At 68.6% G+C, this 56,490-nt stretch carries 56 protein-coding genes (2 of these 56 cut by a window edge); 14 read left to right on the plus strand and 42 right to left on the minus strand.

Features of this window, described 5'->3' with window-relative positions; translation table 11 throughout:
- On the minus strand, positions 1 to 451 hold the 5' end (the start) of the coding sequence (locus ACX1D1_RS11730) for a threonine/serine exporter family protein (protein WP_459054668.1). Its footprint begins 998 nt before the window's first position; 451 of the gene's 1,449 nt are visible here — the first part of the coding sequence; its start codon is at positions 449 to 451; the stop codon falls past the left edge of the window.
- Positions 452 to 726: 275 nt separating this feature from the next.
- Between ACX1D1_RS11730 and ACX1D1_RS11735 the strand changes: the two genes are divergently transcribed.
- Positions 727 to 858, plus strand: coding sequence for a hypothetical protein (locus tag ACX1D1_RS11735; protein WP_459054669.1), 132 nt, complete (start codon positions 727 to 729; stop codon positions 856 to 858).
- A complete protein-coding gene (locus ACX1D1_RS11740) occupies positions 855 to 1,346 on the plus strand; it encodes a tRNA (cytidine(34)-2'-O)-methyltransferase (RefSeq protein WP_459054670.1) in 492 nt (163 codons plus the stop codon). The genes ACX1D1_RS11735 and ACX1D1_RS11740 overlap by 4 nt, the downstream gene beginning before the upstream one ends.
- 7 nt (positions 1,347 to 1,353) lie before the next feature.
- On the opposite strand, the gene ACX1D1_RS11745 is transcribed toward ACX1D1_RS11740, so the two are convergent.
- Positions 1,354 to 2,232 carry a fructose bisphosphate aldolase gene (locus tag ACX1D1_RS11745; RefSeq protein WP_459054671.1) on the minus strand — a complete coding sequence of 293 codons (879 nt, stop codon included), beginning with the start codon at positions 2,230 to 2,232 and terminating at the stop codon, positions 1,354 to 1,356.
- A gap of 170 nt (positions 2,233 to 2,402) precedes the next feature.
- On the opposite strand from ACX1D1_RS11745, the gene ACX1D1_RS11750 reads away from it, so the two are divergent.
- From ACX1D1_RS11750 to ACX1D1_RS11760, 3 genes are all read left to right on the plus strand, one after another.
- Positions 2,403 to 2,606 carry a hypothetical protein gene (locus tag ACX1D1_RS11750; protein WP_182783783.1) on the plus strand — a complete coding sequence of 68 codons (204 nt, stop codon included), beginning with the start codon at positions 2,403 to 2,405 and terminating at the stop codon, positions 2,604 to 2,606.
- Between the two features lie 78 nt (positions 2,607 to 2,684).
- Entirely contained in the window at positions 2,685 to 3,074 is a 390-nt protein-coding gene (locus ACX1D1_RS11755; protein ID WP_459054672.1) for a hypothetical protein, read from the plus strand.
- 68 nt (positions 3,075 to 3,142) lie between these two features.
- Positions 3,143 to 6,523 (plus strand): PPi-type phosphoenolpyruvate carboxykinase family protein, encoded by a 3,381-nt coding sequence (locus ACX1D1_RS11760; RefSeq protein ID WP_182783779.1) that lies wholly within the window; start codon positions 3,143 to 3,145, stop codon positions 6,521 to 6,523.
- Here ACX1D1_RS11760 and ACX1D1_RS11765 read toward each other — a convergent pair.
- A complete protein-coding gene (locus ACX1D1_RS11765) occupies positions 6,504 to 7,169 on the minus strand; it encodes an HAD family hydrolase (protein ID WP_459054673.1) in 666 nt (221 codons plus the stop codon). The two genes, ACX1D1_RS11760 and ACX1D1_RS11765, sit on opposite strands and share 20 nt — an antisense overlap.
- Positions 7,170 to 7,380: 211 nt before the next feature.
- On the opposite strand from ACX1D1_RS11765, the gene ACX1D1_RS11770 reads away from it, so the two are divergent.
- From ACX1D1_RS11770 to ACX1D1_RS11785, 4 genes are read left to right on the plus strand one after another with little or no spacing between them, the layout of a single operon-like run.
- Positions 7,381 to 8,082, plus strand: coding sequence for a hypothetical protein (locus ACX1D1_RS11770; RefSeq protein ID WP_182799441.1), 702 nt, complete (start codon positions 7,381 to 7,383; stop codon positions 8,080 to 8,082).
- A complete protein-coding gene (locus ACX1D1_RS11775) occupies positions 8,061 to 9,209 on the plus strand; it encodes a CbiQ family ECF transporter T component (protein ID WP_370586074.1) in 1,149 nt (382 codons plus the stop codon). The genes ACX1D1_RS11770 and ACX1D1_RS11775 overlap by 22 nt, the downstream gene beginning before the upstream one ends.
- A complete protein-coding gene (locus ACX1D1_RS11780) occupies positions 9,206 to 10,765 on the plus strand; it encodes an ABC transporter ATP-binding protein (RefSeq protein WP_459054674.1) in 1,560 nt (519 codons plus the stop codon). Before ACX1D1_RS11775 ends, ACX1D1_RS11780 begins: the two co-directional genes overlap by 4 nt.
- A complete protein-coding gene (locus ACX1D1_RS11785) occupies positions 10,755 to 11,660 on the plus strand; it encodes an ECF transporter S component (RefSeq protein WP_459054675.1) in 906 nt (301 codons plus the stop codon). Before ACX1D1_RS11780 ends, ACX1D1_RS11785 begins: the two co-directional genes overlap by 11 nt.
- On the opposite strand, the gene dprA is transcribed toward ACX1D1_RS11785, so the two are convergent.
- The 14 genes from dprA to rpsP all read right to left on the minus strand — a co-directional run bounded on the left by dprA (position 11,657) and on the right by rpsP (position 22,852).
- Positions 11,657 to 12,769 carry a DNA-processing protein DprA gene (dprA, locus tag ACX1D1_RS11790; protein WP_459054676.1) on the minus strand — a complete coding sequence of 371 codons (1,113 nt, stop codon included), beginning with the start codon at positions 12,767 to 12,769 and terminating at the stop codon, positions 11,657 to 11,659. The genes ACX1D1_RS11785 and dprA overlap by 4 nt on opposite strands.
- Positions 12,766 to 14,304 carry a YifB family Mg chelatase-like AAA ATPase gene (locus tag ACX1D1_RS11795; RefSeq protein ID WP_182799437.1) on the minus strand — a complete coding sequence of 513 codons (1,539 nt, stop codon included), beginning with the start codon at positions 14,302 to 14,304 and terminating at the stop codon, positions 12,766 to 12,768. Before ACX1D1_RS11795 ends, dprA begins: the two co-directional genes overlap by 4 nt.
- Positions 14,298 to 14,669 (minus strand): YraN family protein, encoded by a 372-nt coding sequence (locus ACX1D1_RS11800; protein ID WP_182799561.1) that lies wholly within the window; start codon positions 14,667 to 14,669, stop codon positions 14,298 to 14,300. The genes ACX1D1_RS11795 and ACX1D1_RS11800 overlap by 7 nt, the downstream gene beginning before the upstream one ends.
- Positions 14,670 to 14,738: 69 nt before the next feature.
- On the minus strand, positions 14,739 to 15,050 hold the full coding sequence (locus ACX1D1_RS11805) for a DUF2469 domain-containing protein (protein ID WP_182783763.1): 312 nt from the start codon (positions 15,048 to 15,050) through the stop codon (positions 14,739 to 14,741).
- Entirely contained in the window at positions 15,047 to 15,679 is a 633-nt protein-coding gene (locus ACX1D1_RS11810) for a ribonuclease HII (protein ID WP_459054677.1), read from the minus strand. The genes ACX1D1_RS11805 and ACX1D1_RS11810 overlap by 4 nt, the downstream gene beginning before the upstream one ends.
- Complete coding sequence (lepB, locus tag ACX1D1_RS11815; RefSeq protein ID WP_459054678.1) at positions 15,679 to 16,449, minus strand: signal peptidase I; 771 nt, start codon at positions 16,447 to 16,449, stop codon at positions 15,679 to 15,681. The genes ACX1D1_RS11810 and lepB overlap by 1 nt, the downstream gene beginning before the upstream one ends.
- Positions 16,450 to 16,582: 133 nt before the next feature.
- Positions 16,583 to 16,933: a 50S ribosomal protein L19 gene (gene rplS, locus ACX1D1_RS11820; protein WP_182799434.1), complete on the minus strand. Its 351-nt coding sequence runs from the start codon at positions 16,931 to 16,933 to the stop codon at positions 16,583 to 16,585.
- 317 nt (positions 16,934 to 17,250) lie between these two features.
- Positions 17,251 to 18,009 carry a succinate dehydrogenase/fumarate reductase iron-sulfur subunit gene (locus ACX1D1_RS11825; protein ID WP_182783755.1) on the minus strand — a complete coding sequence of 253 codons (759 nt, stop codon included), beginning with the start codon at positions 18,007 to 18,009 and terminating at the stop codon, positions 17,251 to 17,253.
- On the minus strand, positions 18,006 to 20,021 hold the full coding sequence (locus ACX1D1_RS11830) for a fumarate reductase/succinate dehydrogenase flavoprotein subunit (protein WP_459054679.1): 2,016 nt from the start codon (positions 20,019 to 20,021) through the stop codon (positions 18,006 to 18,008). The genes ACX1D1_RS11825 and ACX1D1_RS11830 overlap by 4 nt, the downstream gene beginning before the upstream one ends.
- A complete protein-coding gene (locus ACX1D1_RS11835) occupies positions 20,021 to 20,668 on the minus strand; it encodes a succinate dehydrogenase cytochrome b subunit (RefSeq protein ID WP_370586086.1) in 648 nt (215 codons plus the stop codon). The genes ACX1D1_RS11830 and ACX1D1_RS11835 overlap by 1 nt, the downstream gene beginning before the upstream one ends.
- Positions 20,669 to 20,823: 155 nt before the next feature.
- Positions 20,824 to 21,531, minus strand: a complete 708-nt coding sequence (gene trmD, locus ACX1D1_RS11840) for a tRNA (guanosine(37)-N1)-methyltransferase TrmD (protein WP_459054680.1) — start codon at positions 21,529 to 21,531, stop codon at positions 20,824 to 20,826.
- Entirely contained in the window at positions 21,528 to 22,064 is a 537-nt protein-coding gene (rimM, locus tag ACX1D1_RS11845; RefSeq protein WP_459054681.1) for a ribosome maturation factor RimM, read from the minus strand. The genes trmD and rimM overlap by 4 nt, the downstream gene beginning before the upstream one ends.
- Before the next feature lie 72 nt (positions 22,065 to 22,136).
- Positions 22,137 to 22,385: an RNA-binding protein gene (locus tag ACX1D1_RS11850; RefSeq protein WP_182783749.1), complete on the minus strand. Its 249-nt coding sequence runs from the start codon at positions 22,383 to 22,385 to the stop codon at positions 22,137 to 22,139.
- Positions 22,386 to 22,387: 2 nt separating this feature from the next.
- Complete coding sequence (gene rpsP, locus ACX1D1_RS11855; protein ID WP_182783747.1) at positions 22,388 to 22,852, minus strand: 30S ribosomal protein S16; 465 nt, start codon at positions 22,850 to 22,852, stop codon at positions 22,388 to 22,390.
- A gap of 203 nt (positions 22,853 to 23,055) precedes the next feature.
- On the opposite strand from rpsP, the gene ACX1D1_RS11860 reads away from it, so the two are divergent.
- Entirely contained in the window at positions 23,056 to 23,400 is a 345-nt protein-coding gene (locus tag ACX1D1_RS11860) for a metallopeptidase family protein (protein WP_182799431.1), read from the plus strand.
- A 1-nt stretch (position 23,401) separates the two neighbouring features.
- On the opposite strand, the gene ACX1D1_RS11865 is transcribed toward ACX1D1_RS11860, so the two are convergent.
- The 3 genes from ACX1D1_RS11865 to ffh are packed head-to-tail and all read right to left on the minus strand — an operon-like array spanning position 23,402 to position 27,266.
- Complete coding sequence (locus ACX1D1_RS11865) at positions 23,402 to 24,628, minus strand: S49 family peptidase (RefSeq protein WP_459054682.1); 1,227 nt, start codon at positions 24,626 to 24,628, stop codon at positions 23,402 to 23,404.
- Between the two features lie 35 nt (positions 24,629 to 24,663).
- Positions 24,664 to 25,737 carry an amidohydrolase family protein gene (locus ACX1D1_RS11870; RefSeq protein ID WP_182799429.1) on the minus strand — a complete coding sequence of 358 codons (1,074 nt, stop codon included), beginning with the start codon at positions 25,735 to 25,737 and terminating at the stop codon, positions 24,664 to 24,666.
- 8 nt (positions 25,738 to 25,745) lie between these two features.
- On the minus strand, positions 25,746 to 27,266 hold the full coding sequence (gene ffh / locus ACX1D1_RS11875; protein WP_459054683.1) for a signal recognition particle protein: 1,521 nt from the start codon (positions 27,264 to 27,266) through the stop codon (positions 25,746 to 25,748).
- 160 nt (positions 27,267 to 27,426) lie between these two features.
- Between ffh and ACX1D1_RS11880 the strand changes: the two genes are divergently transcribed.
- Both ACX1D1_RS11880 and ACX1D1_RS11885 read left to right on the plus strand, forming a co-directional pair.
- Positions 27,427 to 28,959 carry a Re/Si-specific NAD(P)(+) transhydrogenase subunit alpha gene (locus ACX1D1_RS11880; RefSeq protein WP_459054684.1) on the plus strand — a complete coding sequence of 511 codons (1,533 nt, stop codon included), beginning with the start codon at positions 27,427 to 27,429 and terminating at the stop codon, positions 28,957 to 28,959.
- A gap of 4 nt (positions 28,960 to 28,963) precedes the next feature.
- Positions 28,964 to 30,382, plus strand: coding sequence for an NAD(P)(+) transhydrogenase (Re/Si-specific) subunit beta (locus ACX1D1_RS11885; RefSeq protein ID WP_182799426.1), 1,419 nt, complete (start codon positions 28,964 to 28,966; stop codon positions 30,380 to 30,382).
- Positions 30,383 to 30,398: 16 nt separating this feature from the next.
- Here the strand turns inward: ACX1D1_RS11885 and ACX1D1_RS11890 are convergent, their stop codons facing one another.
- A complete protein-coding gene (locus ACX1D1_RS11890) occupies positions 30,399 to 32,687 on the minus strand; it encodes a sensor histidine kinase (RefSeq protein WP_459054685.1) in 2,289 nt (762 codons plus the stop codon).
- A gap of 90 nt (positions 32,688 to 32,777) precedes the next feature.
- Positions 32,778 to 32,939 (minus strand): hypothetical protein, encoded by a 162-nt coding sequence (locus ACX1D1_RS11895; RefSeq protein ID WP_459054686.1) that lies wholly within the window; start codon positions 32,937 to 32,939, stop codon positions 32,778 to 32,780.
- Between the two features lie 144 nt (positions 32,940 to 33,083).
- Between ACX1D1_RS11895 and ACX1D1_RS11900 the strand changes: the two genes are divergently transcribed.
- A complete protein-coding gene (locus tag ACX1D1_RS11900; protein ID WP_182799423.1) occupies positions 33,084 to 33,764 on the plus strand; it encodes a response regulator in 681 nt (226 codons plus the stop codon).
- Here ACX1D1_RS11900 and ACX1D1_RS11905 read toward each other — a convergent pair.
- From ACX1D1_RS11905 to ACX1D1_RS12000, 20 genes are all read right to left on the minus strand, one after another.
- Positions 33,757 to 34,602, minus strand: a complete 846-nt coding sequence (locus ACX1D1_RS11905; protein WP_459054687.1) for an ATP-binding cassette domain-containing protein — start codon at positions 34,600 to 34,602, stop codon at positions 33,757 to 33,759. The two genes, ACX1D1_RS11900 and ACX1D1_RS11905, sit on opposite strands and share 8 nt — an antisense overlap.
- Positions 34,603 to 34,686: 84 nt before the next feature.
- On the minus strand, positions 34,687 to 35,889 hold the full coding sequence (gene ftsY / locus ACX1D1_RS11910) for a signal recognition particle-docking protein FtsY (protein WP_370586073.1): 1,203 nt from the start codon (positions 35,887 to 35,889) through the stop codon (positions 34,687 to 34,689).
- A 21-nt stretch (positions 35,890 to 35,910) separates the two neighbouring features.
- The gene (locus tag ACX1D1_RS11915; RefSeq protein WP_182799421.1) at positions 35,911 to 36,108 is read right to left on the minus strand and encodes a hypothetical protein; all 198 of its coding nucleotides are present in this window, start codon (positions 36,106 to 36,108) and stop codon (positions 35,911 to 35,913) included.
- Between the two features lie 115 nt (positions 36,109 to 36,223).
- Positions 36,224 to 39,763: a chromosome segregation protein SMC gene (gene smc / locus ACX1D1_RS11920; RefSeq protein ID WP_459054688.1), complete on the minus strand. Its 3,540-nt coding sequence runs from the start codon at positions 39,761 to 39,763 to the stop codon at positions 36,224 to 36,226.
- A gap of 7 nt (positions 39,764 to 39,770) precedes the next feature.
- Positions 39,771 to 40,331, minus strand: a complete 561-nt coding sequence (locus tag ACX1D1_RS11925; protein WP_459054689.1) for a GtrA family protein — start codon at positions 40,329 to 40,331, stop codon at positions 39,771 to 39,773.
- Positions 40,328 to 41,167 (minus strand): bifunctional DNA-formamidopyrimidine glycosylase/DNA-(apurinic or apyrimidinic site) lyase, encoded by an 840-nt coding sequence (mutM, locus tag ACX1D1_RS11930; protein ID WP_459054690.1) that lies wholly within the window; start codon positions 41,165 to 41,167, stop codon positions 40,328 to 40,330. The genes ACX1D1_RS11925 and mutM overlap by 4 nt, the downstream gene beginning before the upstream one ends.
- Positions 41,160 to 41,840, minus strand: a complete 681-nt coding sequence (rnc, locus tag ACX1D1_RS11935; RefSeq protein ID WP_182799417.1) for a ribonuclease III — start codon at positions 41,838 to 41,840, stop codon at positions 41,160 to 41,162. Before rnc ends, mutM begins: the two co-directional genes overlap by 8 nt.
- Positions 41,841 to 41,925: 85 nt before the next feature.
- Positions 41,926 to 42,117 (minus strand): 50S ribosomal protein L32, encoded by a 192-nt coding sequence (gene rpmF / locus ACX1D1_RS11940; RefSeq protein ID WP_182783717.1) that lies wholly within the window; start codon positions 42,115 to 42,117, stop codon positions 41,926 to 41,928.
- A gap of 34 nt (positions 42,118 to 42,151) precedes the next feature.
- Positions 42,152 to 42,700, minus strand: a complete 549-nt coding sequence (locus ACX1D1_RS11945; RefSeq protein WP_370586071.1) for a YceD family protein — start codon at positions 42,698 to 42,700, stop codon at positions 42,152 to 42,154.
- 91 nt (positions 42,701 to 42,791) lie between these two features.
- Positions 42,792 to 43,274 (minus strand): pantetheine-phosphate adenylyltransferase, encoded by a 483-nt coding sequence (gene coaD, locus ACX1D1_RS11950; RefSeq protein ID WP_182799415.1) that lies wholly within the window; start codon positions 43,272 to 43,274, stop codon positions 42,792 to 42,794.
- A 10-nt stretch (positions 43,275 to 43,284) separates the two neighbouring features.
- Entirely contained in the window at positions 43,285 to 43,860 is a 576-nt protein-coding gene (gene rsmD / locus ACX1D1_RS11955; protein ID WP_182799414.1) for a 16S rRNA (guanine(966)-N(2))-methyltransferase RsmD, read from the minus strand.
- The gene (locus tag ACX1D1_RS11960; protein WP_459054691.1) at positions 43,857 to 46,049 is read right to left on the minus strand and encodes an ATP-dependent DNA helicase RecG; all 2,193 of its coding nucleotides are present in this window, start codon (positions 46,047 to 46,049) and stop codon (positions 43,857 to 43,859) included. The genes rsmD and ACX1D1_RS11960 overlap by 4 nt, the downstream gene beginning before the upstream one ends.
- A 111-nt stretch (positions 46,050 to 46,160) precedes the next feature.
- Positions 46,161 to 46,346 (minus strand): 50S ribosomal protein L28, encoded by a 186-nt coding sequence (gene rpmB, locus ACX1D1_RS11965; RefSeq protein ID WP_182783707.1) that lies wholly within the window; start codon positions 46,344 to 46,346, stop codon positions 46,161 to 46,163.
- Between the two features lie 117 nt (positions 46,347 to 46,463).
- A complete protein-coding gene (locus tag ACX1D1_RS11970; RefSeq protein ID WP_459054692.1) occupies positions 46,464 to 49,292 on the minus strand; it encodes an Rne/Rng family ribonuclease in 2,829 nt (942 codons plus the stop codon).
- A gap of 195 nt (positions 49,293 to 49,487) precedes the next feature.
- Positions 49,488 to 50,186, minus strand: coding sequence for a TIGR03936 family radical SAM-associated protein (locus ACX1D1_RS11975; RefSeq protein ID WP_182799411.1), 699 nt, complete (start codon positions 50,184 to 50,186; stop codon positions 49,488 to 49,490).
- A 39-nt stretch (positions 50,187 to 50,225) separates the two neighbouring features.
- Positions 50,226 to 51,725: a DUF1846 domain-containing protein gene (locus tag ACX1D1_RS11980; protein WP_459054693.1), complete on the minus strand. Its 1,500-nt coding sequence runs from the start codon at positions 51,723 to 51,725 to the stop codon at positions 50,226 to 50,228.
- A 55-nt stretch (positions 51,726 to 51,780) separates the two neighbouring features.
- Positions 51,781 to 53,736, minus strand: a complete 1,956-nt coding sequence (locus tag ACX1D1_RS11985; protein ID WP_459054694.1) for a TIGR03960 family B12-binding radical SAM protein — start codon at positions 53,734 to 53,736, stop codon at positions 51,781 to 51,783.
- A gap of 36 nt (positions 53,737 to 53,772) precedes the next feature.
- Entirely contained in the window at positions 53,773 to 54,180 is a 408-nt protein-coding gene (gene ndk / locus ACX1D1_RS11990) for a nucleoside-diphosphate kinase (RefSeq protein WP_459054695.1), read from the minus strand.
- Entirely contained in the window at positions 54,177 to 54,530 is a 354-nt protein-coding gene (locus ACX1D1_RS11995) for a DUF4233 domain-containing protein (protein ID WP_370586069.1), read from the minus strand. The genes ndk and ACX1D1_RS11995 overlap by 4 nt, the downstream gene beginning before the upstream one ends.
- Entirely contained in the window at positions 54,527 to 55,861 is a 1,335-nt protein-coding gene (locus tag ACX1D1_RS12000; RefSeq protein ID WP_459054696.1) for a bifunctional folylpolyglutamate synthase/dihydrofolate synthase, read from the minus strand. The genes ACX1D1_RS11995 and ACX1D1_RS12000 overlap by 4 nt, the downstream gene beginning before the upstream one ends.
- 238 nt (positions 55,862 to 56,099) lie before the next feature.
- On the opposite strand from ACX1D1_RS12000, the gene ACX1D1_RS12005 reads away from it, so the two are divergent.
- A protein-coding gene (locus ACX1D1_RS12005; RefSeq protein WP_182783691.1) for a DsbA family protein crosses the window boundary here: on the plus strand, positions 56,100 to 56,490 show its start. Its footprint extends 425 nt past the window's final position; 391 of the gene's 816 nt are visible here — the first part of the coding sequence; its start codon is at positions 56,100 to 56,102; the stop codon falls past the right edge of the window.

Below are 56,490 nucleotides of genomic sequence, written 5' to 3' on the forward strand. Positions count from 1 at the left end.
ACTGCCACAGGACCAACTCCTGAGTGGCCCGGTCGACCGACCGCTCTCCCCGCGCGACTGCGCCCACGACCGATTCCAGGTGCGCGAGGCGTGCGTAGTCGCGGTCGAGCGCCGGCACCGTGCGGAACAGGTTCAGCGGGATGCCCTCCCTGTCGGCCTCCGTGCACGCCACTGTGACCGCTGTGTAGGTGACGTCAACCTGGAAGCGGACGCCGTGTGCCAGACCGAGCCGCAGGATCATCTCGGTGGCTTGGGACGCCGACGCACCGGAAACCAGCGCGGTCGCCCCGACCCTGGTCGCCAGGGACACGAGGGGAAGCCGGTCGGGGGCGACCTCGGGTTCGGCCTCGGGCTCGCTTGCCTGTGCCCGTTCGCGCAGCAGGCGTTCCACCCACCATCGGCGATGCGGGTGGCCGGTCTCCGGCCGCGGGACAGGAGCGGGCGCACTCATGGTGCCCCCCCCTTTCCGTCGGGGACAGTGGAGGCGAAACGATCAACCACATTACCGGCCGGGTGCCGCCTGCGTCGAACAAGTGAGTTCACGGCTGCCCGAGCCCTGCCGCAGGACGCCGGCCCAGAGGCGATGCGCCGTCGACTATTGCGGGCGTCTCAGGGAATGATCACGGTCAGCGCTGGAGTCGTCTCGCCGCCCGCACGAACGGCTGCCGGAAAACCCACCTCGCCCCTCCCCGCGGGCCGGCTGCCGGCCGTGGGTTAGCATCCTTCATGACCCCATACCTGGAGACCCGACGACTCGTCCGGACGTTCGTGGCTGAGTGGCCGGTCCGAATCGATGGCGACGAGGACGGCGACGTCGAGTATGCGCTCACCCTCCACCAGTGGCAGGTAACGCCTTGACCGCGACAGACCCCAGGACCCGGCCGCTGCGCATCCTCTTCCACGCGCCCCAGATCCCCAACAACACGGGCGCGACGATGCGGCTGGCGGCTGTGACCGGCGCCGAACTGCACCTGGCCCGACCACTCGGGTTCGACATGGACGACGCCAAGCTGCGCCGCGCCGGCCTGGACTATCGAGACGAGGCCGCCACCTTCGTCCACGAATCGCTGGCCGCCGCCTACGGCGCTCTGCTGCCGGCGCGCGTGTTCGCCTTCACCGCCCACGCCGAGGATGCCTACACCGACGTGTCCTACGCGCCCGGGGACGTTCTCCTCTTCGGTCCCGAACCCACGGGACTGGCCGCTGACGTGTTGGCCGATCCTCGCATCACCGAGCGCGTGCGTATCCCGATGCGGCCCGGAATGCGTTCACTGAACCTGGCCAACGCCGCCGCCATCGCCGTCTACGAGGCGTGGCGCCAACTTGGACACCACGGAGCCGCCTGAGCGTGCCTCAGGCCATGGACGCCGCGTAGATCTCCGCGATGGAGCTGCCCAGGACCCGGTCGAACTCCTCGTCGGACTGATTGATGTTCAGACCCTCCATCAGAGCGCGCGCAAAGCTGGCCACCACGCCGTGTTGCCTGGCCAGGCGCTCCGTGGCCTCCGCGCGGGAGTACCCGCCCGAGAGCGCGAACACGCGCAGCACCCGCGGGTGCGCCACCAGGTCCGCGTACAGGTCGTCGTGCTCCGGCAGGGTGAGCTTCAGCATGACCCGCTCCCCCTCAGGCAGGTCGTCCAGACCCACCGCGAGCAGATCGTGGACATGCCGTTCTGCCTCCGCCTTGTGGGGTGAGGTGATGTCCACCTCCGGCTCCAGGATCGGCACCAGACCCGCGGCGAGGATGCGGCGTCCGAGGTAGAGCTGCTGCGCGACGGCGGCCTCAGCCCCCGCCCCCGGTGCCCGCACCACCGACCGCATCTTCGTGCCGAAGACGCCCTTGGCGAGTGCGTCGGCAAGCACCTCGTCGAGTCCGTCGATGTCCTTCATCAGCTGGGCTCCGTCGCGCTCCTCCACCAACCCCTTGTCCACCTTGAGGATGGGCACGATGTGCTTGGCCTCCCACAGGTATTCCGGCGTGGGACGGCCGTCCACCTGACGGTCCACGGTGTGGGCGAAGAGGATGGTGGCGAGGATCCGGTCGCCGTCGAAACTGGGACTCGCCATGATCCGGGAGCGCATCGCGTGCACCTTCTCGAACATCTCGGCCTCATCGACCCACGCCTCCACGCCGTAGCGCTGCAGCGTCCGTGGCGTGCTGCCGCCGCTCTGATCCAACGCGGCCACGAAGCCTGGGGCCTCGGCCATCTTCTGATACTGCTGCTCGAACATGTTCAGCCTCCTCGTCACACTGCGAACGTGAGGGGGGCGGCAGGCGGTCGGGCGTCGTCGCCCGCTCTCTCTTCTTCAGTCTCCCACCGCCGGGCCGCGGGTGGGCTGAAACCGCCGCACGCGGTCTGCATTGGGGGTAGCGTCGATCCCCCAGCAAGAGGAGCGAGGCCATGATGAGCACCCACCCGGACGATGAGGTCTACGACCCTGAGATCCACCCGAGCCAGGACATCCTGGACCCAGATGCCGGCCCAGGACACAGCGTGCTGGATCCCGACGCGGGCGGGCATCAGCACCATCCCACCTCGAGCGAACTGCCGGGAGACTCCCTGGGTGGGCTGACCAACGCGGAGAGCGAGTCCCGCTTCGATTGATCTTTCGCGGGCCCGGCCACGTCGCCGGCCACCGGCCAGGCGCTACCGTTGGAGAATCGACGACGAAGGGTGACCATCATGGGTTTTCTCGACAAGCTGCTGCGGCGCGACACCGGCGACGACGACGGCGAGGTCATCCTGTCGCCCTTCAGCCCGGAGAGCGTCCGGCCCTACCTGAGCGATCTCATCGAGGCGCTCAGCGCCCTGACCGAGGCCATGGACTCAGAGGGTGCGCCCCTGTCCAACCCGGGGTGGCGTGGGCGGCTGCACGACCTTCGTGAGGCACACGGCGGGTTGCGCATGCTGGCCAGGCGCACGAACTTCACCAAGGAGGACCTGTACGAGGAGTTGACGTGCGTCAGGCCCCTCTACCGTGGTGATCCGCCGAAGGACTTCGCCCACCTCGCCCCACTCAACGACCGGGTGGTCGAGGCCATCGAGTCGGTGCACCGGGCCGCCGCATCCTAAAGGAGGTCAATCGCGCTTGAGGGGGGACCCCCGCTTTGTCCGGACCAGTGCGAAGTCCATAGTGAACCATGGCGACTTTCGCGGACACCGCAGCTATCAACCTCCGCCTCGGCCTGCTCGGGCTCCCGCTGCCCTCTGAGGGTGCGGCCGGGCGCGCAGTGGATCTGGTCCGGCCCATCCTGGCGCGGCAACGCGAACTCAACAGGCGCCTCGCCCACCGGCTACCCGCCGTCGACACCCGAATCCAGAACTTTCTCGATTCCTACCTCGACGGAACCGGGGCCCAGCCCTGCCTGCCGCGACAGACCCTGGTACTCGATCAGGCCGGGCTGGCACGCGAGATGTCGCTGCCCGTCGACGGTGACACGTTCACCTCGGAGCTCCTCACCAGCTACCGCCTCGTCAACGGCATCCTGCACAACCCGGCCAACGACCGTCGCACCACCAAGGGCGTGTTCCACATCGCCGAGGGTGGCCTCCCCATTCAGGACGACAAGATCGCGGTTCCCCGCGGTGTCTTCGGGCGGTTGATGGAGCAGGCGTTCCTTCCGCCCGACGAGGCCATGGTGCTGCCCTACACCGCCGCGCAGCCGGATCAGCCGAAATGCTGGGTCTCGCTGCTGCTGCGCCCGATCGTCGTCCCAGCCGTGCCCGGCTACACCGTCGAACGCCGGATGGAGACCCGCTTCATCGCACCAGCCACGTTGATGGCAAACCTCGACTTCGTGGAGGGCATCTTCGGCAACGGCGGCGACCCCTACCTGCCGGAGAACGACGGCTCGCTCAACCCCGCCGAGTGGACCGGGCACACCGGCCTCGTGGTCCTGGCCCCGCACCTCACCCGGCTCACCAAGAAGGAACTGGGGCTCCCCCACTACGACGACGCCAGCCAACGCCAGCGCCGCGACGGGATGTGCTGGCGCGACGAGAACGAGCTGTACAACAACGGCTCCGCGTTCAAAGCCTGCGCCAGGGACGAGCGGGGCGTCATCGTCACCGTCATCGCGGACAACTACTTCGGCTACTGCAAGAAGGAGGTCAAGGCGCAGATCAGCTATTCGGCCAACCTCCTCGGCATGGTCGAGGAGGAGCATTCGGGCGGCGCCATCACCTTCCCCCGCTACAACCTTGGCCAGACCTACACCCACACCTACGGGGACCCGTCCTACCGCCTGGACGACGTCATCGCCCGGAACCCGGAGCGCTTCGCGCGGCAACCGGAGGGGCACGCCCTGGACCTTGAGCAGCCACACATCGTGCTCGTGCCGGAGTTGGCCACCTTCTCCCTGCGCGACAGCACCATCACCTGGGGCAGAGACGGAGCTGCGAGCACGATCGCACTGCGGGCCGACACCTATTACGTCAGCCCCGACGGCTACGTCGTCGAACTGGCCCACATCGAGGCCGACGGCGCCCAGTGGACGCTGCTCGGCACCTCCCCCATCGCCACGTCGTGCCACAAGCCGGCCACGGTCTCCGGGGGCGGCAAGTCCGAGATCTCAAAGTCCATCACGGACGCGTTCGTGTTCGGTAACGCCTACGTGGCGGACTTCGTCGAGGACATGGCCCAGGTGGACGCCATCGTGGTCCGCGACTTCTCGCAACGCTTCCTCGATCCCGCCGCCGCCGATTTCCGCCCGCTCCTGTCCGATGAGCGCTCCGTGGGCAGCGTGATCAAGCTGCTCACCCCGAGCCCCGACTACACCGACGAGTACAACGCCTGGGTGGAGTCCATCCCACACCACATCAAGGAACTGGTGTTCGTCGTCAAGCGCTTCTACCGCCCCGAGTGGGGCGGCGAGTGGGCCCCCCACTTCTCGGTGGGGCGCATCAACGGACGGGCGGGGCACGCGCTGCGCCTCGACGGCGACAAGATCACCGTCAACATGCTGCGCGTGGGATTCGCCCCTGACGGGTCTTGGCGCCTGTTCGGCCTCAGGCACGACTTCCACCCCGCCGCGAAGGTGCAGACAGAAGACGACATCACCGCCAGCATCGTGGTCCCAGGCACGGTCGCCGGGCGCGAGGACGGCCTGTCGAGGAAGTACGTCACCAACTGCGAACAGCTCCTGTTCCAGCGGCCCGACGATGCGATCCACCGCGGCTACGACAGGCAGGCAGAGTTCGACATCGCCGGCGGCGCCTTCCTCAGCAACTTCGAGCCGTTGACCACTGCGGACGCCCGCGAGCTCGTCGACGACGCCATCGCGTTCTCCACCTTCTCCAAGCCCATCCAGGAGCTGATCCGGAGAGTGGCCAAGGGCGGCGAGGGGGTCCCCGGCTACTTCGTCTCCTCGGCGCACCCGCGGCTGATCAACGGCGCGCGGTCCAAGAATCCCCGCTACCTTCAGGTCCGACAGGACATCGCCCGTCCCAAGGAGACGGTGCTGGCCGAGATGGTGGCACGGCTCCATCGGAGGCTGGCCATGGCCGAGCCGCTGCGTCTCCCCGTGGACGTGGTGGCGGCGGGTCGGCGCAACAACGCGGCGGAGGACGGCGTGCCGCCGCTGTGCGCCTACGCCCCGCTCCACTACATGGAGTTGCCCGAGCTGTTCATGGAATTCATCTCGTCGATGACCGGCAAGTCGCCTTCGACGACGGGGGCCGGTTCAGAGGGCGCGATGACCAAAGGTCCGTTCAACGCCCTGCCCTCGGTGATCGACCTCAACGCCGCGTTCCTGTCGTTCGCGCTGACCGGCTACGACGGCTGGCTCTCCAGCGCCGGTGTGATCGGCCCCAACGTGCGGGTCGATCACGACATCTCGCTCCTGGTGCCGGAGGTGTTCTCCCGGATGACGCCCGAGGAGCGAGACGCCCGATGCCTCATCGCCGAGGGTGCGCTCGAGCAGGTCCCTGACTTCGAGCATGAGGGCGAGCTCATCGAGGCCAGCCGGCTCGGCTACCGCATGACGTCGAAGTTCCAGGCCAAGTACTTCGGCCGGATCTTCATGCACCCACACGTGGTGTTCTCGGAGAACATGCTGCAACCCGAGTTGCAGGACGTGGCGGCCTACGTCGCCTCCGTGCGCACCATCGTGACCACGCACAAGCGGGTCGCCCAGTCCTACCTCGACGACGGCACGGTCGCCCTGGCCGTTCCGCCGATCAGGGCGCTACTGGAGATCATGGCCACCGGCGAGTCCGACGGGATGACCCTGCACGACGAGCGGTTCCGCCGCCTCTTCGACCGCGAGGACGTGCTGTCCTCGGCGTGGTACCGCGCCCGGTTGGAGTCGCAGAGCGAGTCGGACTCGACGCACCAACGCAACGCGGTGGCGGCCATGACGAAGTTCATCGAGGAACCCACCAATGCTGCGGCGGCGGAGCGGCTCGGCATCGGCCAGCGGATCGACGCGATGAAGGCACGGCTGGAGACGTCCACCCGCCCCGGCGCAGCTGAGGAACTCGCCGGCACGCTCGGCCGTCAGGTCACGTGGCAGCTGGGATGAGCGTCTCGACGAGCTCGGGGGTGAGCTCGTTGAGACTCCCGAGAACGGTCGTCCGGGCGAGGAGCTCGGCCGCCGGCGGGTGGAAGTGCGGGGGGACTGCCACCACGGCCATCCCCGCGGCCAGCGCCGAGAGGAGTCCGTTGGGCGCGTCCTCGACGGCGACGCTGAGCCGGGGATCTGCCCCCAGGAGTTCGCAGGCGCGCAGGTAGCCGTCCGGGGAGGGCTTCCCGCGTGCCACCTCCTCGGTGGACACGGTGGCCGTCAACACGTCAGTCAGGCCCATCACCTCCACCGCCGCGTCGATCAGCAGCCGTGGCGACGAGCTCGCGATCGCCACAGGGCAGAGCTCGGCCATGCGCCGGACCGATTCCACAGCGCCTGGCAGCAACGTGATCCCGCCACGATAGTGCTCGGCCATCGCCTCCACCGTGAGCCGGGCCGCCTCCTCGGGCGCGACGGGCAGCCCCACAGTGTGCACGAGGAAGGAGCTCCACTCCTGGGTGCTCATCCCCATCATCGCCTGGGTGGCGCCGTCGGGCCACGGGAGGCCGGCGTCAGTCGCGAGGCCGCGCCTCACCACGTCCCACACGGCCTCAGTGTCGGTCAACGTGCCGTCCATGTCGAAGACGAGGGCCTGGGGCAGCATGCGCGCTCCTCGAGGGTAGGGGTGAGGCCCAGCCTAGCGGTGGGGTAATGTGTCGCCGTTGGCAGGTGAATCCGGTGCGATCCCGGAACTGTCGCGCAACCGTGAACCCACCTGTGGGGAGTCGGACCGCCGGTCAACACAGAGGTCGTTTCACTTCCGTCGCGAACCAGCGGAGAACCCTTGGCCGACGGACCAACGGATAGAGGTCCACATGTCCCCCATCACCACGCGCCGCTGGGCGCTTCCTCTCGCTGCCCTGCTGGCGGTCGGGCTCTCAGGCCTCGCGCCCCACGCATCGGCCGACGAAACGGCAGTGGCCTGCGTCGATGCCGGCAACGTCTGGGTGCACGTGGAGCACGAAGAGGTCACCGGCGCCTGCGCCACCGAGTTCGCCACCGCCACCGAGGCCATGGTCAGCACCGGGCTGGCGGCGGACCAGGGAGCGTTCTTCATCACCGTCGACGGCGTCACAGCCGAGGACCCGCAGTGGTGGAGCCTGTGGACCGCGTCGGTCGAGGACGGGCAGCTGGGCGAATGGGTGTTCGCGCAGGTCGGTGCCGGGGATCTGGTGCCCGAGGCCGGACAGGTGATCGGCTGGCGCCTCCTCGAGGACTACAACCAGCCGCAGGAAGCCCCTCAGTTCAACCCCCTCTCCGATGAGGCCGCCGAGCCTGAGGACTCCTCCGCCGCACCGTCGGAGTCCGTCCCAGCAACGACACCCGATGCCTCCTCGGCCGCACCGGATGCGTCGGCGTCCCCCATCGCCTCGGCGGATGCCTCCGCGCCGGCCACGGACGCCGAAGACGACGAGCCCGCTTCTGGAGTGCCCACCGGCACCATCATCGGGATCGGCGTGGTGGTGGCCCTGGCCGCCGCCGGTGGCCTGGTGTGGTGGCGACGCCGCGGACAGTGATGTCGCGGCCGAGGCTGCCGCGCCAGCTCCACCCGTTCTCGTGGTGGGCCTGGGCGCTGGCGCTGGCAGCTGCCGCCTCCATGACCACCAACCCACTGCTCCTGACGGGGCTCATCGCCGTCGCCTGCGTAGTCACCCTCTCCAAGCGGGGCGACAGCCCGTGGGCGAAGTCCTTCTCGCTCTACCTGTGGTTGGCCCTGTTCATCGTGGTGCTGCGGGTGGTCTTCCGGATCATCTTCGGCGGCGGCGACGGGCCCACCATCCTGTTCACGCTGCCGGAGGTGCCCCTTCCCTCCTGGGTGACGGGCATCCGGTTGCTCGGCCCGGTGTCGCTTGAATCGCTCCTCGCGGGGCTCTATGACGGATTGAGGTTGGCCACGATCGTGGTGTGCATCGGTGCGGCCAATGCCCTGGCCAACCCCAGGAAGTTGCTGGCAAGCCTGCCCGGCGCCTTCTACGAGGCCGGCACTGTGCTCGTCGTGGCTGTGAGCGCCCTTCCCCAACTCGGTGAATCCCTGCAACGTGTGCTGCGCGCCCGACGACTACGCCGCAGCCCTGACGGGACCAACCGACGGGCGAAGCTGCGCGCGGTTGAGACCATCATCGTTCCCGTTCTCTCCGATGCGCTGGAGCGCTCACTCTCCCTCGCAGCATCGATGGATGTCCGGGGGTTCGGCCGGGCAGGCACCTCCTCGCGGGGCCAACGCAGGCTGTCGCTGGCTCTCGGCCTGCTGGCCATGATGCTGCTGGCGGTGTGGTCGTTCCGGTTCCTGGCCCGTTCCCCTGACTATCCGGTGTTCGGGATTCCGCTGCTGGCAGCCGGCCTCCTCCTGGGCGGTCTGGCCGCCGCTGCCGCTGCGCTCCGGGTCTCGGGGGCCTCCGTCCGCCGCACCCAGTACCGGCCCATCCCCTGGAGTGTGGATGAGAGCCTCGTCCTCGCCTCGGGCGTGGGCGCCGCCGCGGTCGTGAGCTGGGTAGGGTCGGGAGACGACGCCGCCGTCCTCTTCCCAACGCTCGTCCCGCTGGCGTGGCCGACCCTCACACCCCTCCTCGCGGGAGCACTTGCGGTGGCGTTCCTCCCCGCTCTCCTGGCGCCGGAACCGGTCACGGTGAGGACCGCCCGATGATCAGTTTCGACGACATCTCCTTCCGCTACGCCGCCAACGACACCCTGAGGCTCAACGGTGTGAGCTTCACCATCGACGAGGGCGAACTGTGCCTCGTCGTCGGCCCCACGGGGTGCGGTAAGTCAACGCTGCTCGGCTGCATCAACAACCTCGTCCCCCGCTTCACCGGAGGGGTGCGCACCGGCCGCATCCGGATCGACGGCCGCGACACCACCTTTCTCCCGCCCCGCGAGCTCGCCACGACGGTGGGCTACGTGGGCCAGGACCCGCTGGCCGGTTTCGTCACCGACACCGTCGAGGACGAGATCGCCTACTCCATGGAACAACTCGGGTTCGCCGCTGTGGAGATGCGGCGCCGCGTGGAGGAAACGCTCGACCTGTTGGGCATCGCCGAGCTGCGGTCGCGGGCGCTGCGCACCCTCTCCGGAGGCCAACAGCAGCGGGTGGCGATCGCCAGCGTGCTGGCCAGCTCACCGAAGGTTCTCGTCCTGGACGAGCCCACCTCCGCACTGGACCCGATCGCGGCGGAGGAAGTCCTGGCGATCATCAGCCGGTTGGTGCGGGATCTTGGCACCACCGTCGTCATCGCCGAGCACCGCATGGAGCGGGTGATCGAGTTTGCCGACAGCGTGCTCCTGGTGGGACGCACGGTCCTGCATGGCCCCACTCGGGACGTGCTGGAACTGTCTCCCATCAAACCGCCGCTGGTGGAGCTCGGCGCCAGGCTGGGATGGTCGCCCCTCCCCCTGACGATCCGTGAGGCGAGGCGTCCAGGCTCCGAGCAGCGCCGCGCATGGCTCGAGCTCCCCCCTGCGCTTCCCACGGCACCGCCCCCGGGGCGGCGCGTGCTGGCCGGCCACGGCCTCGTGGTCCGGTACGGCGAGACTGTCGCGGTGTCCGATGTCGACCTCAGCCTGCACGCAGGAGAGGTGACGGCCCTGATGGGGCGCAACGGCTGCGGCAAGTCCAGCCTGATGTGGGCCCTTCACGGCGCGGGACGCCGTGACGCCGGCCGAGTGACCCTCACGGATGGGGCCAGGGTCGCCCTCGTCCCGCAGACTCCGACCGACCTGTTGTACCTGGCCACCGTGGAGGCGGAATGCCTGGCCGGCGATCAGGCCGCCGGGCTCCCGGAGGGGACAACCGCGGCCCTCCTCCGGCGCCTGGTCCCAGGCATCGACCCCCAAGCCCACCCCCGCGACCTTTCCGAGGGGCAGAAGCTCGCTGTGGTGCTGGCCGTGGAACTGGCGGGCAACCCCCCAGTGGTGCTGCTCGATGAACCCACCCGAGGCCTGGACTACGCGGCCAAGGCCGTGCTCGCCGACATCGTCGCCGCGATGGCGGCCGAGGGCCGGGCCGTGATGATCGCCACCCATGACGTGGAGATGGTGGCTCAGAGCTGCTCCCGCGTGGTGGTGATGGCTGAGGGCGAGGTGGTTTCGGACGGGCCCACCCGCGACATCCTCGCCGGCTCGGCGCTGTTGGCCACGCAGGTGGCCAAGGTGGCCAATCCGATCCCCATCCTGACAGTGCAGGAGTACCTCGATGCGCGATGAATCCACCGTGACGATTCCCGCTCCGCTCGTCGGCGTCCAGCTGGGCTGGCGGACCTGGGCGGTGATAGGCGCCTCATCCCTGTTAGGGCTGTTCGCGATCGGATGGCCTCTCCTCATCCCTGCCATCGGGGTCACCCCCCAGCACACGGGCGACGCGCCGTTCGTCTTCGCCGCCCTGCTTCCGGTGGTGCTTCTGCTGGTGGTGGCCCAGGTGAGCGAGGGCGGCCTCGATGCGCGGTCGCTGGCTGTGCTCGGCGTGCTGTCCGCCCTGAACGCGGCACTCAGGCCGGCGCTGGGCCCCGGCACGGCCGGCCTGGAGTCCGCCTTCTTCCTGTTGATCCTTGCAGGGAGGGTCTTCGGCCCCGGGTTCGGCTATCTGCTGGGCTTCCTGTCGATGTTCGCCTCCGCGCTGCTGACGGCCGGGGTGGGGCCGTGGTTGCCGTTCCAGATGTTGGGGGCCGCATGGATCGGCCTGGGGGCGGGGCTGCTCCCCAAGCGGGTGCGGGGCGGGGCCGAGGTGGCCATGCTGGGCGCCTTCGGCGTCATCTCCGCCTACGCTTACGGCGCGCTGATGAACATGTGGTTCTGGCCGTTCATCACGGGGATCGACGGTGGCGCGGGCAGCCTCGACTACGTCGCCGGAGCCCCGATGACGGAGAACCTGGCCCGGTTCGGCTGGTTCACCCTGATCACGTCCACCGGAGGTTGGGACACGGGCCGGGCGATCAGCACACTGCTGGCGATCGTGCTCCTCGGGCGCCCCGTCCTCGTCGTCCTGAGGCGAGCCTCTGGGATGGGACGGATCGTGGCGGGGAGTCGTCTTCAGGCCGGGACGACCGAAGGGCTCGTCTCCGCCCGGGAGCAGCTGTCCCCTGCCACCGCCGAGAGGGTTTAGCGACAGCGCCCCGGGAGGCGGAAACCGCCTTCCTCCCCTTCCGCCAGCCAACCGGATTCGACGAGTTCGGCCGCGTTGGCCAACGCCTCCACCATGGTCTGGCCTGTGCGGGCCGCCAATTCCGATGCCGTCACCTCCTCGCGGGTGTGCACGGCTTCCCTGATCTCCCTGAGCGGTGAGGCCAGCGTGTCCATCGGCCGGTTCGCCCCTCTCCCGGAGGGCTCCGGCGCGGTTCCGAGGGGGGCCAGCAGCGCAAGGATCTCCTGGGCGGTGGACACCAGCACCGCCTCGCCGTCGCGGATGAGTCGATGGGGTGTGGCTGACAACGACGAGGTGATGGGCCCAGGCACTGCCATCACGTGACGCCCCAGCGCCAGGCCCCAGGAGGCCGTGTTCTTCGCCCCGGAGCGCGAGGAGGCCTCGACGACCACCACGGCTTCCGACAGGGCTGCGATGAGCCGGTTCCTGGCGAGGAAGGCGTATCTGGTGGGCCGAGCCCCGGGGGGGAGCTCGGAGAGCAGTGCTCCGGATCCTGCCACCGCCTGCGCGAGGCGCGCGTTGGCGGTGGGGTACGGGTCATCCAGTCCGCTGGCGACCACAGCGGCCGTGAGTCCCTGGACCCCCAGGGCGCCGCGGTGGGCGGCCGCATCCACCCCGAAGGCCAACCCGGAGATGACCGGAGTGCCTGCTGCCGCGAGGTCTGCGGCGAGTGTGATGGATGCTTGCTCCCCGTACGAGGTGCAGGCCCTGGCCCCGACCACAGCCACGCCACCCTCCAGGCCCTCCAACGAGGCGCCGCGTACCCAGAGCCCGAGCGGCGGCCCGGTCTGCCCAGCGACGTTGGCCCTGTAGAGGTCACCGAGCCGGGCGGGCCACTCCTGGTCCGAGGGGATGAGAAAGCGGGCCCCGCACGCCGCGGCCGCACGCTCCACGAGGCCCGTGTCCACCAGGGCTGCCTTGCGTGACAGCGCCCCACCGTCGGGTTGCGCCAGGAGGCCGCGCCACACGTCCACTGCGCCGAACTCCTCCACAGCCTTGACCAGCGGGGGCGAGCCCAGGGGCTGGAGGGAGCAGAGACCCATCCGGGCCGTGCGTTCAGTGACGCTCATGCGGCGCCCCTCCGCTGCTCGCCCTGCCTGAGGTGGAGCGCGGCCCGCAGCTCACGGCTGCCCACCCTGTCCCGGCCGGCGAGGTCCGTGAGGGTCCAGGCCAGCCTGATCACCTTGTCCACACCTCGGGCGCTGAGCACACCCCTCTGGAGCGCCGTGTTCAGCACGCCGAGATCCGTCGGGAGGCTCAGCTGCTGGCGGAGATAAGGGCCCGGCACCTCACCGTTGGTGGACCACGGCGTGTCTGCAAGGCGGCGACGCTGCCTGTCACGGGCCTCCACCACCCGCGACAGCACCGTGGCGCTGGACTCGGCGCTGCCAGAGGCCACGTCCAGCAGGACCCTGTTGATGCCCGCCATCTGGTGCTTGATGTCGATTCTGTCCAGGATGGGCCCGCTCATCCGCTCCTGGTACCGTCGCACTCTCATCGGATCGCAGGTGCACTCCATGCCAGCCACGCCATGGGAGCCGCAGGGACACGGATTGGCGGCCATGATGAGCTGGAATCGGGCAGGAAACGTGGTGGTGTGCCTGGCCCTGCTCACCGTGATGGTGCCGTCCTCCAGGGGGGTCCGCAGGGCGTCGAGTTTGGCACCGAAATCTGGAGCCTCATCCAGGAAGAGCACGCCACGGTGCGCCATCGAGATCGCCCCGGGTTTGAGTTCGGAAGTGCCGCCACCCACGAGCGCCACCGGGGTCACGGAGTGGTGCGGGTCCGCATAGGGTGGCCGTTGGATGAGCCCTGTGAGCTCCCGGCCGGCCAGGGAGTGGATGGCGGAGACCTCCACCGCCTCCTGTTCCGCCAGGTCCGGGAGGATGGATGGAAGGCGGGCCGCGAGCATGGTCTTGCCCACGCCTGGAGAGCCATGGAGGAACAGGTGGTGCCGCCCGGCGGCAGCCACCTCCAGGGCGAACTTGCCGTCCTGGTGACCGACGACGTCTGCCAGGTCAGGGGTGAAGCCCGCGGGGCCTTCGAGGGGAGGCGAGGACGCGGGGGCGGCCTCAGTGGGGTTGAAGACCGGCTTGCCCTCCAGCAGATCGACAACCTCGGCAAGCCGGCCGGCCCCCCACACGGTGAGGCCCGGCACGAGGGACGCCTCAGCCTGTTGACCCGCAGGCACGATCGCCCGTTCGAATCCCGCCTTGGCCGCCGCAAGCATCGCGGGGAGCACCCCGCGGACCTTGCGGATCCGGCCATCCAGGCCCAGTTCGCCCACCAGGACTGTGCGGGTGTCCGAGACGAGTTCCATCTGGCCCTCCGCGATGAGCGCCGCCACGGCGATGGCCACGTCGTAGTGGGTGCCGGCCTTCGGGAGGCCCGCAGGCGACAGATTGATGGTGACCAGCCCCGGGGGCCAGGACAAGCCGGTGGCCAGGACGGCTGCCCGCACCCGCGCCTTGGCCTCGCTCAGCGCGGCGTCGGGAAGACCCACCAGCTGAACTCTCGGCAGCCCGCCTCCCTTGGCGGCCTCAACCTCGACAGGAAAGCCGTTGATCCCGGACAGTGCCACCGACCACACCCGTCGGCCTACCATTCGTCGATCCCTCGAGCGTAGGTGAACTCGCATTCGCCACCGCGCGGCCAGAGCACGCCGATGCCATCCACGCGGATGAGCTTGGGGCGCAACCCTGACTGCCTGACGTACAGCGCGGCAAGCCTGCGCAACCGGCAGGCCTTCGCGTAGGTGATGGTCTCAATCGGCGAGCCGAAGCCCAACCCTGAGCGTGACTTCACCTCCACGACGACGAGCGTCTTCCCGTCCGGTTCTGCTGCGACGATGTCGATCTCGCCCTCGCGGCAACGCCAGTTGCGTTCCAGCACCCGCCAGCCGCGGGCTTCCAGATACTCCACGGCCTTGTCTTCGCCGCGGCGCCCGAGGGCCTGTGTTGGGGTTTCCATGGCCACCACCTTCCGATCCCTTGATCGGAAGCGACACCACCTCAATCCCGTTATCCACAGGTGGTGGGACTACTGGTTTTCGGGCACCTGCAGATCCGAGTGCGCGATCTCCTCGATGGACACGTCGCGGAACGTCAGCACCTTCGCCGACTTCACGAAGCGGGCCGGGCGGTACATGTCCCACACCCAGGCGTCACCCATGGAGACCTCGTAGTAGACGTCACCGCCCTCAGTGCGCACCTTCAGATCCACGGCGTTGCACAGGTAGAAGCGCCGCTCGGTCTCCACGGCGTAGGTGAAGATGCCCACCACGTCCTTGTACTCGCGGTACAGATCGAGCTCAAGCTTGCTCTCGTATTGTTCTAGATCCTCGGCGCTCATGGTTCCATCACTCTAGCCGTTCTCGACACGTTGTCGAAGCACCACCGGTGGATCGCGGAGGGTCCGTGCCGGTCCAGCGCAGACTGGTGGACCGAGGTGCAATACCCCTTGTGGACGGCGAACCCGTATGCCGGATATGAAGCGTCGTGAGCCACCATGATGCGGTCGCGCGTCACCTTCGCGATGATGGAGGCCGCGCTTACGCAGGCGGCCACCTTGTCCCCCTTCCACATCGCCAGCCCCGGGACGCCCAGTCCATCGACGGCGAATCCGTCGGTCAACACGAAGTTGGGTGCCACATCCAGCCGGCCGACCGCCCGTCGCAGCCCCTGCAGGTCTGCCTGGTGCATGCCCAGACGATCGCACTCATCGGCCTCGACCACCGCCACTGCCACGGCCGTGGCACGGCGGGTGATCTCCTCGAACAATCGTTCGCGCGTCGCCTCGGACAGCACTTTGGAATCATCGAGGCCGACGATCGGGCGGCCCGGGTCCAGAATGACCGCCGCCGCCACAAGCGGACCGGCGCAGGCTCCCCTGCCTGCCTCGTCGGCGCCCGCCACCGGCCCCAGGCCCGCGCGCACCAAAGCCCGCTCGTACCCGTAGGCACCCCGTCCGAGCCGGATCATCAGCAGCCGGGCTCCACATGGATGAGCTCGGGCTCCTCGGGCGCGGGCTCCACGGCAGCCGGGACTTCCGTGAAAGTCTCAGGGAGCGTAAAGGTGGCGAGCCGGTCCAGGGGGGACACGATGGCCACTGCGGCGCCCACCACCTTGCTGGTGGGCACGAAGGCACTCTCCCCCGGGTTCTGCGAGACCTCCGCCAGCCGGCATCGGGAATCAGCCGACGCGTTGCGGTGGTCACCCATCACGAAGAGCCGGTCCGCGGGCACGACGATGTCGAAGGGGACCGTGACCGGCGCCACCTGAATGCCCTCCTCGCTGTAGAGGTAGCCCGTCTCGTCGAGGACCGAGCCGTTGACCTCGATCTTCCCGTCCTCGGTGCTGCGCACATGATCTCCAGGCATCCCGACCACCCGCTTGATCAGGTGTTCGGTGCCGGAGCTGGGCAGCACTCCCACGAACTCGAGCGCGATCTTGACGGGATTGGTCGACGGGGTGCTGGGCCCGAGCCAGGATCCCGGGTCCTCGAACACCACTACGTCGCCGCGCTGGAAGCCACCGAACTTGGCAACAAGTACCCTGTCGTTGACTTTGAGGGTGTTCTCCATGGAGCCGGACGGGATGACGAACATCTGCCCGACGAAGGTGCGCAGGAGCGTGGCGATGACGACTGCGCCGATCAGGATCAGCACGCCCTCGGTGAGCCACCCTAGAAGCATCCGTCCGAAGCTGCGGTGCGCCGGGGCGTCTTCGAGCGAATCGGTCGTCGAGTTCAAGAGTTCAGTCCTTCGGGGGCGGAGCGGCAGGCGCTCCCCAGAGCATACCGCGAGTCCTCACGGGGCCCGGACACGACGAACCGCCGGCGGCCACGGGCCACCGGCGGTTGCATTGCTCGAAGGGAGTGAGCGCTCAGTAGCGCTTCTCCTTGATCTTGGCGGCCTTGCCGCGCAGGCCGCGCAGGTAGTACAGCTTGGCACGACGCACGTCTCCGCGGCGCTCAACCTCGATCTTCTCGATGATGGGGCTGTGCAGCGGGAAGGTGCGCTCGACGCCGACGCCGAAGCTCACCTTGCGGACCGTGAACGCCTCCTGGACGTCACCGGCGTTGCGTGCGATGACGACGCCCGCGAAGACCTGCACGCGGGATCGCGCGCCCTCGACGACCTTGACGTGCACCTTCACCGAGTCACCGGCGCGGAAGTCCGGGATGTCGTCGCGAAGCGAGGCCTTGTTGACCTGCTGGATCAGCTGGTTGGTCATGTGTGAACCCTTCCGTCAGTGCCACAGGTCACCGCGGTTTGATCTGACCGGACGGCCACAGACAGTCCCCCAGTGGCAGGAGCTGCGACGAATCCGGGCTGCCCGGGTATGGGCAACGACTAGTCATTATGGCAGACGACGACGAGGCCGGAAAATTCGCCCCTCTCCCCTGCCTCCAGAGCGGCGACTGAGGTGGACTGAGCATCACGAAGGGCCCGGGCTGAGTGCCCGGGCCCCTCGCGATTGTTTCGATGCGGACTCGCCTGGCGGCTCGTCCTTACTCAACCTGAGTTTCTGTCGCTTTCAGCGGCAGAAACTCACTTCCCGTCCTTCTTGAACATGGCGGAGATCAGGTCCCTGTTGAGCGCCGAGATCGACTCCAGCGGGATGCCCTTGGGGCACACCGCGGCGCATTCGCCGATGTTGGTGCAGTTGCCGAAGCCCTCTTCGTCGTGCTGCGCCACCATGGACTTCACCCGGCGGTACCGCTCGGGCTGGCCCTGGGGCAGCATCGCCAGGTGCATGATCTTCGCCGCGGTGAAGAGCATGGCGGAGCTGTTGGGACAGGCCGCGACACACGCGCCACAACCGATGCAGGTGGCATTGTCGAAAGCCACGTCGGCCTCCCGCTTCGGGGCGGGAGTGGCGTGGGCGTCCGGCGCCGAGCCGGTGTTGGAGGAGATGAAACCGCCGGCCTGGATGATCCGGTCGAACGAGGTGCGGTCGACAGCGAGGTCCTTCAGCACCGGGAAGGCGCCCGCCCGCCACGGCTCGATGTCGATGGTGGCCCCATCGGCGAACGAGCGCATGTGCAACTGGCAGGTGGTGGTCCGGACACCCTCCGGGGCGCCGTGGGCGATGCCGTTGATGACGACGCCGCACATGCCGCAGATACCCTCGCGACAGTCGTGGTCGAAGGCCACCGGCTCCTCGTTGCGTTGGGTGAGGTTCTCGTTGAGCAGATCAAGCATCTCCAGGAAGGACATGTCGTCCGACACGCCGTCCAGGTCGTACTCGACCATCCGGCCGGCTGCACCCGGGCCGGCCTGACGCCAGATACGTAGCTTGAGCTTCACTTGTAACTCCGTTGCTTCAGTTCGATTGCCTTGTAGATCAGCGGCTCACGGTGCAGCACGGGCTTGCCGCCCTCGCCGCCCCATTCCCAGGCGCCGACGTAGAGGTACTCGTCGTCGTGACGCAGCGCCTCTCCCTCTTCGGTCTGAGACTCGCCGCGGAAGTGACCGCCACACGACTCACGCCGGTGCAGGGCGTCGACACACATGAGTTCGCCGAGCTCGAAGAAGTCCGCCACGCGACCCGCGCGCTCGAGGGCCTGGTTGAAGTCCTCGTTGACGCCGGTGACGCGCACGTTCTTCCAATAGTCGGCCTTGAGGTCCTGGATGAGGCCGATGGCCTTCTTCAGGCCCTCGTCGGTGCGGTACATGCCGCAGTACTCCCACATGATGTGGCCGAGTTCCTTGTGGTACGAGTCCACCGACCGGGTGCCCTGGATGGACAGCAGCGTGTCGATCCGTTCCTGGGCAGACTCCCGCGCCTCGACGACGGCGGGGTGATCATCGGCGACCTTGTCGAACGGTGCGTCGGCCAGGTAATCGTTGATCGTGTTCGGAAGGACGAAGTAGCCGTCGGCCAGGCCCTGCATGAGCGCCGAGGCACCCAGGCGGTTGGCGCCGTGGTCCGAGAAGTTGGCCTCACCGGTGACGTACAGGCCGGTGATGGACGACTGCAGATCGTAATCCACCCAGAGCCCGCCCATGGTGTAGTGCACGGCCGGATAGATGCGCATCGGCGTTTCGTAGGGATTTTCACCCGTGATCTGCGCGTACATGTCGAAGAGGTTGCCGTACTTGTTCTCCACCGTCTTCTGGCCCATGCGGTTGATCGCATCGGAGAAGTCGAGGTAGACGCCACGGCGGACCTGGCGTTCGGTGCCGTCGGCATCGCGCTCAGTGACGGCCGGACCCACGCCGCGACCCTCGTCGCACATGTTCTTGGCCTGCCGCGACGCGATGTCGCGCGGAACCAGGTTGCCGAATGACGGGTAGATCCGCTCCAGGTAGTAGTCGCGGTCCTCCTCGGCGATCTGGCGGGGATCCTTCGCGCAGTCCTCTGCCCGCTTGGGCACCCAGATGCGGCCGTCGTTGCGCAGCGACTCAGACATCAGCGTGAGCTTGGACTGGGTGTCGCCGTGCACCGGGATGCACGTTGGGTGGATCTGGGTGTAGCACGGGTTGGCGAAGTACGCGCCCTTGCGGTGCGCGCGCCAGGTGGCCGTCACGTTGCAGCCCATGGCGTTGGTGGAGAGGAAGAAGACGTTGCCGTAACCACCGGTGGCGAGCACCACCGCGTCGGCTGTCCAGGTCTCGACCTTGCCGTTGATCATGTTGCGCGTGACGATGCCGCGGGCACGACCGTCGACGACGATGATCTCCACCATCTCGTGGCGGGCGTACATCTTGACGGTGCCGGCCGCAATCTGGCGTTCCAGCTGCTGGTAGACACCGATGAGGAGCTGCTGACCCGTCTGCCCGCGGGCGTAGAAGGTGCGCTGCACCTGCACACCGCCGAACGAGCGGGTGTCCAGCAGGCCGCCGTACTCGCGGGCGAAGGGGACGCCCTGGGCGACGCACTGGTCGATGATGTTGGCCGAGACCTCAGCGAGCCGATACACGTTGGTTTCGCGGGCGCGGTAGTCGCCACCCTTGACCGTGTCGTAGAACAGGCGGTGCGTGGAGTCGTTGTCGTTGCGGTAGTTCTTGGCGGCGTTGATGCCACCTTGAGCCGCGATCGAGTGGGCGCGACGAGGGCTGTCCTGGTAACAGAAGTTGAGGACGTTGTAGCCCGCCTCGCCGAGCGTCGCGGCAGCAGCGCCGCCGGCAAGGCCGGTACCGACGATGATGACGCTGAGCTTGCGGCGGTTGGCCGGGTTCACCAGGCGGGCCTGGAACTGCCGGGTCTTCCACACCTTGTCGATGTCGACGCCGGTGGGCGCCTTCGTATCTGCGATATCCGCGCCCTCGACCCAGTGCTGGGTGCTGACGGCAGGAGCGGTGGTGGTTGCGGTCATCAGATACCAACTCCAAAGAGAACGGCCAGAGGCATGATCATGAAGCCGACGAAGAGGACGACGGCCACGATCATGGCCAGGGCGTTGAGCACTGAACGGGTCTGGGCGCTGGTGTTGCCGCCCAGCGTCGTGAAGGCGCTCCAGAAGCCGTGGCGGATGTGCATGCAGATGAGCACCATGCACACCGCGTACAGCGCCACCATCCACCACTGCTCGAACGCTGCCAGCACCATGGTGTGCGGCTCGTCGGCGCTGCCGCCGAAGGATCCGGGCACGATCGTGAACTGGATGAGGTGGAAGATGAGGAACGCCGCGACGATGATCCCGCCCCAGCGCATGGTGCGCGAGGAGTAGGTCTGCACCTTCTTCTGGCTGTTGACGTACTTCGTGCCACGGTTGCGACGCGTTTCCATGGAGAGCGTGTAGGCGGACCAGATGTGAAGGATCACGGAGAGGACAAGGGCGGACCGGAAGATCCAGATGAACCATCCGGCCGGAAGGACGGGATAAAGGATTCCGCCGTCTTCGGTGGTCCCCTTCAGCCAGTGGGCATAGTGATCGAAGGCCTCGGGACCGAGGAACATCTTCAAATTGCCGTACATGTGCACGAGGAGGAAGGCGATCATGATCAAGCCGGTCACTGCCATGATGACCTTCTTGACGACCGTGCTTCGCAACGCCCGTTGATGAATGGTGAGTGTTGTTGCCACGGACCCCACTGTAGCCAAACCAGCAAGCCTGCGGGCATCGGGGTTCGGTTACCGAAGGCGCGATTAGCTAGGCCATTTACGTGCCGCTTCGCTCACGAAATGTCGTCAGCGAGCAGGTCCGGACGGCGCTCGATCGTCCGCCGGACCGCCTGCTCACGTCGCCACTCCTCGATGAGGCCGTGATGGCCGCTCAGCAACACCGCCGGGACCGCACGATCCCGCCAGACGGGCGGCTTGGTGTAGTTGGGATACTCCAGCAGGCGCTGATGGCCATCCGAGTGTGACTCCTCCACCAGCGAGGCGGGGTTGCCCAGGACGCCGGGCAGCAGACGCACGACGGCCTCGACGATGGCCAGGGTGGCCACCTCTCCGCCGTTGAGGACGTAGTCGCCGAGCGAGACCTCCACCACGTCGTAGCGCTCCGCGCAGTGGTCGATCACCCGCTGGTCGATGCCCTCATAGCGACCGCACGCGAAGACGAGTCTCTCCCGTGACGCCAGCTCGTAGGCGGTGGCCTGCGTGAACGGGGTGCCGGTGGGCGTGGGCACCACCACCGTCATCGGCAGCGGCGACGCCACCTCAAGGGCGTCGAACGCCTCCCCCCACGGCTCGGGCTTCATCACCATGCCCGCACCCCCGCCGTAGGGGGTGTCGTCGGTGGTGTGATGACGGTCATGTGTCCACTGGCGGAGGTCGTGGACCGCCAGATCGACCAGACCTGAGCTGATGGCCTTGCCCACGAGACTCAGGCGGAGAGGCGCGAAGTACTCCGGGAAGATCGTGACGACGTCGAGCCTCATTCGATGTCCTCGAGGAGGCCGCCGACCTCCGCGAGCCGCACGTGACCGGCGGCGAGGTCCACCTCGGGCACCAGTGCGGCGACGAACGGGATCAGCCGCTCCCCGCCGTCGACGGCGACCTCCAGCACATCCTGCGCGGGGAGATGCAGCACATCGGTGACGGTGCCCACCTGGCTGCCGGTGTGGTCCAGGACTCTGAGCCCCACCAGGTGTCGGTCGAAGAACTCCTCGGGCTCGCTGGGGCGCTCCTCGGCAGGAACCCGCGTGGCCAGCACCTGCCCGGTGAGCGCCTCGACGGCCGTCCGGTCCGGGTACCCGGCGAAGGTCAGCATCAGCCGTCCCCGGTTCCACCGCACCGTGGCGATTTCTACGCTGCGCCCCGTGTCCCCGAGGAGCAGTGTGGCGCCGGCCGTGAAACGTCGAACGGGCTCGTCGGTCCGCAGGTCGATGAATACCTCGCCGCCCAGGCCGTGCGCACGGCCGATCCTGCCGACGGTCACCTCCACCATGTCCTGCACGGGGTTCTCCTTCACTCAGCCCGCCTCGTGCGGGGATGACGATGCCCCGGACCCGTGGGGGTGCCGGGGCATCGATTCACATGATGGTCAGGGCCGACGGGGTCGGTCCACGTCCACAAAGTCCACGCGGACGCTCTCCTTGCCGGCGAGCGCCGCGACCACGGTGCGCAGGGACTGCGCGGTGCGACCCTGGCGGCCGATCACCTTGCCGACGTCCTCCGGGTGCACCCGCACCTCCAGAAGGCGTCCGCGGCGCAGGTCCTTGTCCTTGACACTCACCTCGTCAGGATGCGAGACGATCCCAGCGACGAGGTGTTCAAGTGCCTCGGCGAGCACGCTCACGCCTCTTCGGCAGGAGCCTCGGCCTCGGCGGCCGGAGCGGCCTCAGCCTCGGCGGACGCGGCCTTCGCAGCGGCCTCGTCGGCCTTCTTCTTCGCCTTGGAGATGGCGGGTGAGGTGGCGCCGCTGTCCTCGGCCAGGGCCTTGGCGAACTCGGCCTCACGGTCCCGCCGCTCAGGCTGGGGATCGACACCGGACGGGGACTTATCGCCGGAGAACTGCTGCCAGTCTCCGGTGCGCTTGAACAGCGCGACGACGGCTTCCGTGGGCTGGGCGCCGACAGAGAGCCAGTACTGGGCACGCTCGGAGTCGACGCGGATCACGGACGGATCATTCTTCGGGTGGTACAGGCCGATCTCCTCGATGGCCTTACCCTCACGCTTGGCGCGCGAGTCGATGACGATGATGCGGTAGTGGGGCGAGCGAATCTTGCCGAGCCGCTTAAGGCGAATCTTGGTGGCCACGGGTGTGGGTTCTCCTGTTGATGAATGCGTCTGCCAGCAGACGATGTGGATGGACGCCCTCGACGTGTGGGGCACGGCGCGGACAAACCTAGGGGCCTCAACGCTCGGATGAGAGGGCCCGGGCAAAGAGGTGCACCCGACATTGTGCCAGATCAGCGCGCGACGACCAATCCTCGGCGCAGCCGGCACGTAGCATCGGAGCCGTGGACATCTCCGAATCCGACTTCGACGCGGTTGTCGAGGAGGCCCTCGACGCCCTCCCCGAGCAGCTGGTCACCGGCCTGGACAATCTCATCTTCGTAGTCGAGGACGAACCGGAGGACGGCTCCGACTCGCTGGGCTGGTACGAGGGAACCGCGCTGACTGAGCGCGACCAGTACGGCTACGGGCAGCTGCCGGACCGGATCGTCCTCTTCCGCGGACCCTTGAGCCGGATGTGCCGCACAGCCGACGAACTCTACGACGAAGTTTGGATCACCCTGGTGCACGAGCTGGGCCACTATCACGGCATCGACGAAGAGGCCCTGCACTCACTGGGCTGGGGCTGACCTAGCCGCAGTAGACCTCGAGGCTTCCCGCAAGCGCCAACGGCTGGGAGGGACGACAGAGAGCGGGGCTGAGCGCGGGCACGATGCCCTCCCCGGTCAGCACCGCCGGCGCAGCCCCGAACGGTCGCTCCACCCCGAGGAACACCTCCCACGAGCTCGGTTGCCGGACGGCCTCGACTCGGGTGTCCTCCGGATCCAGCCCCGCGGCCTCCGCGGCATGCCTGAAGAACTCGTCGCGTCCCAACACGCCGTCGATCAGCCCGTACTCCTGCGCGCGCTCCGAATCATAGAGGTGCGCCCCGATCTGATCGCGGATCGCGGACTCGGTGATGTCACGGTGCTGCGCGACGTGCGCCACGAAGGCGTCATACTCGGTGGCGAGGCCCGCCGTGTAGATGGCGCGCTCCTCGTCGGTCATCGGACGGAAGGGGTTGCCGAAGTCCTTGCCCTCCCCCTGCGACAGGTATTCACTGGTGATGCCTCCAGTGGTGGTCACACCGGACTCGAACAGGGTCCCGCTGGTGGCGATCACGTCCGTGTACTGGTCGAACGGGCCGAAGATGACCCCGATGGAGCCCACCAGCGCACCGTGATCGACGATGATCTCGTCGGCTGGCGCCGTCGCGTAGACCCCGCCCGAGGCCGAGATGGAACTCACATGGACCAGAACCTTCTGCCCGGTGCGCTCCTGGTATCTCACCACCGCGTCACTGACGGCGCGCGAGCCCGCGATACTCCCTCCCGGGGTGTTGACGAGCAGCACCACGCCGGCTGCGTCGTCGACCGTCAGCTCATCGAGCTGGGAGGCGATCTCGTAGCCGTACGATCCCGCGCTGAGCAGGGCACCATCCGACGCGTCGGCCATGATGGGCCCCGATACCGGGATGGCGCGGAGGCTCTGGCTCCCGTCGCCCCAGATGGTGGCCAGCTGGGTGGTGGCGACGCCGCTGGCGGTCGACACGAGGGTGAGGGAGCCGATGATCGTCATGGCGCCGAGCACCACGGCCATGAGCAGGGACGCCGCCCCGAGGCCCAGTCCGATGCCGGCTCCGATGCCGAACCCGCGCCCGAACCCGCTCGGCTGCTTCGGCGCGGGCGCAAATTGCGGACCGGCCGGTTGCCGCGGCGGCTGCTGCTCTGGCGGCTTGGGGGGCGATGCGGGCTGAGGCAGATCGGCTGAGCGCTGCTCCACGCTGGGCGGCGGGAACGACTGGCTGGGGTCGGACACTTGGGCCTCCTTCGGTCAGCCGCCAGACTACCCAGTCAGCCGACCATCCTGCCCCGCAGGATCAGCGCGAGAGGACGACGGAGGGTGGTGAGGTCCTCCCGTGGATCGGCGTCGAGCACGATGAGATCGGCGCTTGCCCCCGGCGTGAGGGTGTCGGCACCCAGCCATGCCCTGGCGCGCCAGCTGGCGGCACCGAGCGCGAATTCGGTGCCGCCGAGCTCGGCCAGCGCCTCCACCTCGTCGCGGATCCGGCCGTGCTCGACGACGGTGCCCGCGTCGGTTCCGGCGAACACCGAGACACCTGCCTCGATGGCCGCACCGATGGTCTGCTTGCGCCGGGCATAGAGGTCCATCATGTGCGTGTAGTAGCTGGGGAACTTCTCGCGGGCGGGGGTGGCGTATCGCGGGAAATTGTCCAGGTTGATCATCGTTGGCACCAGCGCCGTGCCCCGCTCCGCCATCTGCGCGATCCCCTCATCGGAGAGCCCGGTCCCGTGCTCGATGCAGTCGATGCCAGCCTCGACCAGCTCGTGGACCGACTGCTCGCCGAAGCAGTGTGCGGTGACGCGCGCGCCCTCCTCGTGCGCGGCCGCGATCGCCGCGGCCGCGACATCGGCCGGCCACAGGGGGGCCAGGTCGCCGACGGAGCGCTCGATCCAGTCCCCCACCAGCTTGACCCACCCGTCGCCGTCTCGCGCCTCATGGCGGACCTGCTCGACGAGCTGCTCCGGCTCGACCTCGACGCCGAGATAGCGGATGTAGCGCAGCGGCCTCGCCACGTGTCGCCCAGAACGGATCAGCCGCGGCAGTTCGGGGGCCTGCTGCATCCACCGAGTGTTCGACGGAGAGCCGGCGTCGCGGATGAGCATGGTGCCCGCCGCCAGGTCCGTCTCCGCCTGGCCCCGCGCCGTCTCCGCGCTGACGGCACCCTGGGGTCCCAGCCCGATGTGGCAGTGGGCGTCGACCAGCCCGGGGATCACCCAGGCGTCCGTGGCGACGGTGTCTGCCCCCGAGACCGGTTCGTGCGAGATCACGCCGTCGGCGATCCACGCCTCCCGCGGTTCTTCATCGGGGAGGAAGGTCCCTGTGAGATGGAGCGCTGCCCCCATGGTGACTCCTAGAACTTCGGCTTGTTCTCGTTGAACATCTTCTGCAGGTCCGGCGGCAACTGGAAGTCGTCGAGGGACTGCGGGATCTGCGGCTGCTGCGCGGGTTGTTGGCGCACGCCCTTGGGGCCCTTGCGCTGCTGCTTCCTCTGCTGCTGCTTCTTCTGCTGGGCCCGGCGTCCGCCCCCGATGGCGGGCGCCCCCGGCATACCTCCCATCCCTGGCATGCCGCCGCCGGCCATGGCCTCCATCATCTTGCGGGCCTCGACGAAGCGGTTGACCAGCTTGTTGACCTCGGATACCTGGACCCCCGCACCTTTGGCGATGCGGGAGCGGCGCGAACCGTTGAGGATGGAGACGTCGTCGCGCTCCTTCGGCGTCATCGAATAGATGATCGCCTCGATGCGGTCGATCTCCTTCTCGTCGATGTCGTTGATGGCCTCCTTGAACTGACCTGCCCCAGGCAGCATGCCGAGGATCTTCGACATGGGGCCCATCTTGCGCAGCTGCTGCATCTGACCCAGGAAGTCCTGCAGGCCGAACTTGTTCCTGCCCATCAACTTCTCGGCCGCGGCGCGCGATTCCTCGGCGTCGAAGGTCTTCTCCGCCTGTTCGATCAGGGTGAGGACGTCGCCCATGCCGAGGATCCGAGAGGCCATCCGGTCCGGATGGAATCTGTCGAAGTCCGTCAGGCCCTCGCCGCTGGAGGCGAACATGACCGGCTTGCCCAGCACCCGCGCGATGGACAGGGCGGCGCCACCGCGGGCATCGCCGTCGAGCTTGGTGAGGACCACGCCATCCACGCCCACGCCCTCGTCGAAGGCCTTGGCGGTGTTGACGGCGTCCTGGCCGATCATGGCGTCAACCACGAACAGCGTCTCGTCCGGGTTGACCGCGGCCTTGATGTCGGCCGCCTGACGCATCAGCTCCTGGTCGATGCCGAGCCGGCCGGCGGTGTCGACGATCACCACGTCGTAGAGCTTCGCCTCTGCATGGACAATGGCACGCCGGGCCACGTCGACGGGGTCCCCCACGCCGTTGCCGGGCTCCGGCGCGAACACGTGGACCCCTGCGCGCTGACCCACGATCTGGAGCTGGTTGACCGCGTTGGGCCGCTGCAGGTCCGCCGCCACGAGCAGCGGTGTGTGCTGCTCAGACTTCAGCCACCTGGCCAGCTTGCCGGCCAGGGTTGTCTTGCCTGCTCCCTGGAGGCCGGCCAGCATGATCACCGTGGGCGGGCGCTTGGCGAATCTGAGTGCCCGCGCCTCGCCCCCGAGGATGCTGACAAGCTCCTCGTTGACGAACTTGATGATCTGCTGAGAGGGGTTCAGCGCCTTGGACAGCTCCGCCTCGAGGGAGCGCGTCTTGACCGCCGCGACGAACTCCTTGACGACCCCCAGGTTGACGTCTGCCTCGAGCAACGCGATGCGGATCTCGCGCATCGTTGCGTCGATGTCGGCCTCGGTGAGCCGCCCCTTGGAGCGCAACCCCTTGAATACCGACGACAGCCGGTCCTGCAGAGTGTCGAACACTGATCTGAGCCCTTCGAAGATGTGTGAACCGCACCAGGATAGGCGAGGCGGCCAGGTTCAGCGCGCCCGGCGCCCCAGGCACCCCCAGCCGGGACATCCCGACGCCGGACCGTTAGGCTCCCTTGAGGATCGCACCGGCACCGGCGAAAGGAACCCACGCATGAGGATCGGCATTCCCAATGAGTCCCCAGGGACGCGGGTGGCCGCGACGCCGGTCACGGTGTCGGCTCTGCTGAAGCTCGGCTACGACGTGGCCGTGGAGACCGGGGCCGGCATGCTCGCCGCGCTGCCGGACAGCGCATACGAGGAGGCCGGTGCTGCCGTCGTCGGATCGGAGACGGCCTGGTCCTCGGACATCGTCGCCATGGCCGGCGAGCCGACGGCTGCCCAGTTGGAGCGGCTCCACCCCGGCCAGCTGCTGATCGGATTCCTGCACCCGCGGACAGGCACAGACCTGGTGGAGGCACTGGCTGCCCGGGGAGTGACCGCCCTGTCGATGGACATGGTGCCGCGGATCTCCCGCGCACAGTCGCTCGACGCGCTCAGCTCGATGGCCAACATCGCCGGATACCGCGCCGTCATCGAAGCCAGCCACGCGTTCGGCCGCTTCTTCGCCGGACAGGTCACCGCCGCAGGCAAGGTCTCCCCGGCGAAGGTGTTCGTCATCGGCACTGGTGTCGCGGGCCTGGCCGCCATCGGCACCGCCGGCAACCTCGGCGCCGAGGTCACCGCCACCGATGTGCGGCCCGAGACGGCCGAGCAGGTGGAATCCATGGGGGGCAGATTCCTGGCCGTCGCGGCGACAGATCAGGGAATCTCATCCGACGGGTACGCCAAGGCCACCACCGCCGATTACGCCGCGCGCGCTGCGGAACTGTACGCGAAGCAGGCCCGCGACGTCGACGTCATCATCACCACCGCGGCCATCCCGGGGCGACCCTCACCCAAGCTGATCACCGCGGAGATGGTCGCCTCGATGCGCCCCGGAAGCGTGATCGTGGATCTGGCCGCCAGCGGCGGCGGAAACTGCGAGCTGACCCGGCCGGGTGAGTCCTACGTGACAGACGGCGGGGTCCACATCGTGGGGTACACAGACCTCGCGAGCCGGCTCCCGGGGCAGGCCTCGCAGCTCTACGGCACCAATGTCGTCAATCTCATGAAACTGCTCACCCCTGGCAAGGACGGCGTCGCCCAGCTGGACTTCGACGATGAGGTCCACCGCCAGATGACGGTGACGCGCGACGGGGAGGTCACGTTCCCGCCCCCGCCGATCGAAGTGTCGGTGGCACCGGTCAAGGCCGCCGGCGCGGTGGTCCCGGCTGCGCCCGCCGCTCCGCCCCCACCACCGGACCAGTGGTCCCGCTTCCGCGGCGTGCTGCTCGCGGTGGGGGTGTGGCTGCTTCTGACACTGATTCTCCCGGGCGGATTCCTGTCCAGCATTCTGGTGTTCGGCCTCGCCTGCGTGGTGGGCTACTACGTGATCTGGGGTGTACAGCCGGCGCTCTACACGCCACTGATGAGCGTGTCCAACGCAATTTCAGGCATCACGATCGTCGGCGCGATCACACAGCTGACCTCGGACCTGCTGCACGTCCAACTCCTCGCCTTCGTCGCCATCGTCCTGGCCGGGATCAACTGTGTCGGCGGGTTCTCCATCACCCACCGCATGCTCGCCATGTTCCAGAGGAGCTGACCAAATGCTGTCCAACATCGTCTTCGGAAGCTACATTGCCGCCGCCCTCCTGTTCATCCTGGGGATCGTCGGGCTGGGCAAGCAGGAGACCGCGCGCAGCGGCAATGTCTACGGCATGGTCGGCATGACCCTCGCGGTGGTGGCCACGATCATCCACACGTTCGCCCAGCGGTGGGACACCACCGGCTTCATCCTGCTTGCCGTGGGGCTCGTCATCGCCTTCGCCGTCGGGCTCATGTACTCGGCGCGCGTGGCCATGACGGGGCTGCCGGGCCTGGTCGCGCTGTTCAACGCATTCGGTGGGCAGGCCTCCGCCCTGGTCGGCATCAACGCCTCCCTCGGTGTGGACAACTATCCCGTCCTCACGGACCAGATCGTCCACGGCGTTGAGGTCTGGCTCGCGGTCTTCGTCGGCTCGCTCACCTTCTCCGGGTCGGTGGTCGCCTTCGGGAAGCTCGGCGGGAGGATCACCTCCAAACCGCTGACGGTGCCTGCCCGCGGCGTGGTCATGGCCATCCTGGGAGTAGGTCTCCTCGGATCGCTGGGATGGCACCTGGCCAGCCCCAATCTCTGGGCGCTGATCATCACCCACGTGCTTGGCTATGTGGTCGGGATCATCATGGTGATGGCCATCGGCGGTGCGGACATGCCCGTCGTGGTCAGCTTCCTCAACTCCTTCTCGGGTTGGGCGGGCGCTCTCTCAGGATTTGCGATCGGATCGGATCTGCTCGTGGTCGCGGGGACCATCGTCGGCATGTCGGGCATCATCCTCTCGATCGTCATGGCTCGCGGCATGAACCGCTCGATCGCCAACGTCCTGCTGGGCGGCTTCGGCACCGCGGACTCCACCGGCACGCAGGTGGCGCTCCTGGACGCCGACGGCAACCCACGTCAAGCCATCAGCGCCGACGCGGAGGAAGTGGCCGGGTGGCTCCGCGACGCTGACTCCGTGGTCATCGCGCCTGGCTACGGCATGGCGGTCGCGCAGGCCCAGCACCCTGTCGCCGAGCTGACGCGGCGGCTGATCGCGCAGGGCAAGACAGTGCGCTTCGCGATCCATCCCGTTGCTGGGCGCCTGCCCGGCCACATGAACGTGCTCCTCGCCGAGGCCAGGGTTCCCTACGACATCGTCCTTGAAATGGACGAGATCAACGACGACTTCCCGCGCACGGACGTGGTACTGGTCATCGGCGCCAACGACACGGTCAACCCGGCAGCCATGGAGCCCGGGCTGCCCATCTCCGGCATGCCGGTCCTGCACGTGTGGGAGGCGCGGCAGGTGGTGGTGTTCAAGCGCTCCATGGGAGCCGGCTACTCCGGCGTGGAGAATCCGTTGTTCTTCAACGAGAACACGGCGATGCTGTTCGGGGATGCGAAGGGAAGCGCCGACGCCCTGGTTGCCGCGGTCGGGGCCGCGGTCTGACCCGGTCCGCCGAGGATCAACCGTCCCGCGGGAGCGCGACCTCGACCACCCAGGTGCCCGCATCTGCGGTGACGGCGAACCGGCCTCCCAGCAGGTCGACCCGCTCGCGGATCCCCGCCAGGCCATAGCCCAGCGAGAGCGGTGAGCTCCGACGCCGGGCCGGTAACGCGTTCGCGATCCGCAGCGTCACCTCATGGGTGCCGACGTCGAGCGTCAGGGTGCACGCCCCGTCGCGGCGACCGTAGCGCAGGATGTTGGTCACGCACTCCTGCATGACGCGGGTCAGGGTACGCAGGGTTGGTGCGGGCAGCTCATCCGAGAGCGGATCCACAGAGACGGAGACTCGGAATCCGTTGTCCCGCAGGGTCTCGGCCAGGAAGCCGACCACCGTGGTGGGGCGCACCAGGGCGATGCCGGTCTCTTCTCCCCCGGTCTCGGCCATGATGCTGCTCAGCAGCTCCATCTCCTCCTCCGCCCCCTTCGTCGACCGCTCCATCCGCGTCAGTGCAGTGCGGAGTTCATCGGGGTTGTCGCTCTCGCCGTAGGCCATGGACTGCAGCGTGGCCACCGAGAGGTGGTGCGCCACCACGTCGTGCAGCTCGCGCGCGAGCAGGTTTCTTTCCTCGGTCCGGATTCCCTCCTCCGTGCGGCGCAGACCCGCAATCTGATCGATCTGGCTTCGTCGCGTGACGAGGAAGTGGCGCGTGGCGATGAAGGTCGGAAGCACGAGGAGGACCACGGCGGCAACGACGGCCTGCTCGCGCACGGCCCCCACGTCAGCCACCGTTGCGACGACAAGCGCCCCAGAGGCCAGCAAACCGAGTGCGATGGCCGCGCGGCGCTGTGTCACCTGAGCCGCGTGCCAGCAGGCGACGATCAGAATGGCGGCAAGTGCCAGATCGTCAGAGTGTGGTGTCGAGAGCATTCCGATCGTGGTGGCCGCGGCGGGCAGCGCGCCCACGACCGGCCACCACAGCAGCAAGCCGGCGGAGAGGAAGCCGGCCACCTCCCACAGTGCGTCCCACGGGATCTCCCCGGCGGACAACGCCTCCCCGAGCCCGGCGCCCGCAGCCAGGCCCCCGATGGTCAGCGCCATGGTCAGGAGACCCCGCGCCGTCCCAGCGGTGATCAGGCGCCACCAGCCCGTTGCACGCAGGCCGGCCGGTCTGCCGGCCGGTGGATCGACTGCAGGGGGCAGATCGAGGTGCAGGTGCCGCACACCGCCCCGCATCTCACTCCTCAGGCTCCCGCCCAGCGTCTCGGCCCGCTGGCGGAGCCGATCCATCCGCCCATCGTGGCCCCCCAGGGATCCTGCGGCATTCGGGTACAGGGCCTCCAGGCTGAGCCAACCGCGACGCTGCTCCACCCTGAGGGTCACCTCGGCGCCAGCTTCGCCGCCCGAAGTGATGGCCTCGGCGATCTCGTCCATCACCCTGATCACCGTGGACTGCGTGACCCTGGTAGCCAGGTCCGCCTCCGTAGGGACCGTGGTGCTCACGCGCACGCCGCGCTCCTCCAGCCGCTCCCGAAGCCGGGACGCGGCGGTGGTGACTCCCGGCGCGGCGATCGCCTCATCATAACCGTCCCCGGTCGGATCTTCCCTCAACATTCCCACGAGGGCCCGAACCTCCACCAAGGCCCCCAGGCAGGCCTCGTTGACCCGGGCGATGGCGACGCGCATCTGGTCTGGATCGGCGAGTCTCTGAGCGGCGGTCAGCACGCCACTGCTGTCCGCCAGCCTCGCCGACACCAGGGTTCGCAGCTCGGCCGCGAGCCGAGCCCGCTCTTCACCCCGGATCCGCCTCGCGTCCTCCCCCATCACCTGCACGCGGCCCTGCCCGCGACGCCGCGCGATCAGCATGGCGCGAAGCAGCAGGCCCGCGGTGACGCTGGGGATGAGGAGAATGAGGTAGGAGGCACCGACCCCCCACTCCGCCGCCTGGATGCTCCTGGCCGTCGCGTAGCCCAAAAAGAGCGCGACAACCCCGGCCGCCGCGCGGGGGCGTGCCACCACCGCGAAGGAAGAGGGAATCAGGAGATGGGCCAGTAGATCTGCTTCCATCGTGCCGTACCACAGCGTCAACCCAAGCGGGACCATGGCGGCGGCAAGCCCCGCGCGCGGACGCCACAGCACCAGGATGCAGGCGAGGCCCTCAACAATCTGCGCGATCGGAGAGACGGCGGTGTGCCAGCCCAGTCTCTGCCACGTCAGGAGGGTGCTGAATGCCCCGTACAACACCATCGCGGCAACGATGTAGCGGGCGACCTTGAGAACCCCCAGGGGAGGTTCGTCGGAACGACTCACGTCAGAAACCGCTCCGTCACTGAAATTCGGCACGCGCTTGATCGTGCCGGAAGCCGGCTTCGGAGGTCAGCGCGAAGTCAACCCGCCGACTCAGCGGTGGCAGAAACCCAGAGACGGGAAGATCCGGCAGATGAACTGCGGGCTGACCGTACTGCTCTCCCCACCGACAGGCTGGGGCGCCGGAGCGGCCATGGCGGTGGGGGCGATCGCGACGGTCAGGATCAGACCGGCGATGAGTGGGCGGAGCTTCATGGGAATGTCCTTTGCGCTGAAGAACGTCATGTTCCCCCATAGTCAACCGTCCTCTCGCCAATTCCAACACTGACTAATGGCCAGAGTTCACTATCGGCCGTCCCCGAGGGGAGTGAAGCGGCCACACCCCGTTAGGGTAAGGCAATGAACATTGTGCGCCGCATCCTGGTGGTGGATGACGACCCTATGGTCCGCGAGGCCTACCGGACCTTCTTCTCACGCCACAGCGACTACGAGGTGGTGGGTGAGGCGCGCGATGGCAAAGAGGCCGTGACGGCCTACCGGCGCCTCCGCCCCTCCGTCGTCCTGATGGATCTGCAGATGCCCGAGAAGTCCGGGGTGGAGGCCACCCGCGACATCTGCCGCGAATGGCCCAAGGCCTGCATCGTCGCGCTGACCACGTTCGGGACGCGGGAGTACATCGTGGCCGCGCTGCGGGCCGGTGCCTCCGGCTACCTCCTCAAGGACGCCGGCGGGCCAGCCCTCCTGACCGGCATCGATCAGGCCATCGACGGAGACATGCCTCTCTCCGCCGCCGTGCGCAAGGAACTCGTCTCCAACGTGAAGGACGCGCCGGAGGCGCCCTCCGTCCCAGCCGACCCGGGGCTGGCCCCCCGTGAGAGAGAACTCCTCCGATGGCTCGCCCAAGGACTGACGAACCAGCAGATCGGGACGAAGATGTTCGTCTCAGAGGGAACGATCAAGCAGTATCTGTCTCACATCGGCGACAAGATGGGGCTCAAGTCCCGCACCCAGATCCTGGTGCGGGCCATCCAGCTCGGCGTGGTGGACCTCGCGGAGTTGGACCCGCCCTCGGTCAGGTGATCCCACCCTTGGCGAGCGTGCCGACGGTGGGCACATTCATCCCGGACCTCTCCAGTAGTGCGCGCTCCAGCGTGGCATCTTCTTCGACCAACTCCAGGATGCCGAAGTTGACCGCAGCCTCTGCGACCCGGGCGATCGGTAGCCCGTGAACGAGCAGCAAGACGCCCTGATCTGAGATGCGGGGTGTCACCCGCGCACCCATGCCAAGAAGGAGGTCGTACAGCTCGGCCTGGCGCTGCGCCCGGACCCGAACCGCCGGGCCACCACTGCTGATGATGAACTCGTCCACCGACGTGGCGGCCATCAGCCGCCCGTTGCCCAGCACGAGCAGGTTGTCGGCCACCTGGGCCATCTCGGCCAGCGAGTGGCCGGTCACGAGTACTGCCTTCCCTTGCGCGGCGAGCCGCCTGAGCGACTGCCTCATCCAGCGGGCATCCTCCTGTCCCAAGCCTGCGAACGGCTCGTCGAACAGGTAATGATCCGGATCAGCGAGCGCAGCCTCAGCCATGCCGGCCCTCCTCCTCAGGCCGGCGGGGACCGGGCCGTCTGCCTGCCGACGACGGAATCTTCCGATCCATCCGTGGCTCAGCCACTTACCGCCGAGCATGGCGACCACTGAGTTGTCTGGGCGCTCCAGCTGCGAGTAGGGGCGCCCGTTGATCAGTGCAGATCCGGATGTGGGGCGCTCCAGGCCCAGGATCATTCGCAGGGTGGTGGTCTTGCCCGCGCCGTCAGGGCCGAGCAGACCAGTGACCACTCCGGGATCAACCCTGAAGCTGAGATCGTCGACCACGGTCCTGCGACCAAAGGTCTTCGTCAGGTGGCTCGCTTCGATCATGTGATGATCGTTGCCGATCCCAGATGTCTGGGCTATTGACCAACGTTAGGTCGGCTCGTGTCGCCCCGGAAATGTGGACAAAAGTTAGCGCCCGAGGATTCCTTGGACGAATCCCTCCGGCTCGAACGGCGCCAGGTCGTCGACTCCCTCACCCAGGCCGACCAACTTCACCGGCACACCGAGTTCCCGTTGGACCTGAACCACAATTCCGCCCTTGGCGGACCCGTCGAGCTTCGTCAGGACGATGCCGGTGACGTCGACCACTTCGGCGAAGATGCGGGCCTGGGTCATGCCGTTCTGGCCGGTGGTGGCATCGAGGACGAGCAACACCTCGGTGACGGCCGCCTTCTTCTCGATGACGCGCTTCACCTTGCCGAGCTCGTCCATCAGCCCCGTCTTGGTGTGCAGGCGTCCGGCGGTGTCCACGATCACCACGTCCACGCCTCGCTCGACGCCTGCGGCCACGGCGTCGAACGCCACCGAGGCCGGGTCCGCTCCCTCGTCACCGCGCAGCGTCTCCACGCCCACCCGCTCGCCCCAGGTGGCCAGCTGCTCCGCGGCGGCGGCGCGGAACGTGTCGGCCGCCCCGAGGACGACGGTGCGCCCCTCGGCTACCAGCACACGGGCCAACTTGCCGACGGTGGTGGTCTTGCCAGTCCCGTTCACACCCACCACGAGCACGACGGCCGGGTCTCCGGGCTTGCCGGGGGTGAGGTTGAGGCTACGGTCCAACGAGGGGTCGACGAGCTTGAGGAGCTCGTCGTGCAGCACCTGTTCAGCCAAAGCCGGATCAGCAACGCCGTCCACCGCCAGCCGGCGACGCAGCGCCTCGGTGAGCTCGGTGGCCGGGCCCACCCCGAGATCCGAGGTGATGAGCGTGGTCTCGAAGTCATCCCACGTGTCCGCGTCGAGCCGGTCCACGGAGAGAAGATCGGCCAGCGCGCGGGCCAACGCATTGTTGCTGCTCGACAACCGACGACGGAGGCGGGCCCAACGGGATGCGGGGGCCTCGGGCCGTTCCAGGGACGGCGCACGGGACACCTCGACGACCGGTGACTCCGGCACAACAACGGCGGGCTCCACGGCCACCGGTTCGACAGCCACCTGCTCCGGAGCTGCCGGCTCAACCTCCGGCGCCAGAACCACATCCGGTTCGCGGTCCGGCTCGGCCAGCTCGGGGCGTTGCTGGTGTTCGAGCTGCCGGCGCCTGTCCAGCGTGACGACGATGCCGCCGATGAGGACCGCCAAGCCGACGATCGCGATGATGACCCAGAAGAACCAATCCACGGGGTCATCCTAGCGAGGCGGTCAGCCGACCCTGTTATCCAGCCTCTCGAGGAACTTCGGCACCTCGCCCGTGCCGTTGAGGTGACGGTTGGCCTCGTCGATCACCCGCCCGAGCTTGGGCTCTTTCACCTCGAGGTGCCCGGCCGAGACGGCGACCACCACCAGGAGGCCAACGGCCAGGACCAGGGCGAACAGGACTGCGATAACCGCGACACTCATGCTTCGGGGCTCCTCTCGGAGGACTTGGGGGAAGGACCTCCATAGTGCCGACCCCCGGACGTGCCGGGAAATCGTCGGCGAGTCGCCGTTGCGGACGACGAGCCCATTGTGCGCCTCAACGTTCGTGGAGGCGCTGCGACACGACGGTGGAGATGCCGTCGCCGCGCATGGTGACGCCGTACAGCGAGTCCGCGATCTCCATCGTGCGCTTCTGGTGCGTGATGATGAGCAGCTGCGACGAGGCGCGAAGCTCCTCGTAGATACCCAGCAGCCTGCCGAGGTTGGCGTCGTCGAGGGCCGCCTCCACCTCGTCGAGGATGTAGAACGGGCTGGGGCGGGCGATGAACAGGGCCACCAGGAATGCCACCGCGACAAGGGAACGCTCGCCGCCGGAGAGGAGGGAGAGCCGCTTGACGTGCTTGCCCGCGGGCCTGGCCTCGACATCGACGCCCGTCGTGAGCCAGTCACCGGGATCGGTGAGGATCAGTTTCCCCTCGCCGCCGGGGAACAGACGGCCGAAGACGTCTGCGAAGCTGCGCTCCACGTCGCGGTAGGCCGTCTCGAACACCTCCTGGACCCGTCTGTCCACCTCCCCCACGATCTCGAGAAGGTCGATCCTGGTCTGCTTGAGGTCATCGAGTTGCTCGGCCAGGAACTGATGGCGGGCGGTGAGCGCGTCGAACTCCTCCAGCGCCAGCGGGTTGACCCTTCCCAGAATCGCCAGGTTCTTCTCCGCCGCCCGGAGCCTGGCCGCCTGCTGCTCGCGGTTGTACGGCATGGGCGGGGGCTGCTCGTCGTCCTCAGCGAGCGCGGTGCCGTCCGGGCGGGTGAGCACCGGGACCAGCTCGTCCGGGCCGTACTCGGCCACCAGTTGCCCGGGCTCCAGGCCGAGTTCCGCAAGCGCCCTGTCCACCAGCTGCTCGACGCGCATCCGATGCTCGATCCGGACCATCTCATCGCGATGGGCCCCACGGACGATCTCGTCGAGGCGGGCCGCAGCGGCCTTGGCGGCGTGCCTGGCCTGAGTGGTGCCGGACTCGGCGCGGCGGCGGGCCTCGTCGGCTGCGTCGCGCGCCGTGGACGCACTCCGCCGCGCGCCCTCGACGAACTCCGTCAGCCTGAGCGCGGCCTCATGCACCACGCGGGCCACCTCGGCCTCCCGTCGGAGATACTCGGCCCGCGCCCTGGCCTTGGCCCGTGATTGACGCTCGTGCTGGGCCGACCGGGCGAGGGCCTCCGCCCGTCCCGCGATGGCCTTGACCTGTTCCTCAGCGGTGCGAAGCGTCAGCCGTGCGTCCATCTCCTCCTGGCGCGAACGGCGCGCCTCGGCGGCCCGCTCGTCCCGGTCTGCCGAATCGGGTTCGGCGTCCTCCCCCTCGGCTGTGGCCGCCTCGAGGCGGGCGGACAGCTCCGTCAGAAGCTCCTCGTCCCGGGTTCTCGCGGCGAGCGCAGCATCGATGGCCTCGGTGAGCCGCTCGGCCTCCCGTGCGGCCGACGCCTGCCCCTGACGGTGCGAGTTGAGCTGCTCCGCGACCGCCGCGAGCTGGGCGTCCGAGGCGTGCAGCTCCGCGAGGGCGGCGGCCTCGTCGAGCCGTGCGGCGTCCAGACGTTCGGCCACGGCCTCCGCGGCGAATCGTGCCCGGTGCGCCTCATGCTCGCACTGGGCGAGCTCCTGCTCCGCCTGGGCGAGCTGGGCCTGCACCTCGAGGATCGACGGGGCGGCCGCCGAACCTCCTTCCACCAGCCACGAGGAGAACAGATCTCCCGACCGGGTCACCGCGACAATGTGGGCGTGCGCGGCGACGACGGCCGCTGCCTCGTCCGCCGACTCCACAGCCACCGTTGGCCCCAGCAGCCGGTCGAGGGCCCCCGCGAGGGACTCGGGGGCCTGCACCAGCGCCTTCAGCGGTCGTCCGACCGACGGGGCATCGTCGTGCCGCGGCGCCCCGGCAACCACAAGCGGCGCGCGGCCGAGGTCGCCGTCGGCGAGGTATCGGGCGGCGTCCAACGCGCCGTGGAGGCCCTGAACGACGACGGACTCGGCCATCCCTCGGAGCGCGGCGGCGACGGCCGCCTCCCACCCCGGCTCGATGGTGAGCAGGTCACCCAGCCGCCCCAGCACGCTCTCGTGGCCCGCCTCGATCAGGTCCGCCGACCCGTCACGACGCAGCCTCATGAGGCGCAGCGCGTCGACGCGAGCCTCCAGCCCGGCGCGGCGCCGACCGAGCTCCGCCTCCGCACTCCGCATGGTGGCGGACTCGGCCTCCGCCTCTGCCACCAGGGCGGCGGCACGTTCGTAGCCCTCGTCGAGGTCCGACTCCGAGCTGCCCAGCCCAGCGAGTGAGGACTCGGTGGCGTGGTAGCGGCGTCCCGACTCCTCGGCGCGCGCCAGCGCGTCGTCGCGCCGGGATGAGAGGCGTTGGACCTCCTCGTCCGAGGCCTCCAGCCGGGATGTGACGGAGTTCACGCGGCCGGTGAGCCGGGCGAGTCCTTCACGACGGTCTGCGATGGCCCTCAGGGCCGCCGCGTAGGCCTGCTCCGCCGCGGCGTGCCGCTGCTCTGCGCTGGAGCGCCTGAGCGACGCGTCCGTCAGGCGACTCTGCGCCTGTTCGACTTCCGCCCGGAGCCCCAGCTCCCTCGTCCGGAACTCGGCTGCCTCGGCCTCGATCGCCTCCGGGTCTCGGCCTCCGACGTCCAGCGACGGCTGGTTGTCCCCCGCCCGCATCCGCTCGGCTGCGATCGAGACCGTTGTGGTGACGCGCTCGCGCAACCCGGCCAGCGCGTACCACTGCTCCTGGGCTGCATCGAACGCGGCGCCGGTCTCCCGCAGGATCCGTTCGGCTGCCTCCTCCGCCTCGAGCGCCTGCCGCACCGCTGCCTCGGCGAGCGCCTTGGCCTCAGCCGCGGCCGCCTCGTCTGCGAGCTCGGCGGCCAGCTGGGCCTCGGCGGTGGCGAGGTCGTCGGCGAGGAGGCGTGCCTGGGCATCCCTCAGCTCGGCCTGGATGACCGCCGCCTTGCGCGCCGCCTGGGCCTGCCGGCCCAGGGGTTTCAGTTGGCGCTGCAGCTCCGCGACGAGGTCGCCCAGCCGCTCGAGGTTCGCCTTCGTGGCCTCCAGTTTCCGCAGCGCCTTCTCCTTGCGCTTGCGGTGCTTGAGCACCCCGGCCGCCTCTTCGATGAAGCCGCGGCGGGATTCCGGGGTGGCTTGGAGGATGGCGTCGAGTTGGCCCTGGCCGACGATGACGTGCATCTCACGCCCGATCCCGGAGTCACTCAGCAGTTCCTGCACATCGAGTAGCCGGGCCGCGGCCCCGTTGATGGCGTACTCCGAGCCCCCGCTGCGAAACATGGTGCGGGTGATCGTGACCTCTGCGTACTCGATGGGCAGCGCACCGTCCGAGTTGTCGATGGTGAGCTCGACCTCGGCCCGCCCCAGCGGGGCACGCTTGGCGGTGCCGGCGAAGATGACGTCCTCCATCTTGCCGCCGCGCAACGTCTTGGCTCCCTGCTCCCCCATCACCCAGCTGAGGGCGTCGACGACGTTCGACTTCCCGGAGCCGTTGGGCCCGACGACGCACGTGATTCCCGGTTCGAAGACCAGCGTGGTAGCGGAGGCGAAGGACTTGAACCCGCGCAGGGTCAGCTGTTTGAGGTACATACCTGCTCTAGGCTGCCTCGACCGGCGGCAGGGCGGTCCGAATGGACCGGAACGTCCAGAACTTGTTCAGGAGGAAACTGACCGGGATGGTGAAGAAAATCATGATCAGCTGCGCCCAGTAGAACTTGGTCCGCAGGCCGCTGGAGTTGTCGAAGACGTCGCTGGGCAGCGCGATGGGCGACTGCTCCCACATCAACAGGGTCAGCAAGCCCATTCCGATGAGCTGCGCGGCGAGCCCGACGGTGAGGAACGGCCAGTACTCGCGCCACCAGGCCGAGTGCTTGTGCGAGCCGAAGGTCCACCACCTGTTGAGCTGGAAGTTGACGAGATTGGCCACCATGAAGGCCACCATGCTCATCACGTGATACCAACGGATGTTGAACTCGGTGCCCGGAATGGACCACCAGGCCCCGCCGCCGTAGGCGGACTCCGGCCAGAAGATGGGCAGGCTGTGGCGCTGGACCCAGATGACGGCCATGTTGACCACCACTCCGAGGCCTCCGACCATGCCGAAGCGGAAGAGCTGTCGGATTGAGCTCCGATAGCGGTGCAGCATCTTCTTGATCACTGGCCACCCTTCCACGCCCGTTGGCATCTCGGACAAAAGTAGCTGCTCCTGTTCATGAAGGAGCGGCGCGCGATGGGCGTGCCGCAGCGCGAGCAGGGCCCGTTCTCGCGCCCGTAGGCCTCCAGCGAGCGGGAGAAGTAGCCGGACTCCCCGTTGACGTTGACGTAGAGGGAATCGAACGACGTCCCACCCTGGGCCAGCGCCTCGGCCATCACCTCGCCCGCCGCGCGGAGGACCCTCCGGGAACGCTGGGGTGACAGCCCCGCGGTGGGGTGGTCGAAGTGGGTCCGGGCCTGCCACAGGGCCTCGTCGGCGTAGATGTTCCCGATGCCGGAGACCAGGGTCTGGTCCAACAGCGCCCGCTTCACGGTCGTGCGCCTGCTGCGGAGCCGCGCTGAGACGGCGGCCTCGTCGAAAGCCTCGTCGAAGGGATCGAGCGCCACGTGAGGGACTGGACACGTGGCCTGCCCGGCGCGCCAGTCGAGTCCGCCGAACATCCGTTGGTCGACGAACCGCAGCTCCTGGCCGTCGTCGAGGCCGAAGATCACGCGCGTGTTGCGGGCGTGCTCGTCGCCGGGACGGTTGAGCCTGAACTGGCCGCTCATCCCGAGATGGGCCACCATCGCGTCGTCGCCCAGGACCCACCACAGGTACTTGCCGCGGCGGCGCACCCCGTCGACCTGTCGCCCCTCAAGGTTGGCGACGAACCCCGCAGGCCCCCCAGGGTGGCTTCGCACGGGTCTGGGGTGGAGGACGCTGACGCGGATGATCCTGCGTCCCGTGAGGTGACCCGACAGCCCGCGCCTCACCACCTCGACTTCGGGCAGCTCAGGCACCGGCGAGATCCTCGCAGGCCGCGCGGGCGGCGATCTGCTCGGCGTGCTTCTTGCTCGGTGCGGTACCCCGCCCACGAACCCGCTCGTCGACGATGACGGCTGCCGTGAAGACCCGCTGGTGGTCAGGGCCCTCGCCGCTGACCTCGTAGCGGGGAAGTGACCAACCGCGCTGCGAGCAGATCTCCTGCAGCGCCGTCTTGTGATCCGCGTAGTCCCTGCTTCGTTGGGCGTCGGCGATCTGCTCATCCAGATTGCGGTGGATGAAACGCGCGGCGGACTCCGGGCCGTCAGAGATGTAGACGGCGCCGATGACCGCCTCCATCGTGTCCGCCAGGATGGAGGTCTTGTCCCGCCCGCGGGTGGCCACCTCGCCTTTGCCGAGGAGCAGGTGATCCCCGAGCTCGAGGAGACGGGCGACGTCCGCGAGGGCCACGGAACTCACCACGCGGGACCGGAGCTTCGCCAGGTGTCCCTCGGGGAGGTCCGGATAGCTGCGGAAGATGTGCTCGGTGACGACGATCTGGAGCACTGCATCGCCGAGGAATTCGAGCCGCTCGTTGGACTCGATGCCGCCGTGCTCGTAGGCGTAGCTGCGGTGCGTGAAGGACAACTCAAAGAGCTGGGCGTCCACCTCGACGCCCAGCTCCTTCAGCTGCTCTTCCAGTCTGCTCATCCCGCTGAGACCCCCACGCGTGCGGTCTCGTCGTGACACCGACCCCGAGGACGGGGACGACCCGCTCCGCGGGGGTGGGCCAGGCTCAGACCTCGAGGACCTGGCGGCGGCTGCCGCGGGGTCCGTACTGTCCGCAGCTCGCGCATGCGGTGTGCTGCAGGTGGGGTTCGCGGCAGGCCGGGTTGGCGCACACGACGGTGGGGACGACAGTCGTCTTCCACTGCGCACGGCGCGAACGGGTATTGCTGCGCGACATCTTCCGCTTCGGAACGGCCACGATCTTCTCCTTCGTCAGTAACTGACAGGTTTGCTCAGTTGGGTGCTTCCCCGCTCAGCCCGGTCAGCTTCTCCCACCTGGGATCAACCTGTAGACCGTGAGTGTGGTCGGGATCGTCATTGAGGTCTGCTCCACATGTGGGGCAGAGACCCAGGCAATCATCCTCGCACAGGGGCGTGAACGGCAACTCGAGCACCACGGCGTCACGCAGGGCCTCGTCCAGATCGATCGTCTCATCCACGATGAGGCTCTCGTCTGTGTCTATCTCGTTGCCGGGATAGAAGTAGAGCTCCTGCACATCGAAGGAGGCTTGCTCCTCGATGTCATCCAGGCAGCGGGCGCATTGGCCGTGGAGTTCCACGGTTGCTGTGCCCGTCACCAGGACGCCTTCGGTCACCGCCTCGAACCGGAGATCCAGCTCGATGTCGGTGTCTTGCGGCACCCCGATCACTTCCGTGCCCATGTCGGCAGGCGCGGGAACCGTGGTGACTACCTGTTTCATCGTCCCAGCCCTGCGCGCGAGCTCGTGCACCTCAAAAACCAGTGGCGAGCGGCGATCCGGGTGGGGATGCACGGGTGACACGTCGGATTCCCTTCGTCTACCGTCCATGACTCGTCATGACCGGCTTCCAACTCTACCGAGGGCCCGCAGAATTCCCAAAACGGAAATGCGCTCAGAGCGTGCCCGCTCGACGCCTCTCCTCGATGGCGAGCGCGACGTTGCCGGGCACGTAGGCGGAGACGTCGCCGCCGAGCCGGACCACCTGACGGATGATGGTCGAGGACAAGGTCACGTGCTCCTTGCCGGCGGGCAGCAGGACAGTCTCCACCGGACCCATGGCGTGGTTCATGTGGGCCATCTGGAGCTCGAAGTCGAAGTCAGACCCGAACCGCAGGCCCTTAACCACTGCAGGAATCCCGCGGGTGCGGCAGAAGTCCACCAGGAGCCCCTCCATGGGCTCCACGGTGATGTGGTCCAGGTCCGCCGTCGCTCCCTGAACCAGCTCCACGCGCTCGTCGAAACTGAACAGGTAGTTCTTGGTGGAGTTGTTGCCGATGGCGACGACCACGGCCCCGAACAGCGCGTGCGCCCGCCGGATGACGTCGAGGTGGCCCACGGTGATCGGGTCGAACGACCCGGGGCACAAGACCGTCATGGCATCACTCCTAGTCCACAGCCCCGAAGTGGAGCGTCGTCTCACCGTAGCGGCGCAGCCAGGTGTCCGTGTAGCCCGGCGGCCAGCCGGGGTCACGGTCCCGGGAGGAGCGCTCCACGACCACCAGACCGCGCCCCGCCAACGCGCTGACGGCCAGGTTCTCCAGCAGGGTCTCGATGGATTCGGTGGCCATCTCGTAGGGGGGATCGAGGAAGACCAGGTCGAACGTCCGGCCCGGGGAACCGGCGACAGCCTCTGCCTTGGCCACGACCACCTCCACCGCCAGGCCCGTGGCCCGGGCGTTGTCCTGGATCAGCCTGGCGGTGGGCCTGTCCTGTTCGACGAGCACCACCGGCGCCGCACCACGGCTGGCCGCCTCGAGGCCAACCGCCCCCGAGCCCGCGAAGAGGTCCAGCACGGAGACCCCCGCGAGGTGGGCTGAGGCGTCCGAGTCAGCGGAGTTGAACCAGCTCGACAGCGCAGAGAACAACGCCTCCCGGGTGCGGTCTGTGGTGGGCCTGGTGCGCGCGCCCTTCGGGGTGCTCAGGCGGCGTCCCTTCGCCCGGCCGGCGATGATCCTGCTCACGACTTCTCCATCCACTCTCCGGCGGCGACGGCGTCTGCCTTCGCCATCAGGTCTGCCAGCAGCGGGTCCGTGGAGGACCGCGGGTCCTCCAGGACACGCTCAGCGAGCGCCTTGGCCGCCTGGATCACACCCGCGTCGTCCAGAGCCCGCAGCAGCTTGAGCGATCCCCCGCCGGACTGGGCGGCGCCCAGGACGTCTCCCTCCCGGCGCAGCCTCAGGTCGAGCTCGGCCAGCTCGAAGCCGTCAGTGGTCGACGTCATGGCCTGGAGGCGGGTCAGAGCGTCGAGGTTCTCCCCGACTGCGGCGAGCAGGAGGCACAGCCCCGGATGCTCCCCTCGACCGATGCGCCCCCGCAACTGATGCAGCTGGGAGAGCCCGAAGCGGTCCGCGTCCACCACCACCATCACCGACGCGTTGGGCACGTCCACGCCCACCTCGATCACCGTGGTGGCCACCAGCACATCCAGCCGCCCATCTGCGAAGGCGGCCATGGCGTCGTCCCGATCGGCCGCGGGCTGTTTGCCGTGCACCGTCCCGATGCGCAGACCCGCGAGGGGTCCGGCGGCCAGCTGCGGGGCGAGCTCCTCGACGGCGGACATCGCGGGCGCGCCCCCCGCCTCTGCCTCCTTGGCGGTGATGGACGGGCACACCACGAACGCCTGCCTGCCCCGCTCCACCTCCTCCCGGATGCGCTCCCAGGCGCGCGGCACCCAGTGCGGCGTCTGCGCGGTATCGACGAACACCGTCTGCACGGCCGCCCGGCCGGCCGGGAGCTCGCGCAGCTCGCTGACCTCCAGATCCCCGAACACCGTCATGGCGATGGATCGGGGAATGGGCGTAGCGGTCATGACGAGCGTGTGGGGCTTCCTCTCCGCCTTCGCGGCGAGCGCGGCCCGCTGCTCGACGCCGAAACGGTGCTGCTCGTCGACGACGACCAGACCCAGGTCGTTGAAGGCCACCGGGTCACTGAGGAGCGCGTGCGTGCCCACAACGATCCCCGCCTCGCCGGTGGCGATCTGCGCCAGCACACCACGCTTGGCCGCGGCGGAGCGGCTCCCCGTGAGGAGCACCACTCCCGTGGCTTCCGGGTGGGCGCCGAGCTGGCGACCCTGGCCCAGATCACCGAGCAGCTGGGAGATGGTCTGGTAGTGCTGCTTGGCCAGGACCTCGGTGGGAGCCAGTAGTACTGACTGTCCGCCGGAATCAACCACCGCAAGCATGGCCCGGAGCGCCACGAGCGTCTTCCCCGACCCGACCTCGCCTTGGAGGAGACGGTTCATCGGCGCCCCGCCTGCGAGCTCGCCGAAGATGACCTCCCCGATGTTTCTCTGCCCGTCGGTGAGGGTGAAGGGCAGCCTCTCGTCGAACGCCTCGAGGAGCCCCCCTGGGCGACGGGGACGCGGCGTGGCGAGCTCCCCGGCGGCCTCTCTCCGCCTGGCCGCCATGGCCAGCTGAATGCCGAACGCCTCGTCGAACCGGAGCCGCGCCTGGCCGTGCTCCGCCTGCCGTACCTCGACAGGCTCGTGGACGGCGGTGAGCGCGTCCTGGAACGGCAGCACCCCTGCCTCGTCGACCACCCACCCCGGGAGGGTGTCTCCGGACAGGGTGGGCAGGACCAACTGGATCGACTCGGCGATCACCCACGTGGGTAGTTTTCCTGTGGCCGGGTACAGCCCGATCATGGTGGCGCGCTGCACGCTGCGCTCCATAGCGGCCCTCTTCTCGGCGTCCTTGCCTCCGGAGATGCGGGCGCCGTCGAGCATCACGAAATCCGGGTGGGCCAGCTGGAGCTGCTCGTTGAACCGGCCTACGCGGCCGATGAAGATCCCCCGACGGCCTGGGGCCAGCTGCCGCTCCCAGTAGTCCAGCACGCGCTGCTTCTTCGCGAAGAACGCCACCGAGAGCCGCCCGTGACCGTCACTGAGGACCGCCTGGACTCTGCCCGCGCCAGAGGAGTGGAACTGCCTCGCGCCGACCACCTGGGCGATCACTGCGACGTCCTGCCCCACGGTGAGGGTGCTGAAGTCGGACATCTCCGTGCCGGAGATATAGCGGCGCGGCACGTGCCGCACCAGATCGTCGACGGTGCTGATCCCCAATCGCTCGAACTCTGCGGCCGTCTTGCCACCGACCACGTCAACGAGCCGACGCCCGAGGTCGCGGTAGATCGGGGTGCGCCAGAAGGACATGAGCAAGACCCTACCGGCCCCCGCAGACAGTCCGAGGGGCGCGGGATGGGGACGCGAAAAACCGGCGGCCCCGTCGTGGGGACCGCCGGCTCTCGGCGTCAGGGATGCGAACTAGCGCGAGACCTTACCGGCCTTGAGGCAGGAGGTGCACACGTTCACGCGCTGCGGGGTGCCGTTGATGGTGGCACGCACGCGCTGGATGTTCGGGTTCCAGCGGCGATTGGTCTTCTTCTTCGACCAAGGAACGTTGTGACCGAAGCCGGGTCCCTTGGCGCAAACATCACACGTGGCGGCCACTGGAATCTCCTTGTTGTCTGTGCCCAGGCCATGGCCTGGATTGCTCTGGGGTGAAGCCCACGCGAGCAGGCAACCGTAGAATGTTAACCCGCCCGCGTGGAATTGACCAAATGGGGCCTACTTCTTGCCGCGGCGTCGCGGCGACCTGCGCTCCCCGCCGTCGGAGGGCGCCTGCGAATCCACAGGCTCCTCAAAGCGGACATAGCCCGCCCCCTGGCAGTGTTCGCACGGCTCGGTGAACGCCTCGGCCAGGCCGGTGCCGATCCGCTTGCGCGTCAGCTGCACCAGCCCGAGGCTGGTCACCTCCGCGACCTGGTGACGTGTACGGTCGCGGCCGAGACACTCGACGAGGCGGCGCAGCAGCAGCTCGCGGTTGCTCGGCAGGACCATGTCGATGAAGTCGATCACGATGATGCCGCCGATGTCGCGCAGGCGCAGCTGGCGCACGATCTCCTCCGCCGCCTCCAGGTTGTTGCTGGTGACAGTGGCCTCGAGGTTGCCTCCGGTGCCCGTGAAGCGCCCCGTGTTGACGTCGACGACCGTCATGGCTTCGGTGCGGTCGATCACCAGGGACCCGCCGGAAGGCAGGAAGACCTTGCGATCCAACGCCTTGGCGATCTGCTCGTCGATCTTGAACTGCGAGAACGCGTCCCGGCCGTCTTCGGCGGGTTCGAAGCGCACCAGGCGCTCCGCCAGGTGCGGCGCGACGTGACTCACGTAGGCCGAGATGGCGTCGTAGGCGTCAGACGGGCCGCCGTCGCCCTGGACGATCAGCTGGCCGAAGTCCTCGGTGAAGAGGTCGCGGACGATCCGCAGGGTCAGGTCCGGCTCCGAGTAGAGGGCCTGTGGGGCGCTGCCCTGCTTCGTCTTCTTCTCGATGACCTCCCATTGGGCCTTGAGACGGTTGACGTCACGGATCAGCTCCTCTTCGCTGGCGCCCTCCGCCGCGGTCCGCACGATGACGGACTCGTCGTCGGAGATCAGCGACCCGAGGATGGTGCGGAGACGGTTGCGCTCGGTGTCCGGCAGCTTGCGGGAGATCCCCGACAGGTGGCCGCCCGGCGAGTAGACGATGTAGCGGCCAGGCAGGGAGATGTGCCCCGTGAGGCGGGCACCCTTGGCCCCGACGGGATCCTTCGTCACCTGCACCAGAACGCTCTGGCCCGACTTCAGGACGTTCTCGACCTTGCGGTTCTCCCCTGTGACGCCGAAGTTGGCCCAGTCCACCTCACCGGCGTACAGCACGGCGTTGCGGCCGCGGCCGATGTCGATGAACGCGGCCTCCATGCTGGGCAGCACGTTCTGGATGCGACCGACGTAGATGTTGCCGATCAGGGAGGTGGCCGACGCCTTGTCCACGTAGTGCTCGACGAGGATGTTGTCCTCCACCACGGCCAACTGCGTGTAGTCCTCGGACTGGCGGATGACCAGCCTGCGGTCCACCGCCTCCCGGCGCGTCAGAAACTCGGCCTCGCTGAGGATGGGGGCGCGGCGGCGCCCCGCGGCACGGGACTCCTTGCGGCGCTGGCGCTTGGCCTCCATGCGGGTGGAGCCCTCGATGCCGGTCACCTCGTCAGACGACGTGGAATCGGCATCTGCGCCCTCGCCACGACGGCGACGGCGGCGGCGACGGCGGGTTGTTCCGTTGTCGTCTGCCTCAGCCGTGTCCTGCTCGGCACCCTCGGCGTCAGGCTCGCCCTCGGCAGCCTCCTCCGCGGGGGCCTCCGATTCCGCTTCCTCGGCCTCGTCAGAGTCGGCCTCCGAGTCCTCCGCGCCATCGCGGGAGCCACCCCGACGGCGGCGCCTGCCCCCGCGTCGGCGGCGACGGCGGGAGGGACGGTCGTCGTCGGACTCATCGTCGACGGCTTCGTCGCTGTCTTCTTCGTCGGATTCGGGCTCGTCCTCCGCGGGTTCGACGGCAGCCTCGTCCGTCTCTGCTTCGGTCAGCTCGCCGTCTTCGTCCTCGGGCTCAGCCTCGCCTTCCTCCGCGGGGCTGCCTGCAATCGCGCCGGCCAGGGCCGCGAGCTGCTGCTCACGGGCTGCTGCGGTGAGGAAGGGGTCGGTCAGGAGGGCCCGGCGGGCCTCCGCGACCTCCTCAGCGGCGCGGAGCGCGACACCGATGGCGTCCTCGTCCTGCCCTTCGGGGAGCGTGGCGGGCGGGGCCGCCGGGCGGCTGGCGCGCCGACGACGGCTGCGGGTGGAGGTGGGGCCTGCTTCCTCGGCGGGTGCGGTCTCGGAAGCGACGGGGGTCGCGGTCTCGGCGGGAACGAGTGCCGGCTGCGGCGCGGCCGCTGGCTCCGGGACTGCTGCGGGCTCAGCGGCGACCACCGGCTCGGGGGCGGCGGCCGGTCGCGACGCCCGCCGGCGGCGGACAGGAGCGGGCGCGGACGCCTGCGGCACTGCTGCTTCCGGGGACTGCTCGTCGATCGGCGTCGCGGAAGACTCCTCGGCCGGCGCGGGCGAATCATCGACCTGGGCGGGGGTGACGACGGGCGCGGGCTCGCTTGGCGCGGGCTCGCTTGGCGCGGGCGGCGCGGTGCGGCGGGTGGCGCGGCGGCGTACCGGCTTGCTCTCCTCTACCGGCGGGGTCGCCTCCACGACGGGAGCCTCCGCGGCGATCTCCGCAGCGGGGGCCTCTTCAAGGGGGGCGACTTCAGCGGGAGCCTCCTCGGAGGGAGCCTCCACCGCCTTCACCCTGCGTCGACGAACGGGCGCGGCGGCCGCGTCCGGCTTCGAGGCGACGCGGCGTCGCTTGGGCGTCAGGTCAGCCGCTTCCGGCTCAGCCGTCTGGCTACTGGTGGGCTCAGCCGTGGGGCTACCCGTGGGCTCAGCCGCGGCGTCCTGGGGTGGGCCTGCCGGGCGGCCCGCAGCGCGGCGGCGCCTCACGGGGGCGGTGGGTGTGGTTTCCTCGGCGGTGGTGACGCCGTCGTTCTCGATATCGAGCATGAGGCTCCTCAGGCGCGGATGCGCGGACGGGCACAGACGCGCTGTGCGCTAAGACTCCGGCCTCCAGGGCAGTGCGAGCAGTCGCGGCAGATCTGCCGCGGTGCAGCCTCGCTGCTCCCGGTTGGCACCGGCGGTGCCGTGACCTGAGCGTTATTCTCGCACACCGTCGCAACACTTGGCGCATCACCGCGCCGATCAGTGCAGCGGGTCGCCGATCACGCCGTCTGCCAGCGGCCCCTGCGCCAGGCGGGTGAGGAGGGCCTGCGCGGGCACCTGGGGGGTGAGCTGACGCAGTGCGGTCACCACGTCATCCGGGCGCACCAGCGGCGCCTGGTGAATCGAGCGCAGCAGCAGCGTCTCGTCGTCGGAGACACTCAAACTCACGATGGCCGCGCGCACGTCGAAGGCCCGCATGCCGTTCTTCGTCATCCGCTCGATGATGTACTCCTCCCGATCGAGGAGCGACGACGCGGCCGAGCTGAGGACGCCCGGCTCTGCCCCGGCGAGGCTGATCACCCAGTCCGACGCCTGCAGCAGATCACCGAGCGACTCCTTGACTGCTTCGGCCGCGTCCAGCACGACGAAGCCCTGCGGGAGGACCGCGTTGAGCGCCTCCACGAGCTTGACCGGGTTGCAGACCTCGGTGAGGCCCAGCTCCACGTACTCCGCTTCGGAGGCTGCGGACGTGGGCGCGGCGTTGGCGTAGGAGATGCGGGGGTGGGGCGAGAAGCCCGAGGAGTAGGCCATCGGGATCTCCGCGCGTCGCAGGGCGCGCTCGAGCGCACGCCCGAAGTCGCGGTGCGAGGTGAAGCGTCCGGGGCCACGCTTGGCGTAGCGCAGCCGCAGCTTCTGCGCCGGAGGTGCCTGCTGGACTGGCGGCTGTCGGTTTCCCACGGGCGGCAGTCTAGATCAGCACCGGACGGCGCGGCCCGATCACCGCTTCCGGTACAGCTTCTTGCTCTGGTAGACGGGCTCGCTGGTGACGTTGACCCCGAGGTTACGGAAGATGGCCTCGTCGACAGGTCCGAGGATCACCGTGGTGTGCACGTCGCAGCCGCGCAGGTGCGGCAGCTCGGCCAGGGCCCGTCTGGCGAACTCGTCGTAGGTGGCGCCCACGGACAGGGCGATGAGCACCTCGTCGGTGTGCAGACGCGGGTTGGCGCTACCGAGGTGCTGCGTCTTCAGGGTCTGGATCGGGCCGATCGTCTCCGGCGCCAGCAGGTGTGCCTCGTCCGGCAGGCCGGCGAGGAGCTTGAGGGCGTTGAGCAGGAGGGCCGAGGAACTGCCCAGCAGCGCCGAGGTCTTGCCGGTCACGACGGTGCCGTCGGGCAGCTGCAGCGAGGCTGCCGGCCCCTTGGTGCGGCGTTCGGTCTCCAGAGCCGGTCCCACGACCGGGCGGTCCTCCACCCCGATGCCCAACGTGCGCATTATCAACGCGATGCGGTCCGACAGCGTGGGCTCGAGCTCGTCGCGTCGCTCGTGCACCAGCGCCTTGTAGTAACGGCGGATGACCTCCTGCTTGGAGGCCGCCCTGCACACCTCGTCGTCGGAGATGCACTGCCCCGCCATGTTGACGCCCATGTCGGTGGGCGACTGGTACGGCGAGGCGCCGGTGAGCTGCTCGAACAGCAGCTTGAGGACGGGGAAGATCTCGACGTCGCGGTTGTAGTTGACCACCTGCTCGCCGTAGGCGGCGAGGTGGAACGGGTCGATCATGTTGACGTCGTCGAGGTCCGCCGTGGCTGCCTCGTAGGCCAGGTTGACAGGGTGGTCCAGCGGGAGGTTCCAGATGGGGAACGTCTCGAACTTGGCGTAGCCGGAGGGGATCCCGCGCTTGTGGTCGTGGTACAGCTGCGACAGGCAGGTGGCCATCTTCCCGCTGCCGGGGCCGGGGGCTGTGACGACCACGAGGTCGCGGGTGGTCTCGATGTAGTCGTTGCGGCCGTAGCCGTTGTCGCTGACGATCAGCGCGACATCGCTGGGGTAGCCCTTGATCGGGTAGTGACGGTAGACCTTCAGCCCGAGCCGCTCCAGCTTGCGCTTGAACGCCCTCCCCTGCCGGTGCTCATCGGTCATCTGCGTGATGACGACGCTACCGACATACAGCCCGTAGGACCGGAACTCGTCGATGAGCCGGAGCACATCTGACTCATAGGGGATGCCGAGGTCCGCGCGCACCTTGTTCCGGGCGAGATCGTGGGCGCTGACGACGATGACCACCTCGACCTCGTCCTTGAGGGTCTCCAGCATGGCGATCTTGTTGTCCGGGGTGAAGCCGGGCAGCACACGGGAGGCGTGGTGGTCGTCGAACAGCTTGCCGCCGAACTCGAGGTACAGCTTGCCGCCGAAGCGCCTGCGCCGCTCATCGATGTGGTGGGACTGAAGGACCAGATACTTCTCGCGGTCGAACCCGACCTTGCGCACGCTCTCCACGAGGGGCCAGCCTAGCCGGTCCGGGCGGCCCTCCCCCTACTGGGCGGCCCTCCCCCTACTGGAGGGAGGGCTTGGCCACGGCGAGCGGCAGGAGCACCTTGCCGGTGGGGCCGATCTGGATGGATGTGTCCATCTGGGGGCACACGCCGCAGTCGAAGCACGGCGTCCAGCGGCAGTCCTCCACCTCGCGCTCGTCGAGGGCGTCCTGCCAGTCCTCCCACAGCCAGTCACGGTCCAGACCCGCGTCCAGGTGGTCCCAGGGCAGGACCTCCTCGTAGCCGCGCTCGCGGGTGGTGTACCAGTCCAGGTCCACACCGAAGGGGGCGAGCTCCTCCGCCGCGGCCGTGGCCCAGCGCTCGAAGCTGAAGTGCTCGCTCCAGCCGTCGAACTTGCCGCCGTCGCGCCACACGCGCTCGATGACGCGGCCCACCCGTCGGTCCCCGCGGGACAGCAGGCCCTCGATGGTCCCCGGCTTGCCGTCGTGGTACCGCATGCCGATCGCCTTGCCGTAGTGGCGGTCCTGCCTGATGGTGTCGCGCAGCAGCTGGAGCCGGTGGTCGATGGTCTCGGCGCTGGCCTGGCCCGCCCACTGGAAGGGGGTGTGCGCCTTAGGCACGAACCCGCCGATCGAGACGGTGCAGCGGATGTCGCGGGTGCCGGATGCCTTCCGACCGGTCTCGATCACGCGGCGCGCCAGGTCCGCGATGGCCAGCACGTCCTCGTCGGTCTCGGTGGGCAGGCCGCACATGAAGTACAGCTTGACCTGGCGCCAGCCGGAGGAGAACGCGGCCGCGACAGTGTCGATCAGGTCATCCTCGGTGACCATCTTGTTGATCACCTTCCGCATCCGCTCCGAGCCGCCCTCGGGCGCGAACGTGAGACCCGAGCGGCGGCCGTTGCGGCTGAGCTCGTTGGCCAGGTCGATGTTGAACGCGTCCACCCGGGTTGACGGCAGCGACAGCGCGACGTTTGAGCCTTCGTAGCGGTCCGCGAGCTGCCTGGTGACCTCCGCGATCTCGGAGTGGTCCGCCGACGAGAGGGACAGCAGGCCGATCTCCTCCAACCCGGTGGCCCGGAGTCCGCCCTCCACCATGGCACCGATGGTGTCGATCGAGCGCTCCCGGACGGGGCGGGTGATCATGCCCGCCTGGCAGAAACGGCAGCCGCGGGTGCAGCCCCGGAAGATCTCCACGGAGTAGCGCTCGTGCACCGTCTCGGCCATCGGGACGATGGGGTGCTTGGGATAGGGCCACTCGTCGAGGTTCATCAGCGTGTGCTTGCGCACCTGGAACGGCACGCCCTCGCGGTTGGGCGCGATCCTCTGGATGCGGCCGTCGTCGAGGTAGTCCACGTCGTAGAACTTCGGCACGTAGAACGCGCCGGTGAAGGCGAGGCGGAGCAGCAGCCCGTCGCGGCCGCCCTCGCGGCCGTCCACCTTCCACTCGCGGATGATGTCCGAGATGAGCAGCGAGGCCTCCTCGCCGTCGCCGAGCACGGCCACGTCGATGAAGTCCGCGATGGGTTCGGGGTTGAAGGCAGCGTGCCCTCCCGCGACGACCAGCGGCTCGCCGTCGATGCGGTCCGCCGCGTGGAGGCTCAACCCGGAGAGGTCGATCAGGTTGAGCAGGTTGGTGTAGCCCAGTTCGGTGGAGAAGGAGACCCCCAGCACGTCGAACATGCCGACGGGGCGGTGCGCGTCCAGCGTGAACTGCGGCATCGAGGCCGCCCGCATCCTGGCCTCCATGTCCGGCCACACGCAGTAGGTGCGCTCGGCGAGGATCCACTCGCGCTCGTTGAGGATCTCGTAGAGGATGGCCACGCCCTGGTTGGGTTGACCCACCTCGTAGGCGTCCGGGTACGACAGGCACCAGCGGACCTCGACCAAATCCCAGTCCTTGACGACGGAGTTGTGCTCACCCCCGACGTACTGGATGGGCTTGCTCACCTGCGCGAGCAGCGGCTCCAGCCGTGCGAAGAGGGAGTGCGTGGGCAGCGCGGAAAGTGTTGTCATGACGCCGCCAAGAATATCCGCGGGGGCGCGTTTGACCTACCCTTCGCCGAACCAGAGCGCAATCTCGTGGGCCGCGGACTCGGGCGAATCTGAGGCATGGACCGCGTTGCGCCGAGTGGACTCCGCAAAGTCCGCCCGCACAGTGCCCGGCTCGGCCTTGGCGGGATCGGTGGCCCCGTGGAGGGCACGCACGCGGGAAACCGCGTCGTCTCCAGTGATCACCATGGCGATCAGCGGCCCCTCCGTCATGAACTCGCGCAGCGGCGGGTAGTACTCGCGCTCCACATGCTCGGAGTAGTGACGGTCAGCGAACTCCGGGTCGATCTGACGGAACTCCATGGCCGCCAACCGGAGCCCGGCGTCCTCGTAGCGCGACACGATGGCCCCGACGTGGCCGGCGGCTACCGCGTCGGGCTTGATGATGACGAACGTCTGCTCGGTCATGAGAGGTTCCTTTCAGCCTGGGCCGCCTCGAGGCGCTTCCCCAGCACCACGCAAGTCACCCAGATCAGGGCGAAGATGAGACCCATGGCGTACATCCACGGGGTGAGGAGGCCGAGCCCGATGAGCACCAGCTGGGCCACCCAGCCCACGACGTAGCCCCACCGCTTCCTGAGGCCCGCGGCGGCGGCGAGGCACAGCAGGGTGGCGACGGCGCACCAGGCGGCGGCCACCCAGAGGTTGACCCCGGAGACCTGGATCATGCCGATGAAGGCGAGCCACACCACGATGATCTCGAAGACGAGCACCGACATCGCGGCGGGGCGCAGTGGGTTTGAGGGATCGAGGGTCACGGGTGTCGCTCCGTCCTCAGGAGGTCGCGTGCCTCGCCGGCGGCGATCACGGAGCCGGCCACGAGCACGCCGGCGTGGGCGCTTGCCGTGTCTGCCAGCATGACGGCCAGGTCCAGCGCCTCCGCCATGGTGGCTGCACGGTGCACCTGATGCGTGGACCACACGGTCTCGGCCACGGCGGCCAGTTCGTCGACGGGGCGGCCGCGGGTAGAGGACGACACCTGCGTGATGACCACCTGATCCATCTGCTCCGCGAAGATCCCCAGCACCTCCTCGGCGTTCTTGTCCTGCATCATCGCCACCACGCCGATCAGGGGCTCGAAGGTGTAGGACTCCACGACCGCGTCGATGGTGACGCGCGCGGCCGGCGGATTGTGGGCGGTGTCCACCACGATGGGGGGCGAGGTCCGGACCAGCTCCAGCCGGGCCGGCGCCTCCACGGAACCGAGGCCCTCGACGATCACCTCAGGGCTCAGCGGCTGGCCGCCGAGGAACGCCTCGACGGCGGCCACGGCCAGCGCGGCGTTGCGGGCCATGTGCTCGCCGAACAGCGGGAGGAATACGTCGCTCACGGGGCCACCCGCCGTGTCGATGCGGAGAAGCTGCCCTCCGACGGCCAGGCTGCGGTCCAGGACGCCGAAGTCCGGCCCCTCCACCTTCACCGGGGCCCCCACCTCGATGGCCCGCTCCAGCAGGACGCGTGCCGCGGCCGGGTCCTGGCCCGCGAACACCGCCGTCGCGCCGTGCTTGATGATGCCGGCCTTCTCGCCGGCGATCTCTTCCAACGTGGAGCCGAGAATGTGCATGTGGTCCAGCCCGATGGGCGTCACCACCGCGACAGTCGGGTCCGCGACACTCGTGGCGTCCCACCTTCCCCCGAGGCCCACCTCCATGACGGCCACATCCACCGGGGCGTCGGCGAAGGCCGCGTACGCCATGCCGGTGATGACCTCGAAGAACGTCATCGACACGCCGTCGAGCCGCTGTTCGTCCACCATGGCGACGTACGGCTCGATGTCACGCCAGACCTCGCCGAAGCGTTCCTCGCTGACCGCCTCCCCGTCGACGCTGATCCGCTCCCTGGCATCGCTCAGGTGCGGGCTGGCGAAGCGTCCGGTGCGCAGGCCCGCGGCGCGCAGCAGAGCCTCGATCATGATGGCGGTGCTGCCCTTGCCGTTGGTGCCGGCCACCTGGATCACGGGGAAGGCCTTCTGCGGGTCGCCGAGGAGATGCATGAGGGCCGAGATGCGCGTCAGGCTGGGCGCCACCCGGTGCTCGGGCCACCGGCTCGTCAAGGCGGCCGTCAACTCGTGGTGCGTGGTGTCAGTCATGGTGCACCCCAGCCTAGTGGGCACCGGCCTCTCGTCGAAGAGCCTCGACGGTGAGCTCAAGGCCCCGGCGTAGCGGCGTCGGGGCGAGGCCGAACCGCGCCTGGGCCGCGATGGCCGCGTGGACGCTGATGGCCGATTCGGGCCTTTGAGCTGCCCGGTTAGGATGACCCGTAGGCAGCGATGGGCCATGTTCCATCGCTCCGCCGCACCGTTCACGCCCCTCAAGGAGCTTCGCAATATGGCCAACAATTCGTCGCTGAGCAAGCGCGCCGCCCTGCGCCAGCAGCAGGAGATGGAAGAGCGCACCAAGCGCACGCGCCGCATTCTCGCCGTCGGCGCGGGACTCGCGGCGCTGACCATCGTCGCGGTGCTGGCGATTGTGATCATGCAGGCGCTGGCCAAGCAGGCGCCTGTAGCGACGGAGCAGCTGACGCCCCCCAACGCCACGGCCTCCTCCGGCATCGCTCTGGCGGGCAAGCAGCCACAGGAGGGCACCCCCCACCTGGTGGTGTGGGAGGACTTCCAGTGCCCGGCCTGCGCCTCGCGGGAGGAGAGCTACGGGCCCATCATCGAGCAGTTGGTGGCCGACGGTTCGATCACCGCGGAGATCCGCACCGCGTTCTTCCTGG

The sequence above is a fragment of the Tessaracoccus luoxuelianae genome (assembly GCF_054483915.1).

Excerpts from the sequence above, each read along its gene's own strand:
- ACX1D1_RS11900 (WP_182799423.1), top strand. The coding sequence starts at position 33,084 with ATGAACATTGTGCGCCGCATCCTGGTGGTGGATGACGACCCTATGGTC.
- smc (WP_459054688.1), bottom strand. The coding sequence starts at position 39,763 with ATGTACCTCAAACAGCTGACCCTGCGCGGGTTCAAGTCCTTCGCCTCC.
- dprA (WP_459054676.1), bottom strand. The coding sequence starts at position 12,769 with ATGAGCGTCACTGAACGCACGGCCCGGATGGGTCTCTGCTCCCTCCAG.
- ACX1D1_RS11805 (WP_182783763.1), bottom strand. The coding sequence starts at position 15,050 with ATGAGCGCCGAGGATCTAGAACAATACGAGAGCAAGCTTGAGCTCGAT.
- ndk (WP_459054695.1), bottom strand. The coding sequence starts at position 54,180 with ATGACCGAGCAGACGTTCGTCATCATCAAGCCCGACGCGGTAGCCGCC.
- ACX1D1_RS11750 (WP_182783783.1), top strand. The coding sequence starts at position 2,403 with ATGATGAGCACCCACCCGGACGATGAGGTCTACGACCCTGAGATCCAC.
- ACX1D1_RS11735 (WP_459054669.1), top strand. The coding sequence starts at position 727 with ATGACCCCATACCTGGAGACCCGACGACTCGTCCGGACGTTCGTGGCT.
- ACX1D1_RS11785 (WP_459054675.1), top strand. The coding sequence starts at position 10,755 with ATGCGCGATGAATCCACCGTGACGATTCCCGCTCCGCTCGTCGGCGTC.
- trmD (WP_459054680.1), bottom strand. The coding sequence starts at position 21,531 with ATGAGGCTCGACGTCGTCACGATCTTCCCGGAGTACTTCGCGCCTCTC.
- ACX1D1_RS11755 (WP_459054672.1), top strand. The coding sequence starts at position 2,685 with ATGGGTTTTCTCGACAAGCTGCTGCGGCGCGACACCGGCGACGACGAC.
- ACX1D1_RS11745 (WP_459054671.1), bottom strand. The coding sequence starts at position 2,232 with ATGTTCGAGCAGCAGTATCAGAAGATGGCCGAGGCCCCAGGCTTCGTG.
- ACX1D1_RS11770 (WP_182799441.1), top strand. The coding sequence starts at position 7,381 with ATGTCCCCCATCACCACGCGCCGCTGGGCGCTTCCTCTCGCTGCCCTG.
- ACX1D1_RS11905 (WP_459054687.1), bottom strand. The coding sequence starts at position 34,602 with ATGATCGAAGCGAGCCACCTGACGAAGACCTTTGGTCGCAGGACCGTG.
- ACX1D1_RS11765 (WP_459054673.1), bottom strand. The coding sequence starts at position 7,169 with ATGCTGCCCCAGGCCCTCGTCTTCGACATGGACGGCACGTTGACCGAC.
- ACX1D1_RS11885 (WP_182799426.1), top strand. The coding sequence starts at position 28,964 with ATGCTGTCCAACATCGTCTTCGGAAGCTACATTGCCGCCGCCCTCCTG.
- ACX1D1_RS11810 (WP_459054677.1), bottom strand. The coding sequence starts at position 15,679 with ATGATCCGGCTCGGACGGGGTGCCTACGGGTACGAGCGGGCTTTGGTG.
- rplS (WP_182799434.1), bottom strand. The coding sequence starts at position 16,933 with ATGACCAACCAGCTGATCCAGCAGGTCAACAAGGCCTCGCTTCGCGAC.
- ACX1D1_RS11795 (WP_182799437.1), bottom strand. The coding sequence starts at position 14,304 with ATGGTAGGCCGACGGGTGTGGTCGGTGGCACTGTCCGGGATCAACGGC.
- ACX1D1_RS11870 (WP_182799429.1), bottom strand. The coding sequence starts at position 25,737 with ATGGGGGCAGCGCTCCATCTCACAGGGACCTTCCTCCCCGATGAAGAA.
- ACX1D1_RS11880 (WP_459054684.1), top strand. The coding sequence starts at position 27,427 with ATGAGGATCGGCATTCCCAATGAGTCCCCAGGGACGCGGGTGGCCGCG.
- rnc (WP_182799417.1), bottom strand. The coding sequence starts at position 41,840 with ATGAGCAGACTGGAAGAGCAGCTGAAGGAGCTGGGCGTCGAGGTGGAC.
- ACX1D1_RS11915 (WP_182799421.1), bottom strand. The coding sequence starts at position 36,108 with ATGAGTGTCGCGGTTATCGCAGTCCTGTTCGCCCTGGTCCTGGCCGTT.
- ACX1D1_RS11985 (WP_459054694.1), bottom strand. The coding sequence starts at position 53,736 with ATGACAACACTTTCCGCGCTGCCCACGCACTCCCTCTTCGCACGGCTG.
- ACX1D1_RS11970 (WP_459054692.1), bottom strand. The coding sequence starts at position 49,292 with ATGCTCGATATCGAGAACGACGGCGTCACCACCGCCGAGGAAACCACA.
- ACX1D1_RS12000 (WP_459054696.1), bottom strand. The coding sequence starts at position 55,861 with ATGACTGACACCACGCACCACGAGTTGACGGCCGCCTTGACGAGCCGG.
- ACX1D1_RS11895 (WP_459054686.1), bottom strand. The coding sequence starts at position 32,939 with ATGAAGCTCCGCCCACTCATCGCCGGTCTGATCCTGACCGTCGCGATC.
- ACX1D1_RS11830 (WP_459054679.1), bottom strand. The coding sequence starts at position 20,021 with ATGACCGCAACCACCACCGCTCCTGCCGTCAGCACCCAGCACTGGGTC.
- coaD (WP_182799415.1), bottom strand. The coding sequence starts at position 43,274 with ATGACGGTCTTGTGCCCCGGGTCGTTCGACCCGATCACCGTGGGCCAC.
- ACX1D1_RS11800 (WP_182799561.1), bottom strand. The coding sequence starts at position 14,669 with ATGGAAACCCCAACACAGGCCCTCGGGCGCCGCGGCGAAGACAAGGCC.
- ACX1D1_RS11835 (WP_370586086.1), bottom strand. The coding sequence starts at position 20,668 with ATGGCAGTGACCGGCTTGATCATGATCGCCTTCCTCCTCGTGCACATG.
- ACX1D1_RS11760 (WP_182783779.1), top strand. The coding sequence starts at position 3,143 with ATGGCGACTTTCGCGGACACCGCAGCTATCAACCTCCGCCTCGGCCTG.
- ACX1D1_RS11960 (WP_459054691.1), bottom strand. The coding sequence starts at position 46,049 with ATGTCCTTCTGGCGCACCCCGATCTACCGCGACCTCGGGCGTCGGCTC.
- ACX1D1_RS11780 (WP_459054674.1), top strand. The coding sequence starts at position 9,206 with ATGATCAGTTTCGACGACATCTCCTTCCGCTACGCCGCCAACGACACC.